The following is a 49,484-nucleotide window of genomic DNA, read 5'->3' as shown; positions in this document are numbered from 1 at the left end:
AACCATCTGGTGCAACCGACTGAAAGCCATACCCGGCGTCTCTGGATCTCAGGACCTTACGACGGCCCGTCCAACCCACGAACAACGTAGGACCGACTGACCGGTACCGGCGCCCGGGGCACGACGTCCTGACCGGCGCCCGCCGGCGCTCCCGGGGCGTGCCACCGGGAGGGCGCGGCCGGCCGCGGCCGCGAGGCGGGGGACATCGTGGTCGCGGTGGAGATCAGCCGCAGTCCCCGATGCCGCGAGCACACCGGACCGCGTTCGCCCGGCGGCGGCTCCCCGTCCGTGCGACCGCCGACGCCTCCGCCACCACGCGGCGACCCGTTCCGCGTCGCTGCGGTGGGCGACCGGGCCACGAGCCGCCCCTTCTGTGGACTGCGGGGATTCCCGACAGCGGTCCCGAGAATGAGTGCTGCCGGGGCCGGCCCCGCAGCCCCCCGTTTGACCTGCTGCTTTCTGGTGCAAGGTACGGCCATGAGCATGATCGGTGAGTACCTGCGTGTCACGGCTGCAGAGCTGGACCGAGCGATCCAAGATCCTGACTGGGCATGGGACCTCGTCGAAGAGGTCCATGACACAGAAGAGGAGGAAGAGGAGACGGAGTCTGCGCCGGTCGATCGACGCCACTTCAGCACGTACAAGACCTGGGACCTACTCCGCTTCCTGCTGGCGCGCGCCGAATGCCCCGTGAACGTGGTCCACGGTGAGGAGCCGTTCGCCGAGGACGAGGACTGGGGGTACGGGCCGCCGAGATACCTGCGGCCTGAGCGCGTCCGGCTCGCGGCGGAAGCTCTGCGGGCCACCAGCTACGACCAGCTCATCAGTGGCGTGGATCCTTGAGACCTCAGCCTGGGAAGCTCGGGTGTTCTAGCGCCGGCTGTCTTTCTGACCTGCAAGGGAGCGACCTCAGCGCCGGGCTCGTCGTCCTTCGACTCCCCGCGTTCCCGTGGTTCCGCACTGGATCTGACACGGAACTGGCACGAGGAGGCCCCTTCCCCGGAGACGAGTCGGCACGGTACCTCTGCCTCTGATGGTTAACCCCCCGGGATGCGGACGACGGGCGGGAAGGTCGCTGAGGCCTGCGGGCCTGGCCAGTCAGCCCCTGAAGATCCAGGACATTCGCTGATGGTTGACGTGATTGCTGTACTTCGCTGCTGGACGACACTCGGGCAGAACAGCGTCCTACCTTCCTTTCGCGCCACGGGAAAAAAGCCACAGGGCGAGGAAAAGTGCTACCGGGTAGACGGCGTCCGACAAGGGCTCAGGCATCAGCTTTTGCAGGACAACGGTGCACGCGGCCAGGGCTATCCATCCGACGAGCAACAGGGGCCGTCGCGAGAGTTGCCGCAAGGCGAAACCGGCACGGCTCCAGAACGTCTCCCTCCCTGACACCGAAGATCCCCCCCGCGGTCACGTACATGAGCCTCTGGCCTCATCCTTATCAGGTCGATCACAGATCCCCTGGAGGCCGTAGGGATCCTAGATCCGGGAGCCTGTGATGGCTGCTCTCGTTCGGCTCAGTCCGCCGCTGTCGGTGTCAGCCGCTGGTGTCCGGTGCCAGGGTCTCCCTTGACAGACCGGCTCATCGCGTCCACGCCCCTGAAGAGCGTTCTGGCAAACTGCCCGCTCATGAGTGAAGATCGTCCTGCGAGCATCCCCTCCGGTCTGATCGTTGAGTTGTCACGCGCCAAGGTCAAACCGGGGCCGAAGCTGAGGCCGACAGGTGGATGCGCATGCTCAACGACCGACTCGACGAATGCGTAGCCACTCTGGATCGCGAACGGATGGCGATCGAGATCGGGTTCCGGCTGCGGGAAAACGACGAGGAGCACCTGTACTGGGTCACCGTGCGCGGTGAAAACGGCGCAGGCCTTGATCACAGCCTTCCGATCGATCGCGATCACATTGAACAGGCGAAGCGGACGAAGGAACCCGGCTGGGTGGAAGCCGAGCCACAGGTGCTCATACTTCCGGACCTCTGCTCCGGCTGTCCCATCCGCTGCCCGTCAGGAGCGGCCTGACGGGCAGCGGTGTTCGGGCCCGGCTGGTGGTGACCAAGTGTCAGTGCACTCAGCCCGTTCCGGGTGACTCCTCCTGTACCGGTGTGCCACGCCCGACGGTCAGGGACCAGCGCACGGCCGAGGACGCCTCGACGGAGACGACTCCGCTGCGGTTCACGCCCGAGACGTCCAACTGGTTGTAGGTGGTGCTGACTTGGTCGGCGAGGCATTCCAGGGGGAAGGTGACGTGGACGGACCGCACAGCGACTTTGACGGTGCCCTTGCCCTGGCAGCGCACCGCGACGATGAGCGCGTCGCCCTTCTTTCCCCCGCTGAACTCAATGCTGGCGTTCCCCGTGGTGGCCTTCTGGCGTCCGGCCAGTGTCTCGTCGGGTTCCAGCTCCGGTGGCTTTTCGACCGGGGGCTGTGTGCTGCTGGGAGTGGCGGCGACGGTGGCCGAGCCCGGTTGGGCGGTGCTGGTGGATGGTGCGGGCTGCTTGGCGTCAGTGGGGTCCGACGTGCAGGCGGCGACCGGGAAGAGCGCGGCGGTGCACGCGATGCTCAGCCCCGCGAGGGTTCGGCGCGACATGTCACTTCTCCCAGATGGCCCAGCCGACGCGGTGCGGCGTGTAGATCGTGACGTTGTGCTTGCTGTCCTTGCCGCAGTTGACGTACACGTACTGGCTGTAGCCATAGCTCTTCAGGCGATAGACGCCGTAGCGGCCGTAGGTGGTCTTGTGGGACGGGGTGTTCACGCTGATGCTGTTGCCGATTTTCGCGGTGAGTGACGCGGACACCGACACGCCGAACTTGCCCTGGATCTCGACGACCGCCACGCTGCCCTTCACCTGCAGCTCGCCGGTGTAGGCGATGCCTACGGTGCCGGTCACCTCGGAAGTGAAGGTGGACTTGGCGGTGCGTGAGGTGCCGTTCCAGTTGGCCTGTTCGGCGCCTACGCCCTTGTGGTAGTCCTTGGCCTTCGTCGTGGGGTGGTAGTACCAGCCCTGTTCGCAGCCGCGGCCGTCGGGCGAGTTGCCTGTGTGGTTGGCTGCGCCGGAGGGGGCGGGGGCCTCGGTCTCGGGGGCGCTTTCGGTGAGGTTCGTTTCCTCCGGCTGGTCGGGTGGCGCTGTCGCTGTCGCTGTCGCTGTGGCTGTGGTCTCGGTCGGTGTTGGGGGCGGGTCGTCCGCCAGGGCGGGGCCGGCACCGGCGACAACGGCCAGGGCGACGGCAGGAGCGAGCAGCGCCCGTCTGGGCATGCGCATGTAAATCTCCTTGGTCAAGGGAGGATTGGCGCAGTGCGGTGAATTGCTCAGCCTCGGCTGACGGGATCATGCCAGCGTTGTCGAGCGGACTGCCAGCTTCCGATGCGTTCCCTGAGCAAGATGTGAGCTTCGCACTTTCGAAAGGGATTAATGGGGCTATATGGAGCCGGCCCCCAGGGTGGAGACATCTGTGGTCGGGCAGGGGGAAGCGCTCGGACGCGCCACCGGGAGGACGTCGCCCCGGGGGCGGGATACATCCGCATCCGCAAGAACCGGCTCCGCCCCAAGTACACCCAGAGTTGTGGAGACGGCCCGCGCGGCCGAAAAGCCGGTTACTGCCCTCAGAAGCAGCAGACCCGCCGTGAGCACAAGTCCACCAAGTCTCGTGCCGGGCGTCGCACGGTTGGCCTGCCCGATCCCCTTCCACATGTTCGTCCGGCGGTTCGGGGGCGCGCGGGAACGTCCTGACCCGCGGTGCAGCAGGGTTGGGTGGGGCTTCCGGACGGTGCCGTACACCAGTGAATGCAACCAGAACTGCAACCATAGGAGTGCGGCCGTTGCTCACGCCCTGCGCCAGGCGCTGAGCAGTTCCTCGGGGCCGTACACCGCCTGAAGGCCGGAACAACCGACCCCGCTGCGGGAGACCGCCACGAGGGGTACCGGCTCGTCGGTGATCGCCGCCCGGTGCTTCTGCAGCGCGGCCAGATCGTGGTTGCCGAACGCGGAGTTCTCCAGCCACTTGACCGAGCCGAGAAAGAGCAACTGCTGGGCCACCGGCTGCCGGTTGGCGCCCACCAGGTCGATTTCGACGTCGTTGCTGCGGGTCCAGTACCCGCCGATCGCCGGCGCGGCGGGCAGGTCCCCGTCCGGCAGGAGCCGGGCGAGGGATTCCCGGACGAGAGGTTCGATCGCGCGGCCACGCCAGCTCGTCCACCGCTCCTTGATCCGGCTCAGCGTGAGATCTCCCCGCATCCGCTCGATCTCCGCCATGTGCGGATCCAGAAACGCGAGCCAGAACCGGAGATAGGGGTCGGCCACACGGTAGCGGCGTTCCTTCGACGGCCTCAATGAGAGCGGCAGCTCGGCGGCCACGACCCGTTTCTCGGTCAGGACGTCCGTGGCTCGGGTGAGAGTCGTGTGCGCGATGCCGCCGGCCGCGCGCGCGATGTTGGTGAAGGTCCGTTCCCCGCTTCCGATGGCCCCCAGCACCTCCCTGCTCATCGCCTGCGGTGGAAACTCCGCGGCCAGTGAGCGCTCGGCGGAGACCAGCAGAGCAGAGATCGGGTTGTCCAGCGAGTCGCGCAGGAACTCCCAGATATCCGTTCCGGCCTGCCACTCGGCGCAGATCAGGGGAAGACCGCCCGTGATCAGGGCGGCGTCGAACGCGGCCGCCGGAGACAGGCCGAGCATCTCGCCGATGTCGGCCGGGTTCAGGGGCCCCACGACCATTTCCCGGCCCCGCTGGTGAAAGGGGCGGTCGTAGCTGTTCAGCGCCTCCATCATCGACAGATCGGACCCGACCAGGAGGAGAAGCACCGGCTTGCGGCTGAGCAGGCGGTCCCATGCCCGCTGGAGCATGCCCTCGAAGGCGTCGATGCGGTCCATGAGATAGGGAACTTCGTCGATGACGATCACGCTCGGGCTGTCGTCGGGAAGAATCTCCGCAAGCAGCCTGAACGCCGCGTTCCACTGTTCTGGAGCCTCCTCCGTGAACAGTTCCCGTTCCGGGAGGGTGGATCTGGCGACGGCGTCGAGCAGTTCCCTCAGCTCGTCCTCCGCGGTGCCGCCCGCCGCGGTGAAGAAGAGGTACGGCACCTCGGTGCGCCGAAGGAACTCTTCGACGAGGCTGGACTTGCCGACCCGCCGTCTTCCCCGCATGAGGATGCACTGCCCCGGTTTCACCGCCCCGACGGCATCGTGAACCACCTGCAAGGCATCGCCGAGCACGTTCAGCTCGCGGTCCCGCCCGATGAAGCGATGCATGGCAAGCCTCCCGATGGACATAGTATCGGTAGAGATACTATCTCCATCGATACCATCTCTCTCCTTGTCTGTGCAGTTCGCTCATGACGCTGTGGATGCGGGAGAAGGTGACGACGCGCTCGGCGTCCCGAAGGCGGCACCAGGCTTCGAGGCAGGGCGGGTCGAGCACGAGGCGGCTGAGGGTGCGTGCGGTCCGGTCGCCGGAGGCGGCGATGCACTCGACCGTGACGGCCGCACCGGTGTCGAGGGCGTGTGTCACCCGACGGTCCGACGGGGGTAGCCCTGGGCGAGGGCGGACGCCCTGGCGCGTGCGGTCGGCGCGAGCTTTCCGGAGGTGGGTTCTGCCGAGTCCGCCGGCCTGGAGCAGCAGCGGCCAGGCGAAGGACGCAGCCGGGGCGCCAGGTGCGGGGGCGGCTGTTCCCTTCGTCCCCGGATGTGGGACGTGCGCCGGCACGCGGGCCCGAACCGGGTGTTTCCGGGCCGCCCGTCCGTGCCGGGGAAGGCGTTCCCGTACGGGTGCGGACGGCCCCCTCGGTCCCGCCGCTCCGTAGAGTCGGGGCGAGCCGGCACGGCCGTGGGAACAGGGAGGGCGGAGTGATGGCCAAGAGCGCGAGGGAGCGGCTGGGCGTGCTGCTCGGCGGGTCGAAGGCGGCGGAGTTCAGCGCCCGGCTCGACGCACCGGCGGACGGTGTCGGCCTTGAGGTGGCCGGGGTCGGACCGGTGCGTCTGCCGCTGCGCGCGCCGCAGGTGAAGAAGCTGATCGCGGTGGCGCGCCCGGCGCTGTTCGGCCGGAGGGAGGACACCCTGAGCGACAGCAGTGTGCGCGACACGTGGCAGATCCTGCCGGACCAGGTCACGCTGGGCGGCCCGGCCTGGCCGACACTGCTCGACGGCGCGCTGGAGTACTTCCGGGGCGAGCTCGGGCTCCCCGCGTCGACCCGGCTGAGGGCCCAGCTGCACGCGCTCCTCGTCTACGGCAAGGGGCAGTTCTTCCTCCCCCACCAGGACTCCGAGAAGGACGACGCCATGGTGGGCACGCTGGTGCTCTCGCTGCCCTCGGCCCACACCGGCGGCGAGCTGGTCATCGGGCACGCCGGGCAGAGCCGGACCTACCGTGCGTCGAAGACGGAGCTGAGCCTGGTGGCCTTCTACGCCGACTGCCCGCACGAGGTGACACCGGTCAGGAGCGGCTACCGGGTGACCCTCACGTTCAACCTGCTGGCCGAGCGAGGGGCCCCGGAGCAGGAGTCCGGCCCGCTCGACGACATGGCGCACTGCCTGGAGCAGCACTTCGACGCACCGGCCAGGCCGCGCTACGGCGGCCAGGCCCTCGACCCGCCCCGTCGTCTCGTCTACCTGCTCGATCACGAGTACACCCAGCGGGGTCTCGGCTGGCACCGGCTCAAGGGCGCCGACGCGGAACGTGCCGCGCTGCTGCGCGCCGCGGCGGCCCAAGCGGGGTGCGAGACGGTACTCGCCCTCGCCGAGGTGAAGGAGACCTGGGACGCCACTCCGGCCGGGTACGACCCCTGGGACGACTACGGCTACGACGAGGAGGACGAAGAGGGAGGGGGAGAGGAAGCAGCCGCGGTAGAAGGCGCGGGTGCCGACGAGGACTACGAGCTGGGCGAGCTGATCGACGACGAGATCACCCTCGGCTGGTGGACCGGTCCGGACGGCATCGGCGGCGAGGAGATCTCGCTGTACGTCTGGGACTACGAGAGCTGCGCCAGCACCCCGAGTACGGACCTGAAGCCCTATGACTCCCAGTACGAGGGTTACATGGGCAACTACGGCAACACACTGGACCGCTGGTACCGGCGGGCCGCGGTCGTGGTGTGGCCACGCGACCGGGCCTTCGCAGCGCGCGGCGAGGCCGGATCACGGTGGGCACTCGACGAACTGTGGGCCCGTATCACCAAGGGCGACCGGGACGGCGCACGCACCGCGGCCGATTCCCTCGCGCCGTTCTGGAAGGGCAGCGGTGTACAGCCCGGGCAACTCGGAAGCGCGCTGCGGGTGGCCGAGGGCCTTCAGGTGCCCGGTACCGCCGCGATGCTCCTCGAACCGTTCCGGATCGACGCGCTTACTCCCGAACACGCGGACGACCTGGCCGCGGTGGCGAAGCGGTACGGCGTCCCGTGGCTGGGCCAGGTCACCGAGGGCTGGTTCGGCGACGCGCGGAACCGCTTCGAGGAACACCGGTACGACTGGACCGAGCGGCTTCCCCAGCTGTGCGCGGCACTGTGCTCCGCCCGGAGTCCTGCGGTGGCCCAGCTGCTGTTGACCGGGGCCTGGACCCGGGTGGACGGCGAGCTGCGGCTGTGGACCGTAACCGGGCCGGCCGAGATCCGCCGCGCGCGGTTGGAGCGGTTGAGCCTGCCGCTGCTGCGCATCCTGGAAGTGGCCGACACTCGGCTGCGCGGCCGGATCATGGCAGCGTTGCGTTCCTGCCCGGACACGGTCCTCGAGTGCCTTCTGCCGATGCTGCGCCACGCCGCGCGGGAACAGGTGGAGGGCGAGCCCCGGGCGGCGGAGCTCGCGGCGGTGGCACAGGAGTGCGGGGACCGGCTCGGCGCGCTCGCGCGACGGGCGCCACGTGCTGCGGGCGACTGGTCGGTGGCGTGGACCGGGTGCGGCTGCGACCTGTGCGGCACCCTGGGTACGTTTCTCGACTCCCGTTCGCGGCGGACGCTGGAGTGGCCGCTGGCGAAGGACGGGCGGCGGCACGTGCACAGCAGGATCGATGCGGCCGAGCTGCCCGTAGACCATGGGACCAGGCGGCAGGGGCGCCCGTACAGACTGGTGCTGACGAAGACCGAGGAGCTGTTCTCGCGCGAGCGGGCGACCCGCCGTCAGGCCGGAGCCGACCTGGCCTGGCTGGCCTCGACATGGAACCTTTCCGGCGAGGTCGGAGTTGACGCGAGGCCGTGACACAAGGCGCGGGGCGCGGGAGCGACGCCGGCGAAGGCCGCCAGGGCGTCCGCTGAGCCGAACTCCTCCCGGCCGCCGCCGACGGTCGCGAGGAACTCCGCGCCCAGGACGGCGCCGATGCCGGGGACGCTCTGGACCGTCAGCGCGTTCGTGTGCGCGAGCCCGGTCGTCGACGAGTTTGAATCCAACTCGGCGATCTGCTCGTTGAGGGCCATCCCTTCCCTGGCTGGGGTCGGCGACTACCACGTTGTCCACACCGCCGCCGGACCGTCAGCTGATCGTGTGGGTCCTGGCCGTCGGCAACCGCCGCGACATCCACCGCCAAATCCCGCAGGACCTCCGCAGTGCAGGTCGGTGCCGACTCTCCGCCGGGGCTGCGGGGCGTGCGCCTGCCCGCCAGCCGAGATACCCCGAATGTGGCCTGTAAACGCAACCAGAACTGCAACCGGCGCACACGGAGGAGCCGAGCCGCAGTGGCGGCTCGGCTCCTCGTTTCGCCTGTTCAGGCGGCTGCGGAGGATACGAGATTCGAACTCGTGAGGGGTTGCCCCCAACACGCTTTCCAACTGTGGTGGTGGGGTCGGGGGCCTCGGGCGGGGCCGTTCACCTGCGTTCATGGGCGGCCGGACGTGGGTACGGCTACCGCCTTCGGTCTGGTCTGAACGGCCGTGAACGGCGGTGAATGAGACGGAAACTGAGACGGATGGCGGGGCCGGGCTCGCTAGCATCATCGCTGTTGAAGGGGGGAGTCATGGCGCTTGTCCGCAAGGGGTCACGACGGATCGTTGTCGACGGCACGGTCTACCGCTGGCGGCTGCGAGGCAGGCCGACGTACTTCCGGGGCCTGGCCTGGTCGCCGTGCACGTTCGCGGTGGAGCATGCGGACATGCCGGGGACGACGCTCGTGGTCACCACCGACCAGCCGCATCCGAGTAACTGGATCGGTCGCGAGGCTGAGCCTCTACGGTCGGCCGGTGTTGCCGCGGCTGTTCGGCGCGCCCTGCGTGAGGGCTGGACTCCGACCGCTCCGGGCTCCGCGTTCCATCTCGACCAGTCCGCCGGCTTCACGCCTTCGTGCTGAAGAGCCGGGAATCGTTGGTACCTCAGGCGACGACAGTGCGCCACGATGGTGGGGACGCCGACAGACCACGCGCGCGTATGCCTCGCTGCACCCCCACCGGCCTCTGCCACGCTGCTGGGTGTCGTCGACCAGAGCAAGCCACGACGGCCAGCCCGTGAGGACAGTGCCTCGGCCCTCAGCTTGGGAAGCTGGGGGCGTTTGGGGGCAGTTCGGGCGCTGACCTGGGTGAACGGCGGGTTAGCGTCCCTGTCGGGCTCGGCAGCCTTCCCCGTGATTCACCGCTGTTGCCTGCTCGTTCTGGTGCGCTAGTGGTGCGCTGGGCCCATCCTCGTTCTGGTCTGGTCGGTTCGGGCCTCCTCACCGGGGCCGGCGCACTACCGTCGGATACATGAAGGTCCGTCACAACGTACGTGCGGTTCTGCTCGACGGCGGTCAGCTGGTGTTCCTGCGCCGAGGATGGCCGGGCGGTACCTCCTACTACACGACCGTCGGTGGGAGCGTCGAAGCTGAGGATGTTGACCTTGAAGCGGCTCTACGTCGTGAAGTGATGGAAGAGATCGGTGCCACGATCGGCCCGGCCACTGAGTTCCTGACCTTGACCGAGCCCGGTGACAAGGTCAGCGTCGTACAGCACTTCTTTCGCGCTGACGTGCTGGACATGGATCTCAACCGCCGCAGCGGCCCTGAGCTTGATGATCCCGACACAGGCGACTTCTCGCCGGTGCGAGTCGCGTTGAACGCGTCAGTCGTGCGAGGGCTTGAACTCCATCCACCCGAACTCGCCGACTACCTAAGGGAACACGCCGAGAGTTGGCGTGCCTGAGGGGCAGCACGGTGATCGATCCTTGGGGCGATGACTGCTTCGTCCCGAAGCAACTTGGGCGGGCACTCGACCTTGGGCCGCAGAGCGTCTCACCTGCGGCGGCGGTCCGCTGCCGTTCGCGGGCGTTGTCACGCAGTTAGACACTCACCCCGTGCGGCTCCTGGTGCGCCGGATCAGCGCACGCCAGCTCAGTTCTCCGGGTTTTGGCATGGCTGTACCAGTGTCGCAGACGAATGGGGGTGACCTGGGGTCGTCGCCTGGGACACCTGTCACTGGTGGTCGCCGTCGGTCACTGCTGAGCGGCGTCGGACGGCCCAGGGACGGCCCGAGATCCTTGACTCCCCCACGGCCTGACCAGCTTGCATGGAGTCCGATCCGGGAGATTGGGGCGCGCAGTGGTTCCCGGCCACAAGGGTTGGCGACGCATTCTCGTCGACGGGACGGCTGACCGCCCGCGCCAGTGCCGTAGACCGACCTACGGCAAGGGGCTTTACGCGGTGTAAGTAGGGACCTGTGCCTGTCTGCGGGCCCCAGAACTGCCGGAGCTCGGCAATGTGCTGCCGGACCGCGAGTGCCATAGTGACCGTTGGCCGAGGGGCACTTTGGGGGGAAGGCTATGGCGAAGTCGCGGAGCAAGGCGGTCCGGAGGCGGGAGTCGCGTCGCCGTAGGGCAGCTGCCCTTGGCGGGGGCTCGTATTGCGCGCCGGTCCGGGGCGCTTCGCGCCGGCATCATCCTGCTCGGCGGTGGGCGTGGCTGAGGAGTGCGATTCGGGGGCAAGGCGTCCGGCCCCATCCGCTACGGCGCCTTCTGTCGTGCTGTGCGGCACTGTTCTTCCTGGTTGCCGTGGGGGTGCTGGGCGCCGTGGGCGCTTCGGCCGCAGGGTGGGTAGGGGATTCGGGTGTGTTCACCGCACGCGAGTGCCACTTGGAGTCGAGTGGCAGGGGAGGGAAGTCCACGGTCTGTTCCGGTGTGTTCGTCGCGGATGACGGAACGCTGACTGACCGGCAGGCCAATCTGGCCTGGCCTGGAGGCCGAGCAGGCCGCGAGACGCGGGTCCGTACCGTGGTGCTGGGCGGCTACCAAGAGGAGGGTGCTGACGATCTCGCGCTGATCGTTTTGATCATGGTGGTGTTCGGGGGGATGGCCGTCGTGTGCGGAGTCGCCGCCCTGTCCCCGCAGACCAGAGACCGGCTGGCCGGTGTCTCCTGGCCAGACTTCGGCAGACGTGGGAGAAGGTCACCGTGACGATGTGGAGCGTGGTCGCCAGATGCAATCACCTATATTCCCCAAGCCTCCGAACACCATTCCCACCTGCTCAGCCCACCACCCAACCCCAGCTCCCATCCCGTCCGCCGTCGACCCACACACCGTGGAGCGGGCGTGGTCCATGGCGTCCAGGTGGAGCGCGCCACTGTACGAACGACCTGGACGCCATGGGCCGCGTCTGCTCGGCTCTGCCTGGGTCGACGGCGGACGGGATGGAAGCACCCCGCGCACGCCACTACAGGCCCGCAGTCGGCGACGGCGCCCCCTCCATCCCGGTGTCGGCCGATCCCCCGCCGGAGGCATCATCTTGTGCCCGCGGATAACGTCCCGCCCTTGCCCGCATGCACGCAGCGCGCCGCCGGGCGCGGCCAGCCGGGGCGAAGACAGGAGGCAGGCCGCGCCGCAGAGGCGGCGCGCGCCCGCGCCGTGCGCGGGCCTTGAACCCGTGAAGAAGGTTGTTACTCAGCGGGGCATGTGGGGCTTGAAGTCGTATGCGCAGGCTGGGAGTTCGGCCTCTTGGCGGTGGGCGAGCGGCAGGAAGATGACCGGCCGGAGCGTCCAGGTGATGCGCATGTCGGCGTTGCTGACGGACACCGTGCAGGGCTCGGAGTTGAGGAGGGCCCGGCGGGTCGCGATGCGTCCTTGGTACAGCCAGCTCCATGCCTCGTCGGAGGCTTCCGGGTCGAGGGCCGGTGAGATCGTGCGAAGCGTGATGGCGACCCATCGGTCTGCCTGTTGTGCCGAGTAGGCGTCGAAGGATGCCCGGAGCGTCGGCGGTTCTGTCTCGTGGGTGAAGTCCTCGGTCCAGCACTCGCACCAGAAGCCTCAGCGGGGCCCGTCCATCAGCACTGTCGGCCTCCGGGGCGCGTGTAGCACGGTGCCGGCTTCAAGGCGTCTGTCGGGACGCGGAGTTCGGCAGTGATGGTGCGCCCGGTGTTGTCGCCGTGAACCACCACGTCGTCGGCGAGGGTGGCGACGATGGCCAGTCCTCTGCCGTTCGTGGCGTTGCCGGATGGTTGCTGGATCTCGGGCGCGGTGCTTGTGGCTCCCGAGTCGGTCACCGCGATGACGGTGATCAGCTCGGAGGTGGTGAGCGTGACGCGGAAGGTGCCGGCGGGCTCGCCGCTGGCGGTGTGCGTCAGGGCGTTCGTGCCGAGCTCGGTGACGATCAGCGCGGCGTCCTCGGAGTGGGGGTGGCCGTCGAGCGCGGCACGGGTCCAGCTGCGTGCGGCGCGGAGCTCCTGGGGATCCCCGCGGAAGGTGCGATGGTGGGTGGGCAAGGCGTCCTCCGTGGCGGTGACCTGCCGTTTTCTGCGTCAGCCTTGCTGACCGGCTGACACGAACCATGCAGAGCCGTACAATTAGTACTAGCACCGTACCGAATGTGCGCGTACTTGGAGTGCGGGTTCGTACTTTTCGTGCGGGCGGGTGGCGCATAGCGTTCGCCGTGCGGTCTGGTGCTGACCTGGATGCCATGGAGAGAGGACTTCGCATGTTCGGACTGATGGTGCGCTTTACCTGCAAGGACGAGGCTGCGGCGGCCGGTTTCGACGAGCTGGTGGCGCGGACCGGCGAGGAGATCCGTGCGAACGAACCCGGAACGGTGATCTACACCGTGCACCGGGTTGACGGTCGACCGCTGGAGCGCATGTTCTACGAGCTCTACCGGGACAAGGAGGCCTTCGAGGAGCACGAGTCGAAGGACTACGTGCGGGTCTTCCTCGACGAGCGGAACCAGTACCTGGCGGCCACAGAGGTTGATCGCCTGGACTTCGTGTCCGGCAAGGGCGTGGACGTTGAGCACTGAGTATCAGAAGTCGCTCGGCCGCAAGATCGCCTTCAACCGTAAGCGCCGGGGGCTGTCGCAGAAGGAGTTCGCCGGCCTGCTGGGGCGGTCGGAAGCCTGGGTGTCCCAGGTGGAGCGAGGCGTACGCCGCATCGACCGGATGACCGTCCTGGAAAAGGTCGCAGACGTCCTTGAGGTTCCGGTCGCCGAGCTGGCGGCTGAGGCCCCCATCGTTGCGTCGGTGACCGAGGGCGAGCCGCCGGGGGCAAGTCGGCTGCGGATGGTGCTGAGTGCCGCGCATTCTCTGAAGGCGGTCCTCGGGCAGCAGAACACCACCCCCGATGTCCCGGCGCTCCGCGCCGAGGTCGACCGTGCCTGGTCGCTCACGCATCAGGGCAACTACGCCGACCTGGCCGAGTTGCTCGAAGCGCTGGTTCCGCGGCTGGAATCGGCCACCCGCTCGGTTCCGGAGGCGGAACGTCCCGAGCTGTTCCGGCTGCTGGCGGTCATGTATCACACGTGCAGCGGTGCCCTCGCGAACATGGGGGAGCCCGAGGCGGCCTGGATCGCCGTAGACCGTGCGGTGGTTGCTGCCGAGCGGGCGAATGATCCACTGCTGATGGCGGCTGGTGAGTTCCGCTTGTCGCTGGTCTTCCTCGGTGCGCGCCACTTCGAGCAGGCGGCCCAGGTGTCCGGTAGTTCTGCTGATGCACTGCGGCCTCTGGCCGACTCCGGGCAGGTTGAGGCGGTGGCGCTGCGCGGTGCCCTGACCTTGCAACGGGCGGTCGCCGCCGCTCGGTTGAACCTCGCCGACGAGGCGTACGGGTATCTCCGCGACGCTCGCGAGATGGCGACGCAGGTCGGTGATGGCCGCAACGACTACAACACCGAGTTCGGGCCGACCAACGTCGGCCTGCATGAGGTGTCGGTCGCGGTCGACCTCGGGGACGCCGGAGTCGCACTACGGGCTGCTGCGGCCGTCGATGAGTCGGGGCTGTCCGCCGAACGCCAGACACGGTTTCAGATCGACGTCGCCAGGGCCTATGCCCAGCGCCGGCAGATCACTGACGCGGTCTCGGCGCTGCTGAGAGCACGTCAACTGTCACCCGAGATGGTGCGGGCGCTGCCGATGGTGAAGCAGCTCGCGGCGGACCTGCTGACGATGGCCCAGCCGCCCTCTGAGGAACTTCGCGCCCTGGCGGCGGAGTTGGGCGTACACGAAGTACGGACTGGTACTTGAAGTACTAGACAGTACTTCGGGTACGGGTTACTGTGGTTGGTGTCAGCACACCCCTTCGCATCCGGCGGAGTGGGTCGTGCGGGCATGCGAACGGACCGGAGCAGGAAGGCAGTCCTGCACCGGTGCGTAAGCGGAACGGCCACAGAAAACAGATGTGGCCTGAGCGGGAGGGCAGCCCACTCAGGCCGGGTGCGTCTTTGGCATCAACGCTCCTGGAGCGTATCGCGCCCAGCCGGTATGAGGTCAACCTCCCGTTGCGTAGTCATTCGTCACTGAATGCGGCCGTACACGTGTGCGGCGCAACCCAAGGGAGAGCTTTTCTGTGCGTGTCATCCGTGTAGAGACCTCGGCGGCGACGATCCTGCTGACCGAGGCTCCGGAACCCAAGGTCCGCGACCGGCAGACCGGTGAGCGGGCCGTCGACGCCGTCAGCGGCGAGCCGCTCATGACGATCGGCGTCGTCTACATCGAGGACGGCGAATCGGCGCTGGTCAAGGTCACCGTTCCGGAGAGCGGCATCACCGAGGGCCTGACGCTCGGTGCTCCGGTCTCGCTGGTGGGCCTGGTGGCCCGGCCGTGGGAGAGCGTGTTCAACGGCCAGCAGCGGCACGGCATCGCCTATCGGGCCACCGCCGTTGCTCCGGGCGTCTTCCCGATGGCTCAGGCGGGCTGATCGCCATGACCGACCTGTTGACGTGGGCCGAGCTGGGCGGGTCGCTCACTGCGATAAGCGGTGCGGTCTATGCCCGGCGGGCTCACCCGGCGGCGTACTGGTCGACGGTCGGCTTACCGGCCTCGATGGTCCGGCTGCTGGCCTCGTACTCCTCGACCATGGACGCCTGCGGTCTGACCGCCGAACCCCCGCGGTGGCGGGCGCTGGCCGTCCGAGCGACCACGCGTCGTGAAGTTCGGCCCGTCCCGCCCCGCCGGGGCATGATCCGACCCACCTCGACCGGTCTCCGGATCCGGCTGAGGCTCGCTCCGGGGCAGGAACCGGCGGACGTGGCCGCCTCCGCGGAACGGCTCCGTCACGCCTGGGGGGTACACGCCGTGTACGTCCGCGACATTAAGCCCGGTGTCGTTGAACTCCGGCTGGTCGGCTTCGACGTGCTGCGCAAGGTCCGCTTGCCCAAGCGCGGAGACAGCGGTTTCCTGCGGGTGCCGGTGGCTCTGCGGGAGGACGCGACCGCGTTCGTACGCGACTACCAGGCCGTTCCTCATGAACTGGTCCTCGGCGCAACGCTGTCGGGCAAGTCCATGTTCCTGCGCAACCTCATCGCCAAGCTCGCGGCTCAGCCCGTGGTCCTGGCCGGCATCGACTGCAAGCGCGGTGTCGAACTGGCGCCCTTCGCCGCGCGCTTCTCCGCACTCGCCACCGATCCGGAGCAGGCGGCCGAGCTGCTGCCCGTACTGGTCAAGGAGATGGAGGACCGGTACGACCTGATCAAGGCCCGGCAGGGCATCGCCCTCGGCACCCCGGACGAGCTGATCACGTCGGACGTTTGGGGCCTGCCGGAGGACGAACGCCCGTCTCCCATCGTGCTGTTCATCGACGAGGTAGCCGAACTCTTCCTCGTCGCCACGCGGAAGGAAGAAGAGCGGCGCGACGAGATGGTTACGCACCTGATCCGGCTTGCCCAACTCGGCCGTGCTGCGGGGATCTACCTGGAGGTATGCGGGCAGCGCTTCGGCGCCGAGCTGGGCAAGGGGGTGACCATGCTCCGCGCCCAGCTCACCGGCCGGGTCTGTCACCGCGTCAACGACGAAGCCTCCGCCAAGATGGCGCTCGGTGACATCGCGCCCGAGGCGGTCCATGCGGCCTGCGCCATCGCTCCCGAACTGCCCGGCCTGGCCGTCGTCGGCGACACCTCCGGCGGCTGGTCCCGCATCCGGACGCCGTACCTGTCCCTGGCCGACGCGGCAGCCACCTGCCGTGAGGCGGCCCACCTCGCCCCGGATATCCCGGCGCTCACGCCCTTCCGGCCCTACGTCCCGCCCGTTCCTGCCAAGGAGTCCGGTCCGGCGACTGTTCCTCGGCCGCTCCCCGAGTAACCCCTACCCCGCTCCAACGGCGGGCGCGGCCGACCCGCGCCAAGTCCCTACCCCACTCATGCCTGGATCGCGGAAGGAAGTCCCGTGACCGCCACCATGTCCTTCTACGCGGACGCTGGTACCAGGGTCCGCCTCAACCAGTACGGCACACGCCGAGCTCCGATCCTCGCCCTGGACGGAGACGACCACTCTCTACAGGTCTCCGCCTTCGCTTGTGTCCCGGTCGCTGATCATCTGTCCTTCGCCCGGCGGCTGGCTGCCGCATGTGCCGATTACGTCACCGCGTTGGAGGCGTACGCCGTCTCGCAGGCCCAGGACGACCGGAAGCCGGACGAGGAGGCGTGATGCGGCGGCCGGTACGGCTGGACGCCGTGCTCGTCCAAGCGCTCATCGCCGCCGCTCTGTCCTTCGCCCACCTGCACGACCTGGCGGCGGCCGCCGGACAGGACGGCTGGAAGGCATGGGCCTACCCCGTCTCCGTCGACCTGCTGTTGGTGGCGGCCTGGCGGCGACTGCGTTCCGGCGGCGTGAAGGCGTCCGGATGGTGCTGGTTCCTCGTCGCGCTCACCGCGTCGCTCGGTGCCAACGTCGCCACCGCCGGGATGCTCGACCTGGGCGCCGTACCGGCCTGGCTGCGCATCCTCGTCGCCGGGTGGCCCGCCATCGCCTTCCTCGGCGGAACGCTCCTCGCCCACGGGTCACCTGCGCCCGAATCGGCACCGTCCGTGGACGAGCAGGCGGCCCCCGCTTCCTCCGTTCTCCCCGAACCACTCGCATCGGAAACGGAGTTGCCCCAGAGCTCTCCAGTCTCCGTCCCGCCGGCCCTCGTCTCGCTCGGACGCAAGCTCGCCGACGAGCACCAGGCCCGGACCGGAACCGCCATCGACTCCTCGACGCTTCGCGCCCGGCTCGGAGTCCCGCTGCCGCTCGCCGAAGCGATTGCTGCCCAACTCTCCTGATCCTGGAGGACTTTTCCCCTTGCGCCCGTCCACGCTCCGCGTGCTCAACCGCGCTGCCGAGCTGACCCGACAGAACCGCTTCACCGAAGCCGTGCTCATCGCCGAACCAGTGATCCTCACCGCCGACAACGCCGAGGGCGAGGAGATCCGACGCTGGCTCGTCGACCGCGTCACCGACTTCACGCGCAACCGCCAAGACGACCACAACGCCTCGAAGGAGGCTGCCTGATGCCCGTCAACCGCCGCTTCCGCAACGTCGTCCGCATCGGCCCAGTCCGGGTCGGCACCTCCTACGACGGCCGGGGCCGGGAGAAGCACTCAGCCGCCTGCACGGCTCCGCGCTGCGGCTTCTCCACGGACTACGACAGCCGCGCCGCCGCCGAACTGGCCGCACGCACCCACCGCTGCCGCGTCCGCCGATCCTCCGAGGAGATCTCGTGACCGTCTCGCTTCCGCTCGTCTTCGTCCTGGGCGTCGTCGCCTGGGCGGCAATCAAGTTCCTCGGCATCCGCCTGTGGGTCGCCGTCGTGATCGCCCTGTTCGGCTTCTGGCTCTCGCACACCTTCCTCGCCTCCGCCATCGAGACCGGCACCCGCTCCGGGGTCGGCGTCGTCAACGGCACCGACAAGTGACAAGGAGGTCCACCGTGCTCCGCCCCAAGTTCCCCGACATTCCCACGCTGCCGACGACCCCGGTCGTCCCGCAGCGGACGCAGGCCCCGGTGCCCTCGACCGGCCGGTCACTGGCGCCCTACGCGGTCGCGGTCGCCGCCGTGGTCGTCGTCGGCATCGTGCTCACCGCTCTCCTGGCGGCCGTCGCCGTCACGGCCATATCGGTGGCCATCGCCGCCGTGGTCCTGCGCTCCCTCGTCAACAACACGCACAAGCGCTGAGCGGCCTCCGGGGCGGCAAAAGCCGCCAAGCATCCCGCCGCCCCGGGGCCGTCCCTCCCAACCGCCGAAACAGCCGAAAGGAACACCCATCATCACCCGGCAGACTCCGCCCCCACTGGCGGAACTCTCCATGCTGGCCTCACTCGGCACCATGCCCGAGCTGGCCGGCCAACTCTCCGGCCTGGGCGGCTGCACGCACCCCGTCCGCCTCGACGGCCACCGAACGGAGTACGCGGTCGACAAGACGACCGGGGAGATCGGCCGCACTCTGCACCACCTCGACTCCGCCGCCCTCCCCGCCGGACAGCTCCTCGTGCGCTGCAACAACCGTCGCACCACCCGCTGCGCAGCCTGCGCCGAGACCTACCGCCGCGACACCTACCACCTCGTCACCGCCGGCCTGCGTGGCGGCAAGGGCACCCCGGACCAGGTCGCGACACATCCGCGGGTCTTCGCGACCTTCACCGCACCAGGCTTCGGCCCGGTCCACAACCGCCCCACCAGCGGCCGGGACTGCCGCTGCGGTATCCGCCACGACGAGCAGGATCCGGCCCTGGGGACACCTCTCGACCCGGACGCCTACGACTACGAAGCGGCCGTGCTCTGGAACGCCCACGCCGGCGCCCTGTGGCGACGCTTCTCGATCTACCTCCGCCGGGAGGTCGCCAAGCGTGCCGGCCTCACCCAACGCACCTTCCGCGACCACGCCCGCATCTCCTTCGCCAAGGTCGCCGAGTACCAGAAGCGCGGAGCCGTCCACTTTCACGCGGTCATCCGCCTCGACGGCCCGGAGGGCGGAGACACCCCGCCCCCGGCATGGGCCTCGGCCGAGCTGCTCACCGACGCCATCCGGGCCGCTGCCACCGCCGCGCGCGTCGACGGCCCGGAGGTCGACGGCCGGACCCACCGTTTCGCCTTCGGCCGTCAGCTCGATGTCCGCCCGATCCGTTCCGCCGATTTCGACGGCGGCCAGGAGCTGAGCGAGCGTGCCGTAGCGGCGTACATCGCCAAGTACGCCACCAAGGGAGCGGAGACGGCGACCGGCACCCTGGATCGCCCGATCCGCTTCCTGGCCGAACTGGCGCAGGCTCGGATCACGGATCACGCCCGCCGCATGATCCGTACCGCGTGGGCTCTCGGCGCGCGCTCCGAACTGGCAGACCTCCGGCTTCGGGCCTGGGCACACATGCTGTGCTTCCGCGGCCATTTCTCCACAAAATCCCGCCGCTACTCCACCACCCTCGGCGCCCTCCGCGACGCCCGTGCCGACTGGCGGCGTGCTCAGGCTGCATCGCCAGCCACCTCACAGGACGCGCAGGACGGCGAGACCACGCTCGTCCTCGCCCACTGGGTGTTCGCCGGAACCGGCCTCAGCGCCGCCGAGGCCTGGCTCGCCGCCTCGCTCGAACCCGCCCCTGGAACGGAAGGAGAACCAACCCATGGTTGAGCCCCGAGCCGTAGTGGCCGGGAAGGAGGCAGCCGACTCCTCCTTGGTCCTTCTGACCGTGGAAGAAGCCGCTCGCCGCCTCCGTATCGGCCGTACGACGTGCTTCCGGCTCGTACGTGCCGGAGAGATCGAATCCGTCACGGTTGGGCGGCTGCGCCGAGTCCCCGCCGACGCCGTACCCGCCTACGTGGCCAAGCTCCGACACCAACCCGCCGAAGCGGCCTGAGGGGGACGTCATGGCAGAGAAGAAGCGCACCCGGCAGCCCAACGGGGCTTCCTCCGTCTACCTCGGCAAGGACGGGAAATGGCACGGCCGAGTGACGGTCGGCGTCAAGGACGACGGCACGCCCGATCGCCGCCACATCGAGCGCAAGACCAAGGCCGAGGTCACCAAGGCCGTCCGCGAGATGGAGCGGGCGCGGGACGAGAAGAGGCTCAGGAAGCCGGGCCAGAGCTGGACCGTCCGAGCCTGGCTTGAGCACTGGGTCGAGAACATCGCCAAGCCGTACGTCTCCGAGAACACGTACGACGGCTACGAGGTCGACGTACGCGTTCACCTCGTGCCCGGCCTAGGTGCCCACAAGCTCGACAAGCTGGAGCCCGAACACCTGGAGCGCTTCTACCGGAAGATGCAGGAGTCCGGGAGCTCCGCCGGCACCGCCCACCACGCCCACCGGACGGTCCGGGTTGCCCTCGGTGAGGCGAAGCGGCGTGGGCACGTGGTCACCAACGTGGCCGAGATCGCCAAGGCGCCACGGCTCGAAGAAGAGGACATCGAGCCGTTCACGATCGAGGAGGTTCAGAGCCTCCTGGTCGAGGCCGCCAAGCTCCGTAACAGCGCTCGCTGGGTCGTCGCCCTGGCGCTCGGTCTCCGCCAGGGGGAGGCGCTCGGGCTCCACTGGGAAGACGTTGACCTGGAGGCCGGATACGTCCGCATCCGCAAGAACCGCCTCCGCCCCAAGTACGCCCACGGCTGCGGAGACAACCTGTGCGGCCGGAAGGCCGGTTACTGCCCTCAGAAGCAGCAGACCCGCCGGGAGCACAAATCCACGAAGTCCCGTGCGGGCCGTCGCACGATCGGCCTGCCCGACCCGCTGATCAAGCTCCTCCGCCAGCACCAGGAGGAGCAGGAGACGGAGAAGAGTGCGGCCGGTACCGATTGGGAGGACAAGGGATATGTCTTCGCCTCGCCGACGGGCGGGCCCCTGAGCCCGAACACCGACTTCCACACCTGGAAGCGGCTCCTGCGGGACGCGGGCGTACGAGACGGCCGTCTCCATGACGCTCGCCACACCGCCGCGACCGTTCTTCTGATCCTCGGCGTCCCGGATGTCGTGGTCGACGCGATCATGGGGTGGGAGCCCGGGGGAGCGGCTCGTATGCGCGCCCGGTACATGCACGTCACCGGGACGCTGCTGCGCAAGGTCGCCCAGCAAGTCGGAGACGCGCTCTGGGAGCCGCCGGGAACGGGCCGAGAGCCCGACTGAGACGGAAAGTGAGACGGACGAACGCCAGAGGCCCGGACCTTGATCAAGGTCCGGGCCTCTGAGCTGGCGGAGGATACGAGATTCGAACTCGTGAGGGGTTGCCCCCAACACGCTTTCCAAGCGTGCGCCCTAGGCCTCTAGGCGAATCCTCCGCCGGAAACATTACATGACCGAGAGGAGTGCTAGCGAACTCGTTCCCACCCACCGCGATCAGGTACTCTGTGCGGAGCCCCTCACGCGGCGCTATCTGACTGAACTCCCCCAGGGCCGGAAGGCAGCAAGGGTAGGTTGGCTCTGGCGGGTGCGTGGGGGGCGTCTGCGTTCCCCCGGGGCGCTCGGCCGGCAACGGGCAGGGCAGGGCTGGGCCGGGGCTGGATGTCAGTGCGCGCCTATAACCTCGTAGGCGTGTCGTCTCTCGCGTTGTACCGCCGCTATCGCCCGGAGTCGTTCGCCGAGGTCATCGGGCAGGAACATGTAACCGACCCGCTGCAGCAGGCGCTGCGGAACAACCGGGTCAACCACGCGTACCTGTTCAGCGGCCCGCGCGGCTGCGGCAAGACGACCTCCGCCCGCATCCTGGCGCGCTGCCTGAACTGCGAGCAGGGACCGACGCCGACCCCCTGCGGCGAGTGCCGGTCCTGCCGGGACCTGGCCAGGAACGGACCGGGGTCCATCGACGTCATCGAGATCGACGCCGCGTCCCACGGCGGTGTGGACGACGCCCGTGAGCTGCGCGAGAAGGCCTTCTTCGGCCCCGCCGCCAGCCGCTACAAGATCTACATCATCGACGAGGCCCACATGGTCACGTCGGCCGGCTTCAACGCGCTGCTGAAGGTCGTCGAGGAGCCGCCGGAGCACCTCAAGTTCATCTTCGCGACCACCGAACCCGAGAAGGTCATCGGGACGATCCGCTCCCGTACGCACCACTACCCGTTCCGCCTGGTCCCGCCCGGGACCCTGCGGGACTATCTGGGGGACGTGTGCGGACGGGAGGAGATCCCGGTCGAGGACGGCGTGCTGCCCCTCGTCGTGCGGGCCGGCGCGGGTTCCGTGCGTGACTCCATGTCCGTCATGGACCAGCTGCTCGCCGGTGCGGGGGAGGCCGGTGTGACGTATGCCATGGCCACCTCTCTCCTCGGCTACACCGACGGCTCACTGCTCGACTCCGTCGTCGAGGCCTTCGCGACCGGGGACGGCGCCGCCGCCTTCGAGGTCGTCGACCGCATCATCGAGGGCGGCAACGACCCGCGCCGCTTCGTCACCGACCTGCTGGAGCGGCTGCGCGACCTGGTGATCCTCGCCGCCGTGCCGGACGCCGCGGAGAAGGGGCTCATCGACGCCCCCGCCGACGTCGTCGAGCGCATGCAGGCGCAGGCGAGCACCTTCGGCGCCGCCGAGCTCAGCCGCGCCGCCGACCTGGTCAACGAGGGCCTGACCGAGATGCGCGGAGCCAACTCGCCCCGCCTCCAGCTCGAGCTGATCTGCGCCCGCGTCCTCCTGCCCGCGGCCTACGGCGACGAGCGCGCCGTGATGGCCCGCCTCGACCGCCTGGAGCGGGGCGTGAACTTCTCCGGCGCCGCCGCGGCACCCGCGATGGGATACGTGCCGGGCGCCGAGGCCCACGGGGCAGCGGTGCCTGCCCCCGGCCCGGCCGCCGAACCGGTCCCGCCGGGCGGCGGACCCGCCGCGGCCCGCGCGGCCGTACGCACCGCGGGGGCACCGGCCGGCGGCCCGGCAGCGCCCGCCGGCCCCGGCTCCGGTCCTGGACCCGGCCTCGGTTCCGGCTCCGGTCCCGGCTCCGGCTCCGGCTCCGGTCCTGGACCCGGCCTCGGTTCCGGCCCCACGCGAGCCGGCGAACCGCCCGCAGCCGCCGTCTCCGCCCCCGCGCACCCCGCGCCCCCCGCACCCACGGCTCCCGCCGCCCCGCCCGGGGCCGCCCCCCCGCCTGCCTCCGCGCCGGCACCGTCCGCCCACGCACCGTCCGCCCCCGCTCCGTCCGGCCCCGCGTCCTCAGCCCCCGGTGCCTGGCCCGCCGCCGCCCCGGCCGGTGGCGGGCGGCGTCCCGGCGGCTGGCCCACGGCGGCTTCGGCGGGCGCCGCCCGCCCCGGTCCCGCCGCGCCCGCGCCCGCGGCGCCCTCCCCCAGGGCCGCGGCGCCCACGCCCGCCTCCGCCCCGCCTCCGAGCGGCGGCCTGGACCCCCGCATGCTCTGGCCGAACATCCTGGAGGCGGTCAAGAACCGCCGCCGCTTCACCTGGATCCTGCTCAGCCAGAACGCCCAGGTGGCCGGCTTCGACGGCACGACCCTCCAGCTCGCCTTCGTCAACGCGGGCGCCCGCGACAACTTCGCGAGCAGCGGCAGCGAGGACGTGCTGCGCCAGTGCCTGTCCGAGCAGTTCAACGTGCAGTGGAAGATCGAGGCCCTCGTCGATCCGTCCGGCGGCTCGGTCCCCCCGCCGTCCGCCCCTGCCGGCGGCGGTTACGACGGCGGCGGCCCGGGGGGGTACGGCGGCGCGCCCGCGCAGCGCCCCGCCCCCGCGGCACCCGCCCCGTCGTCCCCCGCGCCCGCGTCGCCGTCGCCGTCCCCGGCACCGCCCGCGTCCGCTCGCGCGTCCCGTCCGGCGGCGCCGGAACCGCCGCCGGTCTCCATCGAGGACGACATCCCCGAGGACGACGACCCCGACCTCAACGAGTCGGCCCTCTCCGGCCACGATCTGATCGTGCGGGAGCTGGGGGCCACGGTGGTCGAGGAGTTCACGAACGAGTAGGGCGACCGGGCAGGGCGCGTCTTGGAGGAACGTACGACCGACCCGCCCCCCGGTTCTCGGCGGGAACGCCAGCTAGGCTGATCCCGTGAAGGTCCTCGTCATCGGTAACGGCGCCCGCGAACACGCCCTGTGCCGCTCCCTGTCCCTCGATCCCGACGTCACCGCGCTGCACTGCGCCCCCGGCAACGCCGGCATCGCCGAGGTGGCCGAGCTGCACCAGGTGGACGCGCTGGACGGCGCCGCCGTCTCCGCGCTGGCCACCGAGCTCGGCGCCGACCTGGTGGTCGTGGGCCCGGAGGCGCCGCTCGTCGCCGGGGTCGCCGACGCCGTGCGCGAGGCGGGCGTCCCGGTGTTCGGCCCCGCCCGGGAGGCGGCGCAGCTCGAGGGCTCCAAGGCCTTCGCGAAGGACGTCATGGCGGGAGCGGGGGTCCCCACCGCGCGCTCCTACGTCTGCACGACCCCGGACGAGGTCGACGCGGCCCTCGACGCCTTCGGCGCCCCCTACGTGGTCAAGGACGACGGTCTCGCCGCCGGCAAGGGCGTCGTCGTCACCGCCGACGTCGAGGCGGCCAAGGCGCACGCCAACTCCTGCGACCGCGTGGTGATCGAGGAGTTCCTCGACGGCCCCGAGGTCTCGCTCTTCGCCGTCACCGACGGCGAGACCGTGCTCCCGCTCCAGCCGGCCCAGGACTTCAAGCGCGCCCTGGACGGCGACGAGGGCCCGAACACCGGCGGCATGGGCGCGTACTCCCCGCTGCCGTGGGCCGACCCGAAGCTGGTCGAGGAGGTCCTGCAGACCGTCCTGCAGCCGACCGTGGACGAGATGCGCCGCCGCGGCACCCCGTTCTCCGGCCTGCTCTACGCCGGTCTCGCGATCACGTCGCGCGGTGTACGGGTCATCGAGTTCAACGCCCGCTTCGGCGACCCCGAGACCCAGGTGGTCCTGGCCCGTCTGAAGACCCCGCTGGCCGGCCTGCTGCTCGCCGCGGCGAACGGCACCCTGGCCGACCTGGAGCCCCTGCGCTGGAGCGACGACGCCGCGGTCACCGTGGTCGTCGCCTCGCACAACTACCCCGCCACCCCGCGCACCGGCGACCCGATCACCGGCCTCGACGAGGTGGCCGCCGAGGACGCCCCGCGGGCGTACGTGCTGCACGCGGGCACCAGGCGCGACGGTGACGCGGTCGTCAGCGCGGGCGGCCGGGTGCTGTCCGTCACGGCGACCGGCAAGGACCTCACCGAGGCCCGCGAGCGCGCGTACAGGGCGGTTGCCCGCATCGGGCTCGAAGGCTCCCAGCACCGTACGGACATCGCGGCGAAGGCGGCGGGTGCCTGACGGCACCCCGCCCGGCCGAACCGCGCGGGCCCCTGATCCGTCTTGGGATCAGGGGCCCGTCGCTGTTCCGGCCCCGCGTCCCGAATTGGAATTCAAGTCAAGAACGCGGGCCTGATCTTCGCTGTCCGTCACCCACCTCTGACCAAAGCCATTCCATCGGGTGACCGCTCGCCCAACCGGCTGACGAGGCCCGGGCCCCCAACTATGGTGCGGCGCAAGCGGTCCGGCACTTGGCCCACCGGCATTGCGATGTCAGGGGCGGGTGCCACAGTGGGGGAGTGAGCAACACCAGGACTGCAGGGGATCCAGTACAGCGGGGGAGGGGGTGAGGTCCGGTCGTGACCGGTAGCGGAACGGGTGTGGAGGCGGGCGCGCAGGCAGCGCGCTCCAGGGCGCTCGCCGTGCTGCGCATCCGCAGCCGGGCGCTCGCCGTCGCCCTGCTGCCCGCGGCCATCGCCGTGGTGCTGCTGGCCGGCGCCTCCACGGGGCATCTCCTGGGGCCCGCCTGGCACGTGGCCCGCTGGGTGGTGACCCCCGTCGCCGTGCTCGTGCTGCTCGCGGCCGGTGCGATGGCCCTGCTCGTCGCCCGTGCCCGCCCGGCCGTGAGCCCGACGGTCGCGATCGCCGAGGAGTCCGCGCCGGACCTGTACCGGATGGTGCGTGACCTCGCCGACCGGCTCGACGTCCCCGCGCCCTCCGCGATAGCGCTCACCCCGGACTGCGACAGCTGGCTGGAGGACCGCGCCCATCCGGCCCACGGCCCGCCCCCCTCCGAGAGCCGCCACGACGAGCTCGCGGGCGTGCACACCCCGCACCGCCGCGGCGCCGCCGCCCCGGTCCTGGTCATCGGCTCGCCCTTCCTGTGGTGGATGCGCGTCGGCGAACTGCGCGCGGTCCTGGCCCCGGTCGTCGCCGGCACGGGCCCCTCCGCGCACCCCGACATAGCCGCGGCCCGCCGCTTCGTACGGGGCCTGGACGCCGCGGTGGCCGTCGCCTCGACGCCCGGCCGCTGCCCCCTGACCCGCCTGGTGTGCGCGGGCGTCGGCCGGCTGGCCCGGCTGCTGCTGCACGGCTGTCAGGAGCACGCGACGCTGATGGAGCGGGGTGTGGCGGCCGCCGCCTCCGAGCGTGCGCAGTCCGTGGACTACGGCCTCAGGATCGTCGCCCAGGAACAGGTGGGGCTCGCCTACGCGGGCTGGGACCGTCTGCTCACCCGCGTGGCGCTGCCCGCCTGGCGGATGGGCCGGTGGCCCGCCCGGCTGGACGCGGGCGTCGTCGCCGCGCTCACCGAACTCTCCCGCCGTGACCGCCTGGCCGAGGGCTTCGCCTCCCGCCTCGGCGAGCGCCCCGCCTGCGACCTGCTCGAGGAGCCGGGCACGGTCGACGAGGCGGCCTCCCTTCTCGCCGCCCGCCTCTTCCACGGCGGCCCCGCCGCCCCCGGCCCCGACTGGTCCCCGGTGAACTGGGACGAGTACCCGGACGAGATCGTCGACCGCACATGGCGCACCGACGCCGCCCGCCTCCACCGGGTCCTGGACACCGTGGGCGTCACCCGTACCCCGGACGGCCCGACGCTCTCCCGCGTCCTGGACCATCTGTCGACGCCGCACTCAGCCGCCCCGTCGCGTGGGCCCGCACCCGGCGGCGAGAGCGCGACGGGTGGTGCGGACGGGACGACACGGTCCGCAGCCGCAGCCGCAGCCGCAGCCGCAGCCGAGGACGAGGACGAGGCAGAGGAACCCGCGCCCCGCAACCCCCGCTTCGCCCCCCTCGCCGCGGGCCTCACCGCGGAGCTGGCCCGCGAGAAGACGCCCGCCCCCGCCGAACCGCCGGAGGCACCCGCACCCGCCATCTGGGACGACGGCACCTTCCCCCTGTTCCCGCTCCAGCCGCCCCGCAGCTCCCGCGAGTTGCTGACCGACCACGTCACGGCGATGGTCTGCTGCGCCGCGATCGACACCGCGGGCGCCGCCCCCGGCCTCGACTGGCTCGACGGCCCCGCGCTCCTTCTCGACGGCGAACGCGCCACGGATCTCACCCCCCGCGTCCTCAGCCTCGTGGAGGACGGCGATCCCGCTCCCCTGCGGTCCTGGCTGCTGGAGTGCGGCATACGGCCGGAGAAGCCCGTCCGGCTGGTGTGACCGTAGCGGAAGATCGAGTTCCACTTTCGGCAAATTCGCAACGAATAGTGACCGCATGGGTGCGCAATGTGATGTGCTGGGACCGATCGGGCACGGGGCAAGGGCTTGCGGCACGCGACAGCCGACCGGGGGGATCCGAGGAGGGGAGCGACCATGGGGCCGGAGCAGATCCGCCGCTGGGAGTCCGGGGCGCTCGCGCACGCGGTCACCGACCCCTTCGGCCAGGGCCCCCTGCCCTGGCTGCGCGGCGGCGAGACGTACTTCGGCGACACCGGCCAGATGGTCCCCTGGTACCTCGACCCGCCCCTGCCGTCCGCGCCCGACACTCCGAGCACCCCTCGTGTCCCCTCCCCGCGGGCCGCCGGCGGCCCGCGCTCCGCGGACGACGTCCGCCGCCAGATCAAGGGCTTCATCTCCACCGGCGCGGTCGCCCCCGGCGAGGCCGTCGACTTCCACATCACGGTCGACCCGCCGCAGGAGTTCGGCGTCGACGTCTACCGCATCGGCCACTACGGCGGCGACGGCGCCTCGAAGATCACCACCAGCCCCCGCCTGTCGGGCATCGTGCAGCCCCCGCCGCTCACCGCGGACCGCACCGTCTCCTGCCACCACTGGTGGCTGTCCTGGCGGCTGCAGATCCCGTCGTACTGGAGCGTCGGCGCCCATGTCGCCGTCCTGACCACCGCCGACGGCTACCGCTCCCACATCCCCTTCACGGTCCGCGACGACCGGCCCGCGGACCTGCTTCTGCTCCTGCCGGACGTCACATGGCAGGCCTACAACCTCTATCCGGAGGACGGCCGCACCGGCGCCAGCCTCTACCACGCCTGGGACGAACAGGGCCGCCTGCTCGGCGAGTCGGACGCGGCGACGACGGTCTCCTTCGACCGCCCCTACGCCGGCGCCGGCCTGCCCCTGCACGTCGGCCACGCCTACGACTTCATCCGCTGGGCCGAGCGCTACGGCTACGACATCGCCTACGCCGACGCGCGCGACCTGCACGCGGGCCGGATCGACCCCACCCGCTACCGCGGCCTGGTCTTCCCCGGCCACGACGAGTACTGGTCGGTGCCCATGCGCCGCACCGTGGAGCTCGCCCGCGAGCACGGCACCTCGCTCGTCTTCCTCTCCGCCAACACCCTGTACTGGCAGGTCGAGTTGGGCCCGTCCCCGTCCGCCGTCCCCGACCGCCTGCTGACCTGCCGCAAGCGCAGGGGCCCCGGCAGGTCCGTCCTGTGGCGCGAGGTCGACCGCCCCGAACAGCAGCTGGTCGGCATCCAGTACGCGGGCCGGGTCCCCGAGCCGCACCCCCTGATCGTCCGCAACGCCGGGCACTGGCTGTGGGAGGCGACCGGCGCCCACGAGGGCGACCGGATCGAGGGCCTGGTCGCGGGCGAGGCGGACCGCTACTTCCCGCGCACCCCGCTGCCCGACCACGACGACCGCATCCTGCTCGCCCACTCGCCGTACACGGACACCGAGGGCGTCCTGCGTCACCAGGAGACCTCGCTGTACCGCGCGCCCTCCGGCGCCCTGGTCTTCGCCTCCGGGACGTTCGCCTGGTCCCCGTCCCTGGACCGGCCGGGCCACGTCGACACCCGGGTCCAGCGCGCCACGGCGAACCTGCTGGACCGTATCTGCAAACGTGACTGAGCCGCCGTACGGGCCCTGGGGCCGCGCGCCCGCGACCGCGTACAAGACCGATCTCGGCATGAGGGAGAATCGAGCCGTCGGGCCCACCCGTCGCCCGCCACCCCCCTGTGCGGGCCCTGCGGGAGCCCCAGTGTTTTCAACCACGGGGAGGAACCGTGTCCGGATTCGTAGAAAAGCCCGAGCCGATTCAGGTTCCGGGCCTGGTGCACCTGCACACCGGCAAGGTGCGCGAGCTGTACCAGAACGAGGCCGGCGACCTCGTGATGGTCGCCAGCGACCGCATGTCCGCCTACGACTGGGTGCTGCCCACCGAGATCCCGGACAAGGGCCGCATCCTCACCCAGCTCTCCCTGTGGTGGTTCGAGCAGCTCGCCGACCTGGTGCCCCACCACGTCCTGAGCGCCGAGCCGCCGGCCGGCGCCCCCGCGGACTGGGCGGGCCGCACCACCCTCTGCACATCGCTCCAGATGGTCCCGGTCGAGTGCGTGGCCCGCGGCTACCTCACCGGCTCCGGCCTGGTCGAGTACGACGCCTCCCGCACGGTCTGCGGCCTCGCGCTGCCCGAGGGCCTGGTCGACGGCAGCGAGCTCCCCGCGCCGATCTTCACTCCGGCCACCAAGGCCGCGGTCGGCGAGCACGACGAGAACGTCTCCTACGAGGAGGTCGCCCGCCAGGTCGGCGCCGACACCGCCGCCGCCTTGCGGCAGACGACCCTCGCCGTCTACGCCCGCGCCCGTGACATCGCCCGCGAGCGCGGCATCGTCCTCGCGGACACCAAGTTCGAGTTCGGCTTCGACGGTGCGGAGCTGGTCCTCGCCGACGAGGTCCTCACGCCGGACTCCTCCCGCTTCTGGCCGGCCGACCAGTGGTCGCCGGGCCACCCGCAGCCGTCGTACGACAAGCAGTTCGTGCGGGACTGGCTGACCTCGCCGGCCTCCGGCTGGGACCGCGGGAGCGAGCAGCCGCCGCCGGAGCTCCCCCAGGAGATCGTGGCCGCGACGCGCGCCCGGTACGTGGAGGCGTACGAGCGGCTGACGGGCACGTCCTGGAGCTAGGTGCACTGATCACGCGCGTGGTCGACACCGGCCGTACGACGAAGGCCCCGGTCCGTACGGACCGGGGCCTTCTGGTGCGGAGCGGACGACGAGGCTCGAACTCGCGACCTCAACCTTGGCAAGGTTGCGCTCTACCAACTGAGCTACGTCCGCATGCGCCGTGGCGCGACGCCAACTATACCCAACCTCGCTCCCGTGCGAGCCGCACGGCCGCGTGCCGGTTCTCCGCCCCGAGCTTCGAGACGGCCGACGACAGATAGTTGCGCACCGTCCCCTGCGACAGCGCGGCCCGCTCGGCGATCTCCGCCACGGGCGCCCCGTCGGCCGCGAACTCCAGCACCTCGGCCTCCCGCACGGTCAGCGGGGAGTCCCCGGAGGCGATGGCGTCGGCGGCCAACTCGGGGTCGACGTAACGGTTCCCGGCATGCACCGTACGGATGATCTCCGCGAGCCGCTGGGCGCTCACCGTCTTCGGGACGAAGCCGCGCACCCCCGCCGCGAGCGCCCGCTTGAGATGCCCGGGCCGCCCGTGGCTGGTCACGATCAGCACCTGGCAGTCCGGCAGTTCGGACCGCAGGGATGTGGCGACCTTCACACCGTCGGCGCCCGGCATCTGCAGGTCGAGCACGGCCACGTCCGGCCGGTGCGCCCGCGCCATGGCCAGCGCCTCCGGCCCGCTCGCCGCCTCGGCGACGATCACGAGGTCGTCCTCCAGCGCGAGCAGCGCGGCCAGCGCGCCCCGGATGAGGTGCTCGTCGTCGGCGAGCAGCAGGCGTACGGCGCCGGTCATGCGGTGACCTCTCTCACGCTCAGCGGTACTTCGGCCACCACACGGAAGAGGTCACCGCCGGCCGGCCCCGCCGTCAGCGTCCCGCCCACCGCCGAAAGCCGCTCGCGCAGCCCGGCCAGACCGGACCCGCCGCCGCCCGCGGCGCCACCGGCTCCGTCGTTCTGCACGGTCAGCACCACCCGCCCCGCGTCCCGGGTCAGCGCGATGTCGCACAGCGCGGCGTCGCCGTGGCGCAGCACGTTGGTCGTGGCCTCCCGCACCACCCAGCCCAGCGCCGACTGCGCCTCGGCGTCCAGCCCGCCGGCCTCGCCGCGCACCGCGCAGGTGATCCCGGCCGCGCTCAGCACCCCTTGCGCTCCGGCGAGTTCCACCCCGAGATCGGCCTCGCGGTAACCCCGTACGACATCCCGCACCTCCCGCTGCGACTCCTGCGCGATCCGCTGCACCTCGGTCATCTGGTCCACGGCCTCGGGCCGGCCGCGCCGCGCCAGCTGCACGGCGAGTTCGCTCTTCAGCGCGATGACGGCCAGGTTCCGCCCGATCACGTCGTGCAGGTCCCGTCCGAAGCGCAGCCGCTCCTCGGCGACGGCGAGCCGCGCCTCGACCTCGCGGGCCCGCTCCGCCTCCCACAGCACGGACAGCGTCCAGGCGCCGCAGCGGCAGGCGAGCAGCGAGAAGAGCGCCCCGAAGACGGTCAGCACGCCGACCATCACGATGGCGGCGGCCTCCGGCTCGGTCCAGCCGAACGCGCACACGAGCACCACGGCGAGCACGCCGAAGCGGCGCAGGAACACCGGCACGGGAGCGACCAGCCCGTACAGCAGCCCGAAGGGCAGCAGGGAGGCGCCGATGGCGAGCCGGACGGCGACCGGTTCGGCGCCGTGCAGCGCGGCGAGCACCAGGGTCAGAGCCAGCGCGAGCCCCAGCAGGAGCGCCGCGGGGCGCAGGGTGCCCGGCGGGAGTTCGCGGCGGCCGAGGTAGTGGTCGAGGACCGCCCGGGTGAGCCGGTTGGCCTCCACGCACTGCAGCGCGCCCGCCAGCAGGAGCAGCCCGCCGACGATCAGCGGCGCGGGCCGCCGCTCCACCCCGGCCACCAGGGGCAGTGCCAGCCAGCACAGGGAGAAGAACCACGTGGTGGCGTACCAGGTGACGACGCTCTGCAGCTCGACCCGCTCGGCCTTGGTCCGCTCCCGCCAGTGCCGCTGCTGCCACCCTCTGATCTGCGCGAGCACCACGCTCTCCCGTCCGTCAGCGCCGCGGTTCCCAGCGGAACCACCGCCGTACAGCAAACACCGCGAGCACGGTCCAGGCCACCGCGGTCGCGAGGGCGGCGAGCACCTCGTAGCCGCTCAGCTGCCCGGTCCAGCCGCCCCGGACCAGCCGGATCGCCGGGGAGAGCGGCAGGAGTTCGCAGACGGACGCCAGCCGGTCCGGCAGCACCTCCGTCGGGATCGCGACGCCCGAGCCCAGCATCGACACGAACACCAGTGGCAGCGCGGTGACCTGAGCGCTCTCCACGGTCCTGGTCACGGTCGCGGTGAGCGCGGCGAACGCGGCACACAGCACCAGGCCCGACAGCACACCGAGGACGGTCAGATACGGCGCCCGGGGCGCCCCCGCGTCCAGCAGCGCCGCGCACCCGGCGCAGAGCACGAGGGACTGCACGAGCCCGACGCAGACGGCGGGCAGCGCGGTGCCGGCGAGGATCTCGGCGTCGCCCGGTTCACCGGTGCGCAGCCTCTTGAGCACCAGTTCCTCGCGCCGGGCGACGTAGGCGCTCACCAGGGAGGTGTAGACGGCGAACAGGAAGGAGAACCCGATGGCGGCCGTCAGCATCACCGTGCCGATGTTCAGCCCCTGGGCCTTCAGGTCGATCCGGTCGACCGCGGGCCGCACGCTGAACGGCAGCGCGAGCGGCACGAGCAGCGCCGTCACCAGCGCGCTCCGGTTGCGGCCGAGCAGGGTGAGCTCGGCCCGGGCCAGTGCCTTCAGCCGCCGTCCGGCGGGTGCGAGGACGAGCGTGCTCATGCGGCCATCTCCCTCTCCCGCGCGATGCCGAGGAAGGCCTCCTCGAGCGAGGCCGGCCGCACGTCGAGCCCGTGCAGCTCCACCCGCGCCCGCTCGGCCCACACCAGCAGCCCGGTGGCCGCCCGCTGCAACTCCCGCGTCCGCAGCCGTACGAGGCCTCCGTCCACCTCGTGCCCGCACACGCCCAGCTCCGCGAGCGGCGGCAGGTCCCCGAGGAAGTAGCCGACGGGCAGCCGGAAGGAGATCCGCGCGGGCTGGCGTGCGGTCACCTCGCCCGGGGTGCCGGTGACCGCGATGCGCCCGTCGTGCAGGATCGCCAGCCGGTCGGCGAGGCCCTCCGCCTCCTCCAGGTAGTGCGTGGTCAGCAGCACGGTCGTCCCCGCGTCGCGCAGCGCCCGCACCAACTCCCAGGTGTCCCGGCGCCCTTCGGCGTCCAGGCCGGTCGTGGGCTCGTCGAGGAACAGCACCTCGGGCTTGCCGAGCAGGGCGAGCGCCAGGTCCAGGCGCCGCCGTTCACCCCCGGACAGCTGCTTGACCCGTACGCCGGCCCGGCCGGTGAGCCCGACGAGCGCGAGCGCCTCCTCCTGCGGCCGCGCCCCGCTCACGCAGCCCGCCCACATCCGCGCGGTCTCCTCGACGGTCAGTTCCGAGGGAAAGCCGCCCTCCTGGAGCATCACGCCGGTCCGCGGCCGTACGGCGCCGCGCTCCTCGTACGGGTCGTGGCCGAGTACCCGCACCCGGCCCGCGGCGGGCCGGGCGAGCCCCTCCAGCAGTTCGACGGTCGACGTCTTGCCCGCGCCGTTGGTGCCCAGCAGCGCGAAGATCTCGCCGCGGCCCACGGAAAAGGTGATTCCGCGCACCGCCTCGAACCCGCCCCCGTACACACGCCGCAGGTCGGTGACCTCAATCACGTGCTCGTGTTCGTTCGTGTCCATGGCTTCAGCGTCCCCGCGAACGGGGGCCGGCAGCAGTGCGCGTTGTCATCGCCCGGCATGACAAATGTCAGAAGCGGCCACGCACGAAAAGACCCCGGTCCCTGAGGACCGGGGTCTTACTCCCGAGCGGACGACGAGGCTCGAACTCGCGACCTCAACCTTGGCAAGGTTGCGCTCTACCAACTGAGCTACGTCCGCATTGCCTCCGACCGGCTCCCACCGATCGGCGCGAGCACCAGCCTACCTGATCCACAAGAGTGGTTCGGACCGGTGGTGCAGAGCGGGTGACAGGAATTGCACACTGCGCCTTCCCCCTGGAAGGGGGATGTTCTACTACTGAACTACACCCGCACGTACTCCGTGGGCCTCGGCCTTTCGGCCTCGCCCCTCGGCGTGCTCCAGACTCTAACTGACCAGGAGGGGTGCAGCGCAAGTCGGTTCTCCCGAGGGGCCGGTGACCGGTCGTCGGACAGGGCTCACTGCGCCGCGCTGAACGCCTCGTACACCTTCTTGGGGATGCGGCCGCGGGCCGGGACGTCCATCTTGTTGGCCTGGGCCCAGGCGCGCACGGCCGCCGGGTCCGGGGCGACCTCCGTCTGCCGGTAGGTCCTGCCGGACTTCGACCGCTTGCGGCCGGCCTCCACGTACGGCTCGAGCGCCTTACGCAGTTTCTTGGCATTGGCTTGATTCAGGTCGATCTCGTACGACTTGCCGTCGAGTCCGAAGGCGATCGTTTCCGCCGCTTCCGAGCCGTCGATGTCGTCAAAGAGCGTGACCACGACCTTCTGCGCCACGAATATCGGTCCCTTCGTGCGGCACGCTGACAATTCATTTGTACAGTGCCCGACAATGCAATGTGAAGCCCGACTAAATCCTTCCGCGTGTCCAAAAGCAAGAGGGAGCGCGGCGACTTCGGTTGAGAGTGGTGGCGGGAGACGGCTGGGCGCAATAGGTATCAGGCATCGATCTCAGATTTTTCCCGTAACTTTTCGCCTGCGGACACTCTCCCGCCGCCTCGTGACAGTCGTCACGTAGTTTCCTACAAGTCGACGCGCGTAGAAATTTTGTGCGGGTAGTCTGAAGCCACTTGTAGGAACCTGCTCAGCACCACACACCGGGAGTGCCAGTGGCACGCGTCGTAGTCGACGTCATGCTCAAGCCGGAGATCCTCGACCCCCAGGGCCAGGCGGTCCAGCGCGCACTGCCGCGACTGGGTTTCGAGGGGATCTCCGACGTACGTCAGGGAAAGCGATTCGAACTGGAAGTTGACGGGCCGGTCGACGACGCCGCGCTCGCCCGCATCCACGATCTTGCGGAATCCTTCCTCGCCAACACCGTGATCGAGGACTTCACCGTCCACGTCGAACAAGTCGCGGAGGCCGCGAAGTGACCGCTCGTATTGGCGTCGTCACTTTCCCCGGCAGCCTCGACGACCGGGACACCCAGCGCGCGATCCGCCTCGCGGGCGCCGAACCGGTCGCGCTCTGGCACAAGGACAAGAACCTCCACCAGGTGGACGCCGTCGTTCTCTGCGGCGGTTTCTCGTACGGCGACTATCTGCGGGCCGGTGCCATCGCCCGGTTCTCGCCGGTGATGGAGCCCCTCATCGAGCAGGCGAAGGCCGGACTGCCCCTGCTCGGCATCTGCAACGGCTTCCAGATCCTGACCGAGGCCCACCTCCTCCCGGGCGCGATGCTGGGCAACGACCACCTCCACTTCATCTGCCGCGACCAGAAGCTGCGGGTGGAGAACGCGGGGACGTCCTGGACCAGCGACTACACCGCGGGCCAGGAGATCCACATCCCGCTGAAGAACATGGACGGCCGGTACGTCGCCGACGCGTACACGCTGGACACGCTGGAGGCCGAGGGCCGTGTCGCCTTCCGGTACCTCGACTTCAACCCGAACGGCTCGCTGCGCGACATCGCCGGCATCACGAACGAGGCCGGCAACGTCGTGGGCCTGATGCCGCACCCTGAGCACGCCGTGGAGCCCCTGATCGGGTCGGGCCGCACCGACGGCCTGCCCTTCTTCACCTCGATCCTCAAGAAGCTGGTGGGCGCATGAGCCGGACGCCTCTGGACACGGTCGAGCACGCGGCCGCGACCCCCGACGTCGAGCTGCCCTGGGCCGAACTCGGCCTGAAGAAGGACGAGTACGAGCGGGTCGTGGAGATCCTCGGACGCCGGCCCACCGGCGCGGAGCTCGCCATGTACTCGGTCATGTGGTCCGAGCACTGCAGCTACAAGTCCTCCAAGGTCCACCTGCGCCAGTTCGGCGAGAAGGCCCCCCGGTCCGACGCCCTCCTCGTCGGCATCGGCGAGAACGCCGGCGTCGTCGACGTCGGCCAGGGCTACGCGGTGACCTTCAAGGTCGAGTCGCACAACCACCCCTCGTACGTCGAGCCCTACCAGGGCGCGGCCACGGGCGTCGGCGGCATCGTCCGCGACATCATCGCGATGGGCGCGCGCCCGGTCGCGGTCGTCGACCCGCTGCGCTTCGGTGCGGCCGACCACCCCGACACCAAGCGCGTCCTGCCGGGCGTGGTCGCGGGCATCGGCGGCTACGGCAACTGCCTGGGCCTGCCCAACATTGGCGGCGAGGTCGTCTTCGACGCCTGCTACCAGGGCAACCCGCTGGTCAACGCCGGTGCCATCGGCGTGATGCGGCACGAGGACATCCACCTCGCGAAGGCGTCCGGCTCCGGCAACAAGGTCATCCTCTACGGCGCCCGGACCGGCGGCGACGGCATCGGCGGCGCGTCGATCCTCGCCTCCGAGACCTTCGACGACGCGAAGCCCTCGAAGCGCCCGGCCGTCCAGGTCGGCGACCCCTTCCAGGAGAAGCTGCTCATCGAGTGCACCCTGGAGGCCTTCCGGGAGAAGCTCGTCGTCGGCATCCAGGACCTCGGCGCGGCAGGTCTGTCCTGCGCCACCTCGGAGCTGGCCTCGAACGGCTCCGGCGGCATGCGCGTCACCCTGGACGACGTACCGCTGCGCGACTCCACGCTCTCGCCCGAGGAGATCCTCATGAGCGAGTCGCAGGAGCGCATGTGCGCGGTCGTCGAGCCCGGCAAGGTCGGCCGCTTCCTGGAGATCTGCGAGAAGTGGGACGTCATCGCCACCGTCATCGGTGAGGTGACCGACGGCGACCGCCTGGAGATCTACTGGCACGGCGGCAAGATCGTCGACGTCGACCCGCGCACGGTCGCGCACGAGGGCCCGGTCTACGAGCGCCCGTACGCCCGGCCGTCCTGGCAGGACGAGCTGCAGGCGGACGACGCGGGCCGGCTCGCGCGGCCCGCCACCTCGCGGGAGCTGCGTGAGCAGGTCCTCAAGCTGGTGGCCTCGCCCAACCAGGCCTCCAAGAAGTGGATCACCTCGCAGTACGACCACTTCGTGCAGGGCAACACCGTCCTCGCCCAGCCCGAGGACTCCGGCATGATCCGCATCGACGAGGAGTCGGGGCTCGGCGTCGCCCTCGCGACCGACGGCAACGGCCGCTACGCCAAGCTCGACCCGTACACGGGCGCGCAGCTGGCGCTCGCCGAGGCGTACCGCAACGTCGCCACCACCGGCGCCAAGCCGCTCGCCGTCTCCGACTGCCTGAACTTCGGCTCGCCCGAGGACCCGGCCGTCATGTGGCAGTTCGCGGAGGCCATCCGCGGGCTCGCCGACGGGTGCCTGCAGCTCGGCACCCCGGTGACCGGCGGCAACGTCTCCCTCTACAACCAGACGGGCGAGGCCGCGATCCACCCGACCCCGGTGGTCGCGGTGCTGGGCGTCATCGACGACGTGGCCCGCCGTACGCCGGTCGCGTTCCAGGAGGAGGGCCAGCTGCTCTACCTCCTCGGCGACACCCGCGAGGAGTTCGGCGGCTCGGCCTGGTCGCAGGTCGTCCACGACCACCTCGGCGGTCTGCCGCCCGAGGTCGACCTGGAGCGGGAGCGCCTGCTCGGCGAGATCCTGATCTCCGCCTCCCGCGACGGCATGATCGACTCGGCGCACGACCTGTCCGACGGCGGTCTGATCCAGGCGGTCGTGGAGTCGGCGCTGCTCGGCGGCAAGGGCGCGCGGCTGGTCGTCCCGGACGGGCTGGACGCCTTCACCCTCCTGTTCTCCGAGTCGGCGGGGCGCGCGGTCGTCGCCGTGCCGCGCTCCGAGGAGGTCCGCTTCAACGACATGTGCGGTGCGCGGGGCCTGCCGGTCACCCGCATCGGCGTCGTGGACGGCGCCACGGTCGAGCTCCAGGGCGAGTTCGAGCTGTCGCTGGAGGAGCTGCGCGAGGCGCACGAGGGCACGATCCCGGCGCTGCTCGCCTGAGCCCTTTGGGCGCCACGACGACGAAGGCCCCGCCCGTTGCGCACGGGCGGGGCCTTCGGGCTTTCCCGCCGGCGGGTCTTTCCCCGCCTTGGGGCTCTCCTCACACGGCCACCGGTTCGGTCACCCGCTCCGCGGCGCCCGTCCCGGGAAGCGGCCTCGGCAGCCTGAGCGCCATCAGCGCGGCGAGTGCCATCAGCCCGGCGCCGCCGAAGAACACCACGCTCGTCGCGTCCACGTAGGCGTGCACACCGGCCGTGCGCGCGCCGCCGGTCAGCCGGGCGAGCGCGCTGACGTCGCCGCCGGGACCGTGGGCCGTGTACAGGCGGGTCAGCACGGTGCCGAACAGGGCGGTGCCCAGGGCGTTGCCGAGGGACTGGAAGTAGCGGATCGACGTGGTGGCGACGCCCAGCTGCGGGCGCGGGGCGGCGTCCTGGACGAGCAGGATCAGCTGGCCCAGCAGCTGCCCGAACCCGGCCCCGATCAGCAGGAGTTCGGCGCGGATCAGCCAGAGCGAGGTGTCCGGGCCGGTCGTCGTGGCGAGCAGGACGAAGGCGAGCGCGGTGGTGACCGAACCGCTGATGGTGAAGGTCCGCGCCGTCCAGCCGCGGGCGCCCAGCGGTCCGCCCAGGACTCCGGTCGCCGACAGCCCCACCGCCATCGGGATCAGATAGAGGCCCGCGGCGGAGCTGGTGAGGCCGCGCACGAGCTGGAGATAGACGAGCACGTAGTAGATGGCGCCCGTCATCGCGGCACCCATGATCGCCTGTACGGCGAAGCCGAGCCGCAGCTCGCGGATGCGGAACAGGGAGAGCGGCAGGACCGGTTCGGGCGCGCGCAGCTGCCGCCACAGGAACAGCGCGAGGGCGGCGACGGCCGTGACGGCCAGGCTCAGCACGGCCGGTGACGACCAGGCGTACCTCTTGCCGCCCCAGTCGGTGACCAGGAGCAGCGCGCTGGAGAACGCGGCGGCGAGCGCGGCGCCGGACCAGTCGAGCGGGCGGCGCTCGTGGTGCGCGGGCAGCTTCAGGGCGAGGGCGGAGGCGGCGAGGACCGCGAGGCCGACGGGCAGGTTGACGTAGAAGATCCAGCGCCAGCTCGCGTGGTCGGCGAGCACGCCGCCCAGCCAGGGGCCGACGGCCATCGCGCCGCCCGCGACGAGTCCGCCCGCGTTGCCGCCCTTGCCGGCGCCCTTCTCCTGGGGGCCCTTGAGGTGGGCGATCACCACCATCGTCACGCTCATCAGCCCGCCGCCGCCCAGGCCCTGGAGTGCGCGGGCCGCGATCAGCTGGTCCATCGAGTGGGCCGCGCCGCACAGCGCGGAGCCGAGCAGGAAGACGGCGATCGCGCCGGTGAAGACCCGCTTCGGGCCGGCGACGTCGCACAGCTTGCCGTACAGCGGCAGCATCGCGGCCGACGCCAGGGCGTAGGCGCTGACCAGCCAGGGGATCTTGTCGATGCCGTGGTCGGGGTCGAGGTCATGGGCGATCGGGACGGTGGCCGCGGACACGATCTGCAGGTCCAGGACGGCCAGGACGATCGTCATGAGGCATACCAGGAAGCCGATTCTGCGCTGGGTCTCGGTCATGGGCGACAGCATGCCCAGGCTTTATGTACTCAGTCAATATTTCATCCGGGCTTAAAATTCGCCTTGGTACAGTACGGGCATGACGGCCGAGGCGATGGGTCTGCGGGAGCGCAAGAAGCGGCAGACGGAGATGCGGATCTGGCAGGTCGCGGTCGACCTGTTCGTCGAGCGCGGCTTCGACCACGTCTCCGTGCAGGAGATCGCCGACGCCGCCGAGGTCTCGAAGATGACCGTCTTCAACTACTTCGGCACCAAGGAGGACCTGGTCTTCCGGCCGATGGAGGAGCACTTCGGGGACGCGGCCCGCGCGGTGCGCGAGCGCGCGCCGGGGGAGAGCGCGGTGCAGGCCGTGCGCCGGCAGTTCCTGGAGATGGTCGGGGCCCGCGACCCCTCGATCGGCCTGAACCCGCAGCCCTTCGCCCGCCAGGTGCGTCAACTCGTCCGCGACACACCCGTGCTGATGGAGCGCGCCGTGCTGGCCGCCCAGCAGGGCACCCGCGACCTGGCCGCCCTGCTGGCCGAGGAGACGGGCGACCTGATGCTGGCGACGGTCGCCGCCGCGATGCTCAGCGCGGCCCGCAACGCACTCGTCGAGGAGCACCACCTCAGGATCGGCGAGGGCGAGCACGTCGACGCGGTCGCGGCCGACGCGGCCGAACGCGCCGAGCAGGCCTTCGCCTTGGTCGAACGGGGCCTCGCGGACTACGCGCGCAAGGCCTGACGCGGGCCGGTTTCCGGCCACGGCACTAGGCTCACCGCCATGCCCCCGGCCAAGAAGCGCGCCCGTACGTACGACTCCGTCAAGATCCGTGCCGCGGTCGCCGCGCAGTTCGGGCATCTGCGGCAGGCCGTGCGCACCCTGAGTCCCGAGCAGCTGGCCGGGCCCACGCGGCTGGGGGACTGGACCGTGCGGGACCTGATCGCGCACACGGGGACGGCACTCGGTGCCGTCGGCCGCCTCGTCGACCGGCCGGAGCCGGTGCGGCAGGAGGCGACGGTCCTCGACTGGCCGCGGGCGACCGCCGCCGACGCGCACGGGATCGACGAGGCGAGCCGCCGCCTCGCCGAGGAGCACCCCGACCTCGACGCCTACCTCGCCGACGTCGAGCGCCGCTTCGCCGCGGACCTGGCCGCGCACCGCGGCACCCGCCTGCTCGCCACCGGCGCCGGGCCCATGACGCTGTCCGACTACCTGGTCACCCGCACCGTCGAACTGATCGTCCACACCGACGACCTCAACGACGCCGTCCCGGGCCTGGAGGTGCCCTACGAGCGCCAGGCCCTCGCCGCCTGCACCCGGCTGCTCGCCGACGCCCTGGCCGCCAAGGCGCCCGGCGGCTCCACCGAGGTGCGGATCCCGCCGTACGCCGTCGTGCAGTGCATCGAGGGCCCGCGGCACACCCGCGGCACCCCGCCGAACGTCGTCGAGACCGACCCGCTGACCTGGGTGCGGCTCGCGACCGGGCGCCTGACCTGGCCCGAAGCGGTGGAGAAGGCGCAGGTCAGCGCCAGTGGCGAGCGGGCGGACCTGAGCGGGCTGCTGCCCCTGACGGCATAGCCGCGGAACCGGTCTTTCGCCCCTTCCGTCCCATGGGCATGGACACACAGCGACTCACCCTCGCCGTCCTGACCCTGCTGCCGCTGGTGATGGCCTGCGGCAGCGACTCGGGCGACACCGGCAGCGCGCCGGCCGCGTCGGGGATGTCGGGCGTCCACTGGAGGGTCGACAGCGTCACCGTCGACGGCACCACGCTGCAGGCGCCCGCCGGCGCCGGCGCCGGCCTCCGGATCGGCGCCGACGGCACGGCCGTGGGCGACTACGGCTGCAACGCGTTCGGCGCGAAGGCCGCCTTCAGCGGCGACCGGGTCGAGCTGACGCACGCCCGCCAGACCCTGATGGCCTGCGCGCCGAGGCTCATGGCCTTCGAACGGGCCATGTCCCGCACCCTCACCGATCGCTCGCTCACGGTCCGGGCCGAGGACGGCCGGCTCACGCTCACCGCCCGCGACGGCGACCGCATCCGCCTGACCGAGGAGAAGGACGCCTCCCTGTACGGCACGAAATGGACGATCACGTCCCTCCGCGCGGACGGCACGGCGACGAACCTGCCGCAGCGGGCCACCGGCTCCGCATACCTCACCTTCGACCGGAAAACGGGCGAGGTCACCGGCCGCCTGGGATGCAATCACGTCACCGCGAGGGCCACCGTGCGCGACGGCCGTATCACGCTCGGTCCCGCATCCACCACCCGAATGATGTGCGACGCCTCACTCATGGACACCGAGAAGAGCCTCCTGCGTCTCTTCAGTGGCACGGCGACCTACCGGTTGGATCACCGGACCCTCACGCTGACCAGCGAAAACGGAGAAAGCGCCGAAGCGGTCGCCGGACCGTGAGCCAAGGACGGCGGAGATCCCCAATTCGGACCAGTGGTCGATCTCGCCTACACTCGGTGCCGTGCCACGTGGTGACGGTCGACTCAATCATGATCTGCTCCCCGGTGAGAAAGGCCCCCAGGACGCCTGCGGCGTCTTCGGAGTCTGGGCTCCGGGCGAAGAGGTCGCCAAGCTCACTTACTTCGGGCTCTACGCCCTCCAGCATCGGGGCCAGGAATCCGCGGGAATCGCGGTCAGCAACGGCTCCCAGATCCTCGTCTTCAAGGACATGGGCCTCGTGTCCCAGGTCTTCGACGAGACCTCTCTCGGTTCGCTCCAGGGTCACATCGCGGTCGGACACGCCCGCTACTCGACCACCGGTGCCTCCGTGTGGGAGAACGCCCAGCCGACGTTCCGCGCCACCGGGCACGGTTCCATCGCGCTCGGCCACAACGGCAACCTGGTCAACACCGCCCAGCTCGCGGAGATGGTCGCCGACCTGCCGAAGAAGGAGGGCGGCCGCACCCCGCGGGTGGCGGCCACCAACGACACCGACCTCCTGACGGCCCTGCTCGCCGCCCAGGAGGACGCCGACGGCACCCCGCTGACCGTCGAGGAGTCCGCCCACACGGTCCTTCCGCAGGTCAAGGGCGCCTTCTCGCTCGTCTTCATGGACGAGCACACCCTCTACGCGGCCCGCGACCCGCAGGGCATCCGCCCGCTGGTCCTCGGCCGCCTGGAGCGCGGCTGGGTCGTCGCCTCCGAGTCCGCCGCCCTGGACATCTGCGGTGCCTCCTTCGTCCGGGAGATCGAGCCGGGCGAGTTCGTCGCCATCGACGAGAACGGTCTGCGTACGTCGCGATTCGCGGAAGCGAAGCCCAAGGGCTGCGTCTTCGAGTACGTGTACCTGGCCCGCCCCGACACCGACATCGCCGGCCGGAACGTCTACCTCTCCCGCGTGGAGATGGGCCGCAAGCTCGCCAAGGAAGCCCCGGTCGAGGCCGACCTGGTCATAGCGACCCCGGAGTCCGGCACCCCGGCCGCCATCGGTTACGCGGAGGCCTCCGGCATCCCCTTCGGCGCCGGCCTGGTCAAGAACGCCTACGTCGGCCGGACCTTCATCCAGCCCTCCCAGACCATCCGCCAGCTCGGCATCAGGCTGAAGCTGAACCCGCTCAAGGAAGTCATCAAGGGCAAGCGCCTGGTGGTCGTGGACGACTCGATCGTCCGCGGCAACACCCAGCGGGCGCTCGTGCGGATGCTCCGCGAGGCCGGGGCCGCCGAGGTCCACATCCGGATCTCCTCGCCGCCCGTGAAGTGGCCCTGCTTCTTCGGCATCGACTTCGCCACCCGCGCCGAGCTCATCGCCAACGGCATGACGATCGACGAGATCGGCACCTCGCTCGGCGCCGACTCCCTGGCCTACATCTCCATCGACGGCATGATCGAGGCGACCACCATCGCCAAGCCGAACCTCTGCCGCGCCTGCTTCGACGGCGAGTACCCGATGGACCTCCCGGACCCCGAGCTGCTCGGCAAGCGGCTCCTGGAGACCGAGCTGGCGGCCGGTCCGGCGGAAACGGCCGCGGCCGACGCGATCCGTCGCCCGTAAGCCCCGTAGAAACCAACCCGAAAGATCCCAGGCCATGTCTGCTGTGTCTGATCACTCGCCCCCGGTGACGGGCCGTTCCACCGGAGCTTCCTACGCGGCTGCCGGCGTCGACATCGAGGCGGGCGACCGCGCGGTCGAGCTGATGAAGGAGTGGGTGAAGAAGACGCAGCGCCCCGAGGTCCTCGGCGGCCTCGGCGGTTTCGCCGGCCTCTTCGACGCCTCCGCCCTCAAGCGCTACGAGCGTCCGCTGCTCGCCTCCGCCACCGACGGCGTCGGCACCAAGGTCGACATCGCCCGGCAGCTGGGCGTGTACGACACCATCGGCCACGACCTGGTCGCCATGGTCATGGACGACATCGTGGTGTGCGGCGCCGAGCCGCTGTTCATGACCGACTACATCTGCGTCGGCAAGGTCCACCCCGAGCGCGTCGCCGCCCTCGTCAAGGGCATCGCCGAGGGCTGTGTGCTGGCCGGCTGCGCCCTGGTGGGCGGCGAGACGGCCGAGCACCCCGGACTGCTCGGCGAGGACGACTTCGACGTCGCCGGCGCCGGTACGGGCGTCGTGGAGGCCGACCGGCTGCTCGGCCCGGATCGCATCCGTACGGGTGACGCGGTGATCGCCATGGCCGCGTCCGGGCTTCACTCGAACGGGTACTCGCTGGTCCGGCACGTGCTGCTGAACCAGGCGGGCCTGTCGCTCGACGCGCGGATCGAGGAGTTCGGCCGCACGCTCGGCGAGGAGCTGCTGGAGCCGACCAAGATCTACTCGCTGGACTGCCTGGCCCTGACCAGCACCACGGAGGTGCACGCCTTCTCGCACATCACGGGCGGCGGCCTGGCCGCCAACCTGGCGCGCGTGATCCCCGACGGACTGCACGCGATCGTCGACCGCTCCACCTGGACGCCGGCCCCGGTCTTCGACCTCGTCGGCCGGACCGGTCGGGTCGAGCTCCTGGAGCTGGAGAAGACCCTGAACATGGGCGTCGGCATGATGGCGATCGTCCCGCAGGAATCGGCGGACGTGGCCCTCGCGACGCTGGCCGACCGAGGCGTCGAGGCCTGGGTGGCCGGAGAGATCACGGAGCGCGGCGAGCACACCACCGGTGCGGCACTGACCGACAGCTACGCGAACTAGAGGCGCCGGGGGCGCCGACCCCGTCGGCGCCCGCGAAAGCAGCGGAAAACCCGGTCCGGTGGTGTGGACCACCACGGACCGGGTCGAGCGCAGCTAGATCGTCAAGCGCCGCGGCGTTGAGACGTGGGACCGGACTCGTCGTCCTCGTCCTCATCGTCGTTATAGAGATCCGCGTACTGGGCGTACGGGTCGTCTTCGTCCTCGTCGTCCTCGAACGGCTCGCCGTTCGGCGGCTGGCTCGAAGTCGAAGCGCCCAGCTCGCTGGCCAGACGCGACAGGTCTGTCCCGCCGCTGTTGTACTTCAGCTGGCGGGCGACCTTCGTCTGCTTGGCCTTGGCCCGGCCGCGCCCCATGGCTCGACCCCCTCGGTGACGGGGCTCGACGGCCCCAGAGTCTTGACACGCGTTCATGATCTGGAACGGGCTCTCCCTGGGAGAGACCGGTCCGTAGGGCTTCCACGGTACCTGAGCCCGCGCCCATACGGTACGTCGCCCACAGTACGGGCCCGGATCCAGGACCCTCGGGGCGCGTCGTCCCCGCTGGTCAACCGCGATTTTAACCACTTCTCGGCAGGCGACCCGCCGACGAACGTGAGAGTTCTCTCTAAGTGTGCGCCGACGGGTACCGGCCAAACCTCCAGACGGTCAGAGCTTGCGCGCCGCGGCCGCCTCGTGCATGCGCTGCTCGGCGATCCGGTCGGCCGCGGCGGCCGGCGGAATACCGTCTTCCTTCGCACGCGCGAATATGGCGAGCGTGGTGTCGAAGATCTTCGCGGCCTTCGTCCTGCACCGCTCGAAGTCGAAGCCGTGGAGCTCGTCGGCGACCTGGATGACACCGCCCGCGTTCACCACGTAGTCCGGCGCGTAGAGGATGCCGCGGTCGGCGAGGTCCTTCTCGACGCCCGGGTGGGCGAGCTGGTTGTTGGCGGCGCCGCAGACCACCGCGGCGGTGAGCGCCGGCACGGTGTCGTCGTTCAGGGCTCCGCCCAGCGCGCACGGGGCGTAGATGTCGAGGCCCTGGACGCGGATCAGGGTCGCGGTGTCGGCGACGGCCGTCACGCCCTCCGGGTGTGCCGCGAGGATCCGCCCCACGGCCTCCTCGCGCACATCGGTGACGACGACCTCGGCGCCCTCCGCGCGCAGGTGCCCCACCAGGTGGTGGCCGACCTTGCCGACGCCCGCGATGCCGACCGTGCGGCCGCGCAGCGACGGATCGCCCCACAGGTGCTGGGCGCTGGCGCGCATGCCCTGGTAGACGCCGAAGGCGGTGAGGACGGAGGAGTCGCCGGCGCCGCCGTTCTCCGGGGAGCGGCCGGTCGTCCAGCGGCACTCGCGCGCCACGACGTCCATGTCGGCGACATAGGTGCCGACGTCGCAGGCGGTGACGTAGCGGCCGCCGAGCGAGGCGACGAACCGGCCGTAGGCGAGCAGCAGTTCCTCGGACTTGTCCTGCTCCGGGTCCCCGATGATCACGGCCTTGCCGCCGCCGTGGTCGAGTCCGGCCATGGCGTTCTTGTACGACATCCCGCGCGCGAGGTTGAGGGCGTCGGCGACCGCGTCGGCCTCGCTCGCGTACGGGTAGAAGCGCGTACCGCCGAGCGCGGGGCCCAGAGCGGTGCTGTGGATGGCGATGACGGCCTTGAGGCCGCTGGCGCGGTCCTGGCAGAGCACGACTTGCTCATGTCCGCCCTGGTCCGAGTGGAACAGGGTGTGCAGTACATCAGCAGGTGCGCCGGTTACGTCGGTCACTGTGGTGACTCCTGAGCAAATAGCGGCGGGTGGAGACCGGCCCCGTGTGGGTGGCGGGGCTGTGAGGACGACATTAGAGCCTGTGGGCCCCGCCATCCGGGCAGTGCTCAGGATCACCTGCTCGCGGCGTACGGGCGTGCGACGATTTGCATGGATTTCCCGCCTGTTCGTGAGCGGGTTCCGGAGGTTTTCCCGGTGGTGGGAGGGGGAGGGAGCAGGCGTGCCCAAGGTGTCCTCGGTGATCGTCCCGTATGCGACGTATCTGCGCGTGTACGAACCACTGGCCGCCTTCCCCGAACCGGAGCGCGGCCACTGGGCGCGGTACGCCCGGCGTGCCGACCGTCCCTCGTACCAGGACGAACTGCGCCGCTCGCTGGCCGACCTGGTGCCCACCCCGCCCGTCCCGGTGCCGGTGCACGAGAGCGGCGACGCCTTCGTGGCCGAGGTCGACGGGGTGGTCTGCGTGTGCCCTTGGCGTACCCGGCTGCGCGGCTGGCAGGCGCTCCAGGAGCTGCCCGAGGAGCTGCCCAGGCCGGTCCTGGAGGCGGTGCTGCCGGAGGTCGTGCGGCGCCAGGCCGCCCAGGACTACGAGCGCTGGCTGACCCGCAACCCGGACGCGCGGCCCTGGATCCGCACCGCGACCTGGCAGGTGCCGCTGCACTGGTTCGTGCTGGTCTCCGACGAGGAGCGGCGCTTCGACAAGGGTTCGGGCGAGATTCCCCCGATGCTGCGCTACCGGACGCCGATGGTGCAGGCGCGGCGGCGCGTGGCCAGAGCCCTGCGGGCGCTGAAGGACGGCATCGACGAAGGGCCGCTGATCGACGGCCTGGTGGACGTGGGGCGCTGGCTGGAGGAGTTCCACCCGCGCTCGCTGGTGGAGCTGGACTACGGCGGTCTCGTGCACGTCCTGCCGGCCGGCGAGTTGGAGGACGACCGCTCGGCGGCGGACGTCGCCGAGGGCATCGAGGCGCTGCGGCGGGGCGACGGAGCGGCCGCCGGGGCGGCCTACGCGCGGCTGGTGGAGCGCTGGCGCTCCGTCAGGGACCGGCGCTCCGCGAACTGACGTTTGACGTTCCGCCCGTTTTGGGGTTTTGTCCTGGCACCGACGTGTGCCGTGCGCGCGCTGAGGTCTCTCCGACAGGGGACGTAGGTCACGATCCGGGCGTTCACCTCAAGTGGCGCTCAAACACGGTCAAGCGTGATGGACCGCACGTACACGGCTCTTGCGTCTCATGCCCCTCCTCATGCCAAAATAGGACAAGGAGTCCGGGGAGGGCTCCGTCCGCATTGCACGCTTTGGGGGGTCTGGTGACTCCTGATCGTCCTGTGACTGATCGTCACAGTGGCGTGACTGTCCGCTATGGCATGGTCCATCGGCTTCCGTCGCTGATGAACACCTGGAGGGGCAATTCCATCGGTTTGGCCGACGCGGCTGGACAGATGGTGTAGTTGTAGTGCCGAGGACAAGCCGTTCGTCCTATAACCGACTCGACTCGCGTCCGCCATTTCGGGCAACGCGGGTCAAGGTGCAGAATTTAGAGGAAAGAACCGAGAAGGTTCGGTTCTCCCGAGGAGGCCGCTCATGACCGCTCGCACCCCTGATGCCGAGCCGCTGCTGACCCCGGCTGAGGTCGCCACGATGTTCCGCGTCGACCCCAAGACGGTCACGCGGTGGGCGAAGGCCGGAAAGCTCACTTCGATCCGCACGCTCGGCGGGCATCGCCGCTACCGCGAGGCGGAGGTCCGCGCCCTGCTGGCGGGCATTCCGCAGCAGCGCAGCGAAGCCTGAACAACAACTCCATAACCGGGCAAAACGGCAGGTCCCCCAACGTGCCGAGGTGTCCGGAACCCTAGCTCCAAGCGACGCGGGGTCTGCCCCAACAGGCTCCACGCCCAGGCTCATCAGAGCTTCTCAGACAAGTGACAGGGTGCGTCGTCGATCGCGCTGGACTCCGCCGAGTCCGGCGCGATCTTTTTTGTGTGCGCAGCGTGCCCGCCCCCGCGGCTCTGTGAGTGGCCTTGTCGGAGTCTGGGGAGGGCTGTCGGATCTCCTGTGGGAGGCCCCCGGGCCGTGCCGGGGAGCGGCCTCCCGGGCGGTGCAATTGCACATATTAAATTGACCAGTTGTAGGTGGGGCGTAAGTACCGCGCTTTCAGAAACTCATGCGGTGACTCCCGTCACATGACAGAGTCCTTGTCCCCTCCGCCACGGGTGCGCTAGAGGAGCCCCGCGTTCCACGGCCCCACGCTGGGGCGGGTGTTGGGGCCGCCGGCGGTCACGCGCCGGCCGGACCTTCGTTCTCCGCGGGCTCGTCCGAGACCTCGGCGGCCCTCGGCGGCGAGTCCATCGCCAGCCGCAGCAGGTGGTGACAGATCGGGCAGTGGCGGGTCAGGTGGCCGTACGACGAGGCGGCCGACAGATGTGCACGGAGCAGGGCCCGCGTCTCGTGCCTGACCGTCGCCGTCATACGCCACCTCCGCGGGCCGCTCGGAGAACAGGCCCTGTCTTCTGGGTACCTACGGAATGTGACGCCGTCAAGACGGCGTGTGGCTCTCCGCGGCCCGAAGGGGCAGGGGTGGCTGGAGCGTCGCAGGACAGGAACAAGGGCCCGCGTCCCGCACGGGATGCAGGCCCTCCTCGCCCACCGCGGCCCCGACGCCCCGACGTCCAGGCGGGCCGACCGGACGGCCGGGGGGGTGCTTCTATCTGTTCGGTCAAGGTCTGTGGGCTTGGTCAGGCTGCTTGTTCGTGCCCGGGTTGGTAGAGGGTGCGGTGCTTGAGCATGG

Annotated in this window: 46 protein-coding genes, 4 tRNA genes, 1 other RNA gene and 2 pseudogenes; 34 read left to right on the top strand and 19 right to left on the bottom strand. The window is 70.7% G+C overall.

What is annotated here, in order from left to right; genetic code table 11:
- Positions 1-477 precede the first annotated feature (477 nt).
- Both ACIRPX_RS41275 and ACIRPX_RS41270 read left to right on the top strand, forming a co-directional pair.
- Positions 478-843: a DUF1877 family protein gene (locus ACIRPX_RS41275; protein WP_404205186.1), complete on the top strand. Its 366-nt coding sequence runs from the start codon at positions 478-480 to the stop codon at positions 841-843.
- A gap of 869 nt (positions 844-1,712) precedes the next feature.
- Positions 1,713-2,024: pseudogene (locus ACIRPX_RS41270) on the top strand (DUF6176 family protein); the annotation flags it as partial.
- A gap of 49 nt (positions 2,025-2,073) precedes the next feature.
- Here the strand turns inward: ACIRPX_RS41270 and ACIRPX_RS41265 are convergent.
- From ACIRPX_RS41265 to ACIRPX_RS41255, 3 genes are all read right to left on the bottom strand, one after another.
- Positions 2,074-2,592, bottom strand: a complete 519-nt coding sequence (locus ACIRPX_RS41265) for a hypothetical protein (RefSeq protein WP_404205184.1) — start codon at positions 2,590-2,592, stop codon at positions 2,074-2,076.
- A 1-nt stretch (position 2,593) separates the two neighbouring features.
- Positions 2,594-3,265, bottom strand: coding sequence for a hypothetical protein (locus ACIRPX_RS41260; RefSeq protein ID WP_404205182.1), 672 nt, complete (start codon positions 3,263-3,265; stop codon positions 2,594-2,596).
- A 561-nt stretch (positions 3,266-3,826) separates the two neighbouring features.
- The gene (locus ACIRPX_RS41255) at positions 3,827-5,248 is read right to left on the bottom strand and encodes an ATP-binding protein (RefSeq protein WP_404205180.1); all 1,422 of its coding nucleotides are present in this window, start codon (positions 5,246-5,248) and stop codon (positions 3,827-3,829) included.
- 597 nt (positions 5,249-5,845) lie between these two features.
- On the opposite strand from ACIRPX_RS41255, the gene ACIRPX_RS41250 reads away from it, so the two are divergent.
- Positions 5,846-8,182: a 2OG-Fe(II) oxygenase gene (locus ACIRPX_RS41250; RefSeq protein WP_404205178.1), complete on the top strand. Its 2,337-nt coding sequence runs from the start codon at positions 5,846-5,848 to the stop codon at positions 8,180-8,182.
- Here the strand turns inward: ACIRPX_RS41250 and ACIRPX_RS41245 are convergent.
- On the bottom strand, positions 8,104-8,397 hold the full coding sequence (locus ACIRPX_RS41245; protein ID WP_404205176.1) for a transposase: 294 nt from the start codon (positions 8,395-8,397) through the stop codon (positions 8,104-8,106). The genes ACIRPX_RS41250 and ACIRPX_RS41245 overlap by 79 nt on opposite strands.
- Before the next feature lie 536 nt (positions 8,398-8,933).
- Here ACIRPX_RS41245 and ACIRPX_RS41240 point away from each other — a divergent pair.
- Both ACIRPX_RS41240 and ACIRPX_RS41235 read left to right on the top strand, forming a co-directional pair.
- The gene (locus ACIRPX_RS41240) at positions 8,934-9,263 is read left to right on the top strand and encodes a hypothetical protein (protein WP_404205174.1); all 330 of its coding nucleotides are present in this window, start codon (positions 8,934-8,936) and stop codon (positions 9,261-9,263) included.
- A 388-nt stretch (positions 9,264-9,651) separates the two neighbouring features.
- The gene (locus tag ACIRPX_RS41235; RefSeq protein WP_404205172.1) at positions 9,652-10,086 is read left to right on the top strand and encodes an NUDIX domain-containing protein; all 435 of its coding nucleotides are present in this window, start codon (positions 9,652-9,654) and stop codon (positions 10,084-10,086) included.
- Between the two features lie 1,729 nt (positions 10,087-11,815).
- On the opposite strand, the pseudogene ACIRPX_RS41230 reads toward ACIRPX_RS41235, so the two are convergent.
- A pseudogene (locus tag ACIRPX_RS41230) lies at positions 11,816-12,196 on the bottom strand (hypothetical protein).
- Positions 12,196-12,633, bottom strand: a complete 438-nt coding sequence (locus ACIRPX_RS41225; protein WP_404205170.1) for an ATP-binding protein — start codon at positions 12,631-12,633, stop codon at positions 12,196-12,198. The pseudogene ACIRPX_RS41230 and the gene ACIRPX_RS41225 overlap by 1 nt, the downstream one beginning before the upstream one ends.
- 212 nt (positions 12,634-12,845) lie before the next feature.
- Between ACIRPX_RS41225 and ACIRPX_RS41220 the strand changes: the two genes are divergently transcribed.
- From ACIRPX_RS41220 to ACIRPX_RS41160, 13 genes are all read left to right on the top strand, one after another.
- Positions 12,846-13,160: a putative quinol monooxygenase gene (locus ACIRPX_RS41220; protein WP_404205168.1), complete on the top strand. Its 315-nt coding sequence runs from the start codon at positions 12,846-12,848 to the stop codon at positions 13,158-13,160.
- A complete protein-coding gene (locus tag ACIRPX_RS41215; RefSeq protein ID WP_404205166.1) occupies positions 13,150-14,379 on the top strand; it encodes a helix-turn-helix domain-containing protein in 1,230 nt (409 codons plus the stop codon). The genes ACIRPX_RS41220 and ACIRPX_RS41215 overlap by 11 nt, the downstream gene beginning before the upstream one ends.
- A gap of 322 nt (positions 14,380-14,701) precedes the next feature.
- Positions 14,702-15,052, top strand: a complete 351-nt coding sequence (locus tag ACIRPX_RS41210; protein ID WP_404205163.1) for a hypothetical protein — start codon at positions 14,702-14,704, stop codon at positions 15,050-15,052.
- Positions 15,053-15,057: 5 nt separating this feature from the next.
- Positions 15,058-16,431: an FtsK/SpoIIIE domain-containing protein gene (locus tag ACIRPX_RS41205; RefSeq protein ID WP_404205161.1), complete on the top strand. Its 1,374-nt coding sequence runs from the start codon at positions 15,058-15,060 to the stop codon at positions 16,429-16,431.
- An 84-nt stretch (positions 16,432-16,515) separates the two neighbouring features.
- A complete protein-coding gene (locus tag ACIRPX_RS41200) occupies positions 16,516-16,776 on the top strand; it encodes a hypothetical protein (RefSeq protein ID WP_404205159.1) in 261 nt (86 codons plus the stop codon).
- On the top strand, positions 16,776-17,390 hold the full coding sequence (locus ACIRPX_RS41195) for a DUF2637 domain-containing protein (RefSeq protein WP_404205157.1): 615 nt from the start codon (positions 16,776-16,778) through the stop codon (positions 17,388-17,390). The genes ACIRPX_RS41200 and ACIRPX_RS41195 overlap by 1 nt, the downstream gene beginning before the upstream one ends.
- A 19-nt stretch (positions 17,391-17,409) precedes the next feature.
- The gene (locus ACIRPX_RS41190) at positions 17,410-17,619 is read left to right on the top strand and encodes a hypothetical protein (protein ID WP_404205155.1); all 210 of its coding nucleotides are present in this window, start codon (positions 17,410-17,412) and stop codon (positions 17,617-17,619) included.
- A complete protein-coding gene (locus tag ACIRPX_RS41185) occupies positions 17,619-17,831 on the top strand; it encodes a mobile element transfer protein (RefSeq protein WP_404205153.1) in 213 nt (70 codons plus the stop codon). The genes ACIRPX_RS41190 and ACIRPX_RS41185 overlap by 1 nt, the downstream gene beginning before the upstream one ends.
- Positions 17,828-18,022 carry a hypothetical protein gene (locus ACIRPX_RS41180; RefSeq protein ID WP_404205151.1) on the top strand — a complete coding sequence of 65 codons (195 nt, stop codon included), beginning with the start codon at positions 17,828-17,830 and terminating at the stop codon, positions 18,020-18,022. Before ACIRPX_RS41185 ends, ACIRPX_RS41180 begins: the two co-directional genes overlap by 4 nt.
- Positions 18,023-18,036: 14 nt before the next feature.
- Positions 18,037-18,282, top strand: a complete 246-nt coding sequence (locus ACIRPX_RS41175; protein ID WP_404205149.1) for a SpdD protein — start codon at positions 18,037-18,039, stop codon at positions 18,280-18,282.
- Between the two features lie 130 nt (positions 18,283-18,412).
- Positions 18,413-19,729: a replication initiator gene (locus ACIRPX_RS41170; protein WP_404205147.1), complete on the top strand. Its 1,317-nt coding sequence runs from the start codon at positions 18,413-18,415 to the stop codon at positions 19,727-19,729.
- Entirely contained in the window at positions 19,722-19,955 is a 234-nt protein-coding gene (locus ACIRPX_RS41165; RefSeq protein WP_404205145.1) for an excisionase family DNA-binding protein, read from the top strand. The genes ACIRPX_RS41170 and ACIRPX_RS41165 overlap by 8 nt, the downstream gene beginning before the upstream one ends.
- A gap of 10 nt (positions 19,956-19,965) precedes the next feature.
- Entirely contained in the window at positions 19,966-21,216 is a 1,251-nt protein-coding gene (locus tag ACIRPX_RS41160) for a tyrosine-type recombinase/integrase (RefSeq protein WP_404205143.1), read from the top strand.
- Positions 21,217-21,280: 64 nt separating this feature from the next.
- On the opposite strand, the gene ACIRPX_RS41155 is transcribed toward ACIRPX_RS41160, so the two are convergent.
- Positions 21,281-21,368 (bottom strand) — tRNA-Ser (locus ACIRPX_RS41155).
- Positions 21,369-21,441: 73 nt separating this feature from the next.
- On the opposite strand from ACIRPX_RS41155, the gene ffs reads away from it, so the two are divergent.
- From ffs to ACIRPX_RS41125, 6 genes are all read left to right on the top strand, one after another.
- Positions 21,442-21,536: signal recognition particle sRNA small type (gene ffs / locus ACIRPX_RS41150), an RNA gene on the top strand.
- An 85-nt stretch (positions 21,537-21,621) separates the two neighbouring features.
- On the top strand, positions 21,622-23,982 hold the full coding sequence (locus ACIRPX_RS41145) for a DNA polymerase III subunit gamma and tau (protein WP_404205141.1): 2,361 nt from the start codon (positions 21,622-21,624) through the stop codon (positions 23,980-23,982).
- Positions 23,983-24,067: 85 nt separating this feature from the next.
- Positions 24,068-25,318, top strand: coding sequence for a phosphoribosylamine--glycine ligase (gene purD / locus ACIRPX_RS41140; protein ID WP_404205139.1), 1,251 nt, complete (start codon positions 24,068-24,070; stop codon positions 25,316-25,318).
- Between the two features lie 338 nt (positions 25,319-25,656).
- Positions 25,657-27,459, top strand: a complete 1,803-nt coding sequence (locus ACIRPX_RS41135) for a hypothetical protein (protein ID WP_404205137.1) — start codon at positions 25,657-25,659, stop codon at positions 27,457-27,459.
- Positions 27,460-27,612: 153 nt separating this feature from the next.
- Positions 27,613-29,112, top strand: a complete 1,500-nt coding sequence (locus ACIRPX_RS41130) for a N,N-dimethylformamidase beta subunit family domain-containing protein (RefSeq protein WP_404205135.1) — start codon at positions 27,613-27,615, stop codon at positions 29,110-29,112.
- Positions 29,113-29,267: 155 nt separating this feature from the next.
- Positions 29,268-30,167, top strand: a complete 900-nt coding sequence (locus ACIRPX_RS41125) for a phosphoribosylaminoimidazolesuccinocarboxamide synthase (protein ID WP_404205133.1) — start codon at positions 29,268-29,270, stop codon at positions 30,165-30,167.
- 80 nt (positions 30,168-30,247) lie between these two features.
- Here ACIRPX_RS41125 and ACIRPX_RS41120 read toward each other — a convergent pair.
- The 8 genes from ACIRPX_RS41120 to ACIRPX_RS41085 all read right to left on the bottom strand — a co-directional run bounded on the left by ACIRPX_RS41120 (position 30,248) and on the right by ACIRPX_RS41085 (position 34,714).
- Positions 30,248-30,320 (bottom strand) — tRNA-Gly (locus ACIRPX_RS41120).
- Positions 30,321-30,342: 22 nt separating this feature from the next.
- On the bottom strand, positions 30,343-30,957 hold the full coding sequence (locus ACIRPX_RS41115) for a response regulator (protein ID WP_404205131.1): 615 nt from the start codon (positions 30,955-30,957) through the stop codon (positions 30,343-30,345).
- On the bottom strand, positions 30,954-32,189 hold the full coding sequence (locus ACIRPX_RS41110) for a sensor histidine kinase (RefSeq protein WP_404205129.1): 1,236 nt from the start codon (positions 32,187-32,189) through the stop codon (positions 30,954-30,956). Before ACIRPX_RS41110 ends, ACIRPX_RS41115 begins: the two co-directional genes overlap by 4 nt.
- 16 nt (positions 32,190-32,205) lie before the next feature.
- The gene (locus ACIRPX_RS41105) at positions 32,206-32,985 is read right to left on the bottom strand and encodes an ABC transporter permease (protein ID WP_404205127.1); all 780 of its coding nucleotides are present in this window, start codon (positions 32,983-32,985) and stop codon (positions 32,206-32,208) included.
- Positions 32,982-33,920, bottom strand: coding sequence for an ABC transporter ATP-binding protein (locus ACIRPX_RS41100; RefSeq protein ID WP_404205125.1), 939 nt, complete (start codon positions 33,918-33,920; stop codon positions 32,982-32,984). The genes ACIRPX_RS41105 and ACIRPX_RS41100 overlap by 4 nt, the downstream gene beginning before the upstream one ends.
- Positions 33,921-34,045: 125 nt before the next feature.
- Positions 34,046-34,118: transfer RNA gene (locus ACIRPX_RS41095), tRNA-Gly, on the bottom strand.
- An 81-nt stretch (positions 34,119-34,199) separates the two neighbouring features.
- A tRNA-Gly gene (locus ACIRPX_RS41090) sits at positions 34,200-34,271 on the bottom strand.
- Between the two features lie 125 nt (positions 34,272-34,396).
- Positions 34,397-34,714: an Lsr2 family protein gene (locus ACIRPX_RS41085; RefSeq protein WP_266682268.1), complete on the bottom strand. Its 318-nt coding sequence runs from the start codon at positions 34,712-34,714 to the stop codon at positions 34,397-34,399.
- Between the two features lie 332 nt (positions 34,715-35,046).
- On the opposite strand from ACIRPX_RS41085, the gene purS reads away from it, so the two are divergent.
- The 3 genes from purS to purL are packed head-to-tail and all read left to right on the top strand — an operon-like array spanning position 35,047 to position 38,242.
- Positions 35,047-35,310, top strand: a complete 264-nt coding sequence (purS, locus tag ACIRPX_RS41080) for a phosphoribosylformylglycinamidine synthase subunit PurS (protein WP_384266693.1) — start codon at positions 35,047-35,049, stop codon at positions 35,308-35,310.
- Positions 35,307-35,987: a phosphoribosylformylglycinamidine synthase subunit PurQ gene (purQ, locus tag ACIRPX_RS41075; RefSeq protein ID WP_404205122.1), complete on the top strand. Its 681-nt coding sequence runs from the start codon at positions 35,307-35,309 to the stop codon at positions 35,985-35,987. The genes purS and purQ overlap by 4 nt, the downstream gene beginning before the upstream one ends.
- A complete protein-coding gene (purL, locus tag ACIRPX_RS41070; RefSeq protein ID WP_404205120.1) occupies positions 35,984-38,242 on the top strand; it encodes a phosphoribosylformylglycinamidine synthase subunit PurL in 2,259 nt (752 codons plus the stop codon). The genes purQ and purL overlap by 4 nt, the downstream gene beginning before the upstream one ends.
- Positions 38,243-38,342: 100 nt before the next feature.
- On the opposite strand, the gene ACIRPX_RS41065 is transcribed toward purL, so the two are convergent.
- Positions 38,343-39,827, bottom strand: coding sequence for an MFS transporter (locus ACIRPX_RS41065; RefSeq protein WP_404205118.1), 1,485 nt, complete (start codon positions 39,825-39,827; stop codon positions 38,343-38,345).
- Positions 39,828-39,906: 79 nt separating this feature from the next.
- Here ACIRPX_RS41065 and ACIRPX_RS41060 point away from each other — a divergent pair, with 79 nt between their 5' ends.
- The 5 genes from ACIRPX_RS41060 to purM all read left to right on the top strand — a co-directional run bounded on the left by ACIRPX_RS41060 (position 39,907) and on the right by purM (position 44,950).
- Positions 39,907-40,548 carry a TetR/AcrR family transcriptional regulator gene (locus ACIRPX_RS41060; protein WP_404205116.1) on the top strand — a complete coding sequence of 214 codons (642 nt, stop codon included), beginning with the start codon at positions 39,907-39,909 and terminating at the stop codon, positions 40,546-40,548.
- Between the two features lie 39 nt (positions 40,549-40,587).
- Entirely contained in the window at positions 40,588-41,385 is a 798-nt protein-coding gene (locus ACIRPX_RS41055) for a sterol carrier family protein (protein ID WP_404205114.1), read from the top strand.
- A 38-nt stretch (positions 41,386-41,423) separates the two neighbouring features.
- Complete coding sequence (locus ACIRPX_RS41050) at positions 41,424-42,224, top strand: META domain-containing protein (protein ID WP_404205111.1); 801 nt, start codon at positions 41,424-41,426, stop codon at positions 42,222-42,224.
- A 61-nt stretch (positions 42,225-42,285) separates the two neighbouring features.
- Positions 42,286-43,815, top strand: coding sequence for an amidophosphoribosyltransferase (gene purF, locus ACIRPX_RS41045; protein ID WP_404205109.1), 1,530 nt, complete (start codon positions 42,286-42,288; stop codon positions 43,813-43,815).
- Between the two features lie 34 nt (positions 43,816-43,849).
- The gene (gene purM, locus ACIRPX_RS41040; RefSeq protein WP_404205107.1) at positions 43,850-44,950 is read left to right on the top strand and encodes a phosphoribosylformylglycinamidine cyclo-ligase; all 1,101 of its coding nucleotides are present in this window, start codon (positions 43,850-43,852) and stop codon (positions 44,948-44,950) included.
- A 101-nt stretch (positions 44,951-45,051) separates the two neighbouring features.
- Here the strand turns inward: purM and ACIRPX_RS41035 are convergent, their stop codons facing one another.
- Both ACIRPX_RS41035 and ACIRPX_RS41030 read right to left on the bottom strand, forming a co-directional pair.
- The gene (locus ACIRPX_RS41035; protein WP_404205105.1) at positions 45,052-45,303 is read right to left on the bottom strand and encodes a DUF3073 domain-containing protein; all 252 of its coding nucleotides are present in this window, start codon (positions 45,301-45,303) and stop codon (positions 45,052-45,054) included.
- A 291-nt stretch (positions 45,304-45,594) separates the two neighbouring features.
- Positions 45,595-46,698: a Leu/Phe/Val dehydrogenase gene (locus tag ACIRPX_RS41030; RefSeq protein ID WP_404205103.1), complete on the bottom strand. Its 1,104-nt coding sequence runs from the start codon at positions 46,696-46,698 to the stop codon at positions 45,595-45,597.
- Between the two features lie 220 nt (positions 46,699-46,918).
- Between ACIRPX_RS41030 and ACIRPX_RS41025 the strand changes: the two genes are divergently transcribed.
- Both ACIRPX_RS41025 and bldC read left to right on the top strand, forming a co-directional pair.
- The gene (locus tag ACIRPX_RS41025) at positions 46,919-47,761 is read left to right on the top strand and encodes a hypothetical protein (RefSeq protein WP_404205101.1); all 843 of its coding nucleotides are present in this window, start codon (positions 46,919-46,921) and stop codon (positions 47,759-47,761) included.
- Between the two features lie 519 nt (positions 47,762-48,280).
- Positions 48,281-48,487 carry a developmental transcriptional regulator BldC gene (gene bldC, locus ACIRPX_RS41020; protein WP_003949541.1) on the top strand — a complete coding sequence of 69 codons (207 nt, stop codon included), beginning with the start codon at positions 48,281-48,283 and terminating at the stop codon, positions 48,485-48,487.
- Between the two features lie 486 nt (positions 48,488-48,973).
- Here bldC and ACIRPX_RS41015 read toward each other — a convergent pair whose 3' ends face one another.
- On the bottom strand, positions 48,974-49,165 hold the full coding sequence (locus ACIRPX_RS41015) for a DUF6274 family protein (RefSeq protein WP_404205099.1): 192 nt from the start codon (positions 49,163-49,165) through the stop codon (positions 48,974-48,976).
- Between the last annotated feature and the right edge of the window lie 319 nt (positions 49,166-49,484).

The sequence above is a fragment of the Streptomyces sp. NPDC101225 genome, from assembly GCF_044767585.1.
Classification (GTDB): Bacteria; Actinomycetota; Actinomycetes; order Streptomycetales; family Streptomycetaceae; genus Streptomyces.
The sequence above is the reverse complement of the archived record's forward strand: the minus strand, read 5'-3'. Positions and strand labels throughout refer to the sequence as shown.

What these genes read in the sequence shown, in the direction of transcription:
- ACIRPX_RS41260 (WP_404205182.1), bottom strand. Translation starts at nt 3,265, where the DNA reads ATGCGCATGCCCAGACGGGCGCTGCTCGCTCCTGCCGTCGCCCTGGCC.
- ACIRPX_RS41245 (WP_404205176.1), bottom strand. Translation starts at nt 8,397, where the DNA reads ATGGCCCTCAACGAGCAGATCGCCGAGTTGGATTCAAACTCGTCGACG.
- ACIRPX_RS41220 (WP_404205168.1), top strand. Translation starts at nt 12,846, where the DNA reads ATGTTCGGACTGATGGTGCGCTTTACCTGCAAGGACGAGGCTGCGGCG.
- ACIRPX_RS41115 (WP_404205131.1), bottom strand. Translation starts at nt 30,957, where the DNA reads ATGACCGGCGCCGTACGCCTGCTGCTCGCCGACGACGAGCACCTCATC.
- purM (WP_404205107.1), top strand. Translation starts at nt 43,850, where the DNA reads ATGTCTGCTGTGTCTGATCACTCGCCCCCGGTGACGGGCCGTTCCACC.
- ACIRPX_RS41105 (WP_404205127.1), bottom strand. Translation starts at nt 32,985, where the DNA reads ATGAGCACGCTCGTCCTCGCACCCGCCGGACGGCGGCTGAAGGCACTG.
- ACIRPX_RS41050 (WP_404205111.1), top strand. Translation starts at nt 41,424, where the DNA reads ATGGACACACAGCGACTCACCCTCGCCGTCCTGACCCTGCTGCCGCTG.
- ACIRPX_RS41160 (WP_404205143.1), top strand. Translation starts at nt 19,966, where the DNA reads ATGGCAGAGAAGAAGCGCACCCGGCAGCCCAACGGGGCTTCCTCCGTC.
- ACIRPX_RS41170 (WP_404205147.1), top strand. Translation starts at nt 18,413, where the DNA reads ATGCTGGCCTCACTCGGCACCATGCCCGAGCTGGCCGGCCAACTCTCC.
- ACIRPX_RS41100 (WP_404205125.1), bottom strand. Translation starts at nt 33,920, where the DNA reads ATGGACACGAACGAACACGAGCACGTGATTGAGGTCACCGACCTGCGG.
- ACIRPX_RS41015 (WP_404205099.1), bottom strand. Translation starts at nt 49,165, where the DNA reads ATGACGGCGACGGTCAGGCACGAGACGCGGGCCCTGCTCCGTGCACAT.
- ACIRPX_RS41055 (WP_404205114.1), top strand. Translation starts at nt 40,588, where the DNA reads ATGCCCCCGGCCAAGAAGCGCGCCCGTACGTACGACTCCGTCAAGATC.
- bldC (WP_003949541.1), top strand. Translation starts at nt 48,281, where the DNA reads ATGACCGCTCGCACCCCTGATGCCGAGCCGCTGCTGACCCCGGCTGAG.
- ACIRPX_RS41275 (WP_404205186.1), top strand. Translation starts at nt 478, where the DNA reads ATGAGCATGATCGGTGAGTACCTGCGTGTCACGGCTGCAGAGCTGGAC.
- purL (WP_404205120.1), top strand. Translation starts at nt 35,984, where the DNA reads ATGAGCCGGACGCCTCTGGACACGGTCGAGCACGCGGCCGCGACCCCC.
- ACIRPX_RS41235 (WP_404205172.1), top strand. Translation starts at nt 9,652, where the DNA reads ATGAAGGTCCGTCACAACGTACGTGCGGTTCTGCTCGACGGCGGTCAG.
- ACIRPX_RS41130 (WP_404205135.1), top strand. Translation starts at nt 27,613, where the DNA reads ATGGGGCCGGAGCAGATCCGCCGCTGGGAGTCCGGGGCGCTCGCGCAC.
- ACIRPX_RS41165 (WP_404205145.1), top strand. Translation starts at nt 19,722, where the DNA reads ATGGTTGAGCCCCGAGCCGTAGTGGCCGGGAAGGAGGCAGCCGACTCC.
- ACIRPX_RS41205 (WP_404205161.1), top strand. Translation starts at nt 15,058, where the DNA reads ATGACCGACCTGTTGACGTGGGCCGAGCTGGGCGGGTCGCTCACTGCG.
- ACIRPX_RS41185 (WP_404205153.1), top strand. Translation starts at nt 17,619, where the DNA reads ATGCCCGTCAACCGCCGCTTCCGCAACGTCGTCCGCATCGGCCCAGTC.
- ACIRPX_RS41240 (WP_404205174.1), top strand. Translation starts at nt 8,934, where the DNA reads ATGGCGCTTGTCCGCAAGGGGTCACGACGGATCGTTGTCGACGGCACG.
- ACIRPX_RS41195 (WP_404205157.1), top strand. Translation starts at nt 16,776, where the DNA reads ATGCGGCGGCCGGTACGGCTGGACGCCGTGCTCGTCCAAGCGCTCATC.
- ACIRPX_RS41035 (WP_404205105.1), bottom strand. Translation starts at nt 45,303, where the DNA reads ATGGGGCGCGGCCGGGCCAAGGCCAAGCAGACGAAGGTCGCCCGCCAG.
- ACIRPX_RS41265 (WP_404205184.1), bottom strand. Translation starts at nt 2,592, where the DNA reads ATGTCGCGCCGAACCCTCGCGGGGCTGAGCATCGCGTGCACCGCCGCG.
- ACIRPX_RS41255 (WP_404205180.1), bottom strand. Translation starts at nt 5,248, where the DNA reads ATGCATCGCTTCATCGGGCGGGACCGCGAGCTGAACGTGCTCGGCGAT.
- ACIRPX_RS41065 (WP_404205118.1), bottom strand. Translation starts at nt 39,827, where the DNA reads ATGACCGAGACCCAGCGCAGAATCGGCTTCCTGGTATGCCTCATGACG.
- ACIRPX_RS41060 (WP_404205116.1), top strand. Translation starts at nt 39,907, where the DNA reads ATGACGGCCGAGGCGATGGGTCTGCGGGAGCGCAAGAAGCGGCAGACG.
- ACIRPX_RS41250 (WP_404205178.1), top strand. Translation starts at nt 5,846, where the DNA reads ATGGCCAAGAGCGCGAGGGAGCGGCTGGGCGTGCTGCTCGGCGGGTCG.